Annotated in this window: 35 protein-coding genes and 1 tRNA gene (1 of these 36 running past the window's edge); 14 read left to right on the top strand and 22 right to left on the bottom strand. The window is 43.2% G+C overall.

Annotated features, from left to right (window positions below; genetic code table 11):
* A protein-coding gene (gene serB, locus N477_RS21415) for a phosphoserine phosphatase SerB (RefSeq protein ID WP_063362496.1) crosses the window boundary here: on the bottom strand, positions 1–599 show its 5' portion. 421 nt of this gene lie to the left of the window's left edge; the window shows 599 of its 1,020 coding nt (coding positions 1–599); its start codon is at positions 597–599; the stop codon falls past the left edge of the window.
* Between the two features lie 73 nt (positions 600–672).
* Here serB and N477_RS21420 point away from each other — a divergent pair, with 73 nt between their 5' ends.
* Positions 673–1,311: an AhpA/YtjB family protein gene (locus N477_RS21420; RefSeq protein ID WP_063362495.1), complete on the top strand. Its 639-nt coding sequence runs from the start codon at positions 673–675 to the stop codon at positions 1,309–1,311.
* Between the two features lie 55 nt (positions 1,312–1,366).
* On the opposite strand, the gene N477_RS21425 is transcribed toward N477_RS21420, so the two are convergent.
* The 4 genes from N477_RS21425 to prfC form a co-directional block, all read right to left on the bottom strand.
* The gene (locus N477_RS21425) at positions 1,367–2,131 is read right to left on the bottom strand and encodes a TatD family hydrolase (protein WP_063362494.1); all 765 of its coding nucleotides are present in this window, start codon (positions 2,129–2,131) and stop codon (positions 1,367–1,369) included.
* Positions 2,132–2,773 carry a pyridoxamine 5'-phosphate oxidase gene (gene pdxH / locus N477_RS21430; RefSeq protein ID WP_063362493.1) on the bottom strand — a complete coding sequence of 214 codons (642 nt, stop codon included), beginning with the start codon at positions 2,771–2,773 and terminating at the stop codon, positions 2,132–2,134.
* 114 nt (positions 2,774–2,887) lie between these two features.
* Complete coding sequence (gene argS, locus N477_RS21435; RefSeq protein WP_063362492.1) at positions 2,888–4,630, bottom strand: arginine--tRNA ligase; 1,743 nt, start codon at positions 4,628–4,630, stop codon at positions 2,888–2,890.
* Positions 4,631–4,693: 63 nt separating this feature from the next.
* Positions 4,694–6,283 (bottom strand): peptide chain release factor 3, encoded by a 1,590-nt coding sequence (gene prfC, locus N477_RS21440; protein WP_063362491.1) that lies wholly within the window; start codon positions 6,281–6,283, stop codon positions 4,694–4,696.
* Between the two features lie 320 nt (positions 6,284–6,603).
* Here prfC and N477_RS21445 point away from each other — a divergent pair, with 320 nt between their 5' ends.
* Both N477_RS21445 and N477_RS21450 read left to right on the top strand, forming a co-directional pair.
* A complete protein-coding gene (locus tag N477_RS21445; protein WP_063362490.1) occupies positions 6,604–7,338 on the top strand; it encodes a thioesterase II family protein in 735 nt (244 codons plus the stop codon).
* Positions 7,339–7,551: 213 nt separating this feature from the next.
* Positions 7,552–8,880 carry a tetratricopeptide repeat protein gene (locus N477_RS21450; RefSeq protein ID WP_081228539.1) on the top strand — a complete coding sequence of 443 codons (1,329 nt, stop codon included), beginning with the start codon at positions 7,552–7,554 and terminating at the stop codon, positions 8,878–8,880.
* 2 nt (positions 8,881–8,882) lie between these two features.
* Here the strand turns inward: N477_RS21450 and N477_RS21455 are convergent, their stop codons facing one another.
* Positions 8,883–9,458 carry a DUF6151 family protein gene (locus N477_RS21455; RefSeq protein ID WP_063362488.1) on the bottom strand — a complete coding sequence of 192 codons (576 nt, stop codon included), beginning with the start codon at positions 9,456–9,458 and terminating at the stop codon, positions 8,883–8,885.
* Between the two features lie 149 nt (positions 9,459–9,607).
* Here N477_RS21455 and yeiP point away from each other — a divergent pair, with 149 nt between their 5' ends.
* The 3 genes from yeiP (at position 9,608) to N477_RS21470 (ending at position 16,015) form a co-directional block, all read left to right on the top strand.
* Complete coding sequence (yeiP, locus tag N477_RS21460; protein ID WP_039612087.1) at positions 9,608–10,180, top strand: elongation factor P-like protein YeiP; 573 nt, start codon at positions 9,608–9,610, stop codon at positions 10,178–10,180.
* 184 nt (positions 10,181–10,364) lie between these two features.
* Positions 10,365–13,082, top strand: a complete 2,718-nt coding sequence (locus N477_RS21465; protein WP_063362487.1) for a basic secretory protein-like protein — start codon at positions 10,365–10,367, stop codon at positions 13,080–13,082.
* A gap of 203 nt (positions 13,083–13,285) precedes the next feature.
* On the top strand, positions 13,286–16,015 hold the full coding sequence (locus N477_RS21470; RefSeq protein ID WP_063362486.1) for a hybrid sensor histidine kinase/response regulator: 2,730 nt from the start codon (positions 13,286–13,288) through the stop codon (positions 16,013–16,015).
* A gap of 17 nt (positions 16,016–16,032) precedes the next feature.
* On the opposite strand, the gene rimI is transcribed toward N477_RS21470, so the two are convergent.
* The 5 genes from rimI to guaB form a co-directional block, all read right to left on the bottom strand.
* On the bottom strand, positions 16,033–16,485 hold the full coding sequence (gene rimI, locus N477_RS21475; RefSeq protein WP_063362485.1) for a ribosomal protein S18-alanine N-acetyltransferase: 453 nt from the start codon (positions 16,483–16,485) through the stop codon (positions 16,033–16,035).
* The gene (locus tag N477_RS21480; RefSeq protein WP_063362484.1) at positions 16,469–16,756 is read right to left on the bottom strand and encodes a hypothetical protein; all 288 of its coding nucleotides are present in this window, start codon (positions 16,754–16,756) and stop codon (positions 16,469–16,471) included. Before N477_RS21480 ends, rimI begins: the two co-directional genes overlap by 17 nt.
* A gap of 72 nt (positions 16,757–16,828) precedes the next feature.
* A tRNA-Trp gene (locus N477_RS21485) sits at positions 16,829–16,905 on the bottom strand.
* Between the two features lie 146 nt (positions 16,906–17,051).
* A complete protein-coding gene (guaA, locus tag N477_RS21490) occupies positions 17,052–18,626 on the bottom strand; it encodes a glutamine-hydrolyzing GMP synthase (protein ID WP_063355733.1) in 1,575 nt (524 codons plus the stop codon).
* A gap of 126 nt (positions 18,627–18,752) precedes the next feature.
* Complete coding sequence (gene guaB / locus N477_RS21495; protein WP_063362578.1) at positions 18,753–20,222, bottom strand: IMP dehydrogenase; 1,470 nt, start codon at positions 20,220–20,222, stop codon at positions 18,753–18,755.
* Between the two features lie 133 nt (positions 20,223–20,355).
* On the opposite strand from guaB, the gene xseA reads away from it, so the two are divergent.
* Positions 20,356–21,705: an exodeoxyribonuclease VII large subunit gene (gene xseA, locus N477_RS21500; protein WP_063362483.1), complete on the top strand. Its 1,350-nt coding sequence runs from the start codon at positions 20,356–20,358 to the stop codon at positions 21,703–21,705.
* Position 21,706: 1 nt separating this feature from the next.
* On the opposite strand, the gene N477_RS21505 is transcribed toward xseA, so the two are convergent.
* The 3 genes from N477_RS21505 to N477_RS21515 all read right to left on the bottom strand — a co-directional run bounded on the left by N477_RS21505 (position 21,707) and on the right by N477_RS21515 (position 26,311).
* Entirely contained in the window at positions 21,707–22,381 is a 675-nt protein-coding gene (locus N477_RS21505; RefSeq protein ID WP_155731986.1) for a hypothetical protein, read from the bottom strand.
* A 15-nt stretch (positions 22,382–22,396) separates the two neighbouring features.
* A complete protein-coding gene (cysE, locus tag N477_RS21510; RefSeq protein WP_063362577.1) occupies positions 22,397–23,218 on the bottom strand; it encodes a serine O-acetyltransferase in 822 nt (273 codons plus the stop codon).
* A gap of 207 nt (positions 23,219–23,425) precedes the next feature.
* The gene (locus tag N477_RS21515) at positions 23,426–26,311 is read right to left on the bottom strand and encodes a M16 family metallopeptidase (RefSeq protein WP_063362481.1); all 2,886 of its coding nucleotides are present in this window, start codon (positions 26,309–26,311) and stop codon (positions 23,426–23,428) included.
* A gap of 281 nt (positions 26,312–26,592) precedes the next feature.
* On the opposite strand from N477_RS21515, the gene N477_RS21520 reads away from it, so the two are divergent.
* Entirely contained in the window at positions 26,593–27,549 is a 957-nt protein-coding gene (locus tag N477_RS21520) for a methylenetetrahydrofolate reductase (RefSeq protein ID WP_063362480.1), read from the top strand.
* 69 nt (positions 27,550–27,618) lie between these two features.
* On the opposite strand, the gene N477_RS21525 is transcribed toward N477_RS21520, so the two are convergent.
* Positions 27,619–30,045, bottom strand: a complete 2,427-nt coding sequence (locus tag N477_RS21525; RefSeq protein ID WP_063362576.1) for a zinc-dependent metalloprotease — start codon at positions 30,043–30,045, stop codon at positions 27,619–27,621.
* A 161-nt stretch (positions 30,046–30,206) separates the two neighbouring features.
* Here N477_RS21525 and N477_RS21530 point away from each other — a divergent pair, with 161 nt between their 5' ends.
* Positions 30,207–31,175, top strand: coding sequence for a class 1 fructose-bisphosphatase (locus tag N477_RS21530; protein ID WP_063362479.1), 969 nt, complete (start codon positions 30,207–30,209; stop codon positions 31,173–31,175).
* Between the two features lie 15 nt (positions 31,176–31,190).
* Here N477_RS21530 and N477_RS21535 read toward each other — a convergent pair whose 3' ends face one another.
* The 4 genes from N477_RS21535 to N477_RS21550 are packed head-to-tail and all read right to left on the bottom strand — an operon-like array spanning position 31,191 to position 34,318.
* Positions 31,191–31,508 (bottom strand): hypothetical protein, encoded by a 318-nt coding sequence (locus N477_RS21535; RefSeq protein ID WP_063362478.1) that lies wholly within the window; start codon positions 31,506–31,508, stop codon positions 31,191–31,193.
* Between the two features lie 14 nt (positions 31,509–31,522).
* The gene (locus N477_RS21540) at positions 31,523–32,308 is read right to left on the bottom strand and encodes an ATP-binding cassette domain-containing protein (RefSeq protein WP_063362477.1); all 786 of its coding nucleotides are present in this window, start codon (positions 32,306–32,308) and stop codon (positions 31,523–31,525) included.
* Positions 32,305–33,183 (bottom strand): ABC transporter permease, encoded by an 879-nt coding sequence (locus N477_RS21545; RefSeq protein ID WP_196760676.1) that lies wholly within the window; start codon positions 33,181–33,183, stop codon positions 32,305–32,307. Before N477_RS21545 ends, N477_RS21540 begins: the two co-directional genes overlap by 4 nt.
* Positions 33,184–33,226: 43 nt before the next feature.
* A complete protein-coding gene (locus N477_RS21550; RefSeq protein WP_155731987.1) occupies positions 33,227–34,318 on the bottom strand; it encodes a substrate-binding domain-containing protein in 1,092 nt (363 codons plus the stop codon).
* 214 nt (positions 34,319–34,532) lie between these two features.
* On the opposite strand from N477_RS21550, the gene N477_RS21555 reads away from it, so the two are divergent.
* Positions 34,533–35,720 carry an ROK family transcriptional regulator gene (locus N477_RS21555; protein WP_063362475.1) on the top strand — a complete coding sequence of 396 codons (1,188 nt, stop codon included), beginning with the start codon at positions 34,533–34,535 and terminating at the stop codon, positions 35,718–35,720.
* A gap of 15 nt (positions 35,721–35,735) precedes the next feature.
* Here N477_RS21555 and N477_RS21560 read toward each other — a convergent pair whose 3' ends face one another.
* Complete coding sequence (locus N477_RS21560; RefSeq protein WP_063362474.1) at positions 35,736–36,575, bottom strand: sulfurtransferase; 840 nt, start codon at positions 36,573–36,575, stop codon at positions 35,736–35,738.
* 89 nt (positions 36,576–36,664) lie between these two features.
* On the opposite strand from N477_RS21560, the gene N477_RS21565 reads away from it, so the two are divergent.
* A complete protein-coding gene (locus tag N477_RS21565) occupies positions 36,665–37,666 on the top strand; it encodes a glycosyltransferase family 9 protein (protein ID WP_063362473.1) in 1,002 nt (333 codons plus the stop codon).
* Positions 37,667–37,672: 6 nt separating this feature from the next.
* On the opposite strand, the gene N477_RS21570 is transcribed toward N477_RS21565, so the two are convergent.
* Together N477_RS21570 and N477_RS21575 are read right to left on the bottom strand one after the other, a co-directional pair.
* Positions 37,673–39,985 (bottom strand): EAL domain-containing protein, encoded by a 2,313-nt coding sequence (locus N477_RS21570; RefSeq protein ID WP_063362472.1) that lies wholly within the window; start codon positions 39,983–39,985, stop codon positions 37,673–37,675.
* Positions 39,986–40,429: 444 nt separating this feature from the next.
* Positions 40,430–41,530 carry a phosphoribosylaminoimidazolesuccinocarboxamide synthase gene (locus tag N477_RS21575; RefSeq protein WP_063362471.1) on the bottom strand — a complete coding sequence of 367 codons (1,101 nt, stop codon included), beginning with the start codon at positions 41,528–41,530 and terminating at the stop codon, positions 40,430–40,432.
* 195 nt (positions 41,531–41,725) lie between these two features.
* Here N477_RS21575 and N477_RS21580 point away from each other — a divergent pair, with 195 nt between their 5' ends.
* From N477_RS21580 to N477_RS21590, 3 genes are read left to right on the top strand one after another with little or no spacing between them, the layout of a single operon-like run.
* Entirely contained in the window at positions 41,726–42,412 is a 687-nt protein-coding gene (locus N477_RS21580) for an ABC transporter ATP-binding protein (RefSeq protein WP_063362470.1), read from the top strand.
* Positions 42,409–43,740, top strand: coding sequence for an ABC transporter permease (locus tag N477_RS21585; RefSeq protein ID WP_063362469.1), 1,332 nt, complete (start codon positions 42,409–42,411; stop codon positions 43,738–43,740). The genes N477_RS21580 and N477_RS21585 overlap by 4 nt, the downstream gene beginning before the upstream one ends.
* 55 nt (positions 43,741–43,795) lie before the next feature.
* Positions 43,796–44,248, top strand: coding sequence for a DUF3299 domain-containing protein (locus N477_RS21590; RefSeq protein ID WP_231098119.1), 453 nt, complete (start codon positions 43,796–43,798; stop codon positions 44,246–44,248).
* Positions 44,249–44,820 lie beyond the last annotated feature (572 nt).

Raw genomic sequence — 44,820 nt, forward strand, 5'->3', positions numbered from 1 at the left:
GGTAGATCTTCTTTAAGCGGTGAGATTAAACTCAATTCAATCCCCTGCAACTTCGCCACTCGCTTGTGCAGACTTTCATTGAATGCCAATTTACCAGCCATGGCCTCTGCGGTGACTGAAGCGACTTCATCATATACGTCTGCCAAACGCGCAATTTCATCAATGCACTCTATCTCAATCACTGTTGAGTCCATATCCATGACCAATAGACCTGGAGTATTTAATTGAGGCAAAATAGGTAAGATCGCCCCCTGACAACCAAGTTTGCCAGCGGCTTGACGAATGTCTGATTTAGGCCACTCACCAGAGGGAAAATATGCCATGATGGCGACACCGGCGGGTAAATCCTCATGTGCTTGGTACGCACATACCTGTGTAGGCACGATATTGACCAATGCCAAGGCGTTTAAAAACTCAAGTAAAATTGACCCTGTAATAGTCGTACCAAATAACACGATACAGTGTGCTGAGTCCTCTGCTAATCCCCCCTCTTTCACAGATTGGGCATTTTCAAATTCATACCACTTTGATAAGGTAAGTTGATTTTCAACAGGGCGGACATCAAGTTGGTCGAGACTTGGCATATTTAGCATTGGCATTGAGCACTCCTAATAACGGTATAGGCTCTTTTTAACATCTAATGAAAATAAAGTCAGCCAACAAGCTGTAACTATGAAAAATACACAAGCGAACACCTTTTTACAGTCATCAAAAAGTAAACGATTACTGAGACTTATTATCGCAGCGGGCTGTTTGATTGCGCTGTTATGGATTGCGACCAATACCAGTTTTCGCTCTCACCAGTTACTTCATACAAATGCCAACCATACTGGACAAAGCTTAATCAATCAGTTTGCATTAAATGCGATTGAACCACTGGCGAAGATGGATAAGGCTAGACTCAAAACATTGAGTAATCATCTCGCTAGCGATGAGTACGTGTTATCTGTGGCGGTTTATAATCACAAGGGAGAATTTGTCATTGGCAATGATGGTATCACTCAAACACCTGTGATTGCAGGCTTGCCAGATGGACTTGCTGGGATCAACCCGAGTAAAGATGCCATTGTCAGTACCATTGTCGATAACGAACGTACAATTGGCTTTGTCAGTATTGAATACCTGACTGACGCCGCAATGAATGAAAGCCACAAGCACTTTCACCAGCTTGGCCGTATCGTGCTACTCATGCTCATTATTGTCGGAGTATTTACTTGGCAAATAGGCAGAGCATTGACGCGACGTGATGTCAAAAAGCACATTAACAAAAGTGCACAAGAGGATAAGACCGAAAAAAATACTAATGAATGATGTGCGCTAGCAAAACTCTCTCAATGCAGTGAAGGCTACAGTCAACTAACAGACGTCAAAGCGAAAAAAGCTCCCTGGACGATTTATATAGAGCTTGTGCAATGACTTCTGGTGGTTCAGTACGCAACTGACATACCTGTTCAAAAATATCCACCAAACGCACTGGCACATTTATCTGTCCTTGAAACCCATAAACCGGCATTGATGGCGCATCGGTTTCTAATACGAAATTAGATAATGGCAAGCTGCTAACGACATCACGGGTCTTTCTCGCGCGTGCATAAGTTATCGTGCCACCAATGCCCAGTTTAAATCCTAGCTTTATATAATACTCAGCTTGCTGCCGCGAACCAGAAAATGCATGGATCACACCACCAAATTGAGGGACCACTTGCTTAAACGCTTGTGCAATTAAGTGGTGACTTTGGCGATGATGAACAATGAGCGGCAAGCCTAATTGATTAGCCAGTTTAATATGCTCTTTAAATAAGACTTGTTGCAGTGCTAAATCATCGCAATGACTATCAATACCACACTCGCCAATGGCGATCAGCTTTGCTTTGTGTTGCGCTGCCAAAGCAGCCAAGTGTGGCATGTCTTCTACACTTCGCTCAGTCAAAAAGTACGGATGTAAGCCAAATGCAATATGACAACTTGGATGTTGCTGTTGAAACGCCAGTAAACTTTTACTTTGTGTAAGTGATATACCTGGCACCACAAACCGCTCAATGCCAGACGCTTTCGCATCTGACATATATTCCGTTAAGTTATCGGCAAGTTCGTCAAAATCCAAGTGACAATGACTGTCTATAAATCGCATTTACGGATTTAAACGCTCAATAGACCAGCTATCATCTGCTTGCTTCACATACATAAAGCGATCATGAAGACGATGCTCTCCACCTTGCCAAAACTCTATTTTATGTGGCACAACACAGTATCCGCCCCAAAAATCAGGCAAGGGAATATCGCCTTTAGCAAACTTACTTTTCATCCCTTCAAATGTTTGCATCAATGCCTGCCTTGATGACACTGGACGCGATTGCTGAGAAGCCCAAGCAGCTAGCTGGCTCTCTTTTGGGCGAGATAAAAAGTACTTTGCCACAGCTGCTGTGCTCATAGACTTAGCTTCACCATAAACAATCACTTGTCGCTCAATTGCATGCCAAGGGAAATGTAGAGAGATTTTATTATTCTCAGACAAATCTTGTGCTTTTTTTGAGCCCGTATTAGTAAAAAATACGAAGCCATTTTTATCTAGATTTTTGAGTAATACGATCCGCTGCGAAGGCTGACCATCTTTATCAACAGTCGCAACCACCATGGCTGTTGGATCTGCACTGAACTTGGCGTCAACCGCTTGCTTCAACCAAATCTCAAATTGCTCAATAGGATCATCTTGCAAAGTTTCTCGGCGCAGCCCACCTTGCATATATTCTCTGCGGATATCATCTAATTTCATCTTGGCGATTCCTTAGCATATTTCAACAACTTCTCTTTGCGCTCAAAGGAAGTATTACATAAACAAAAAGCCGCCTAGAATGGCGGCTTTTTCAACATTACACATAGATAAAGCTTACATTTGCTCCATCACTTCAATGCCTAACAAATCTAGACCTGTGTGTAGTGTTTTAGCCACTAAATTACATAACATCAAGCGACTTTCTCTTGCTTGTTCTGTGACATCGTCTTTCAAAATAGGACACGCCTCGTAGAAAGACATATATAAACTCGCAAGCTCGTATAAGTAACCACATAATACGTGTGGCGTCGCTTCATTGATCATTAGATCAAGCACTTCTTCTAACTGCAACAATTTAAGCGCAAGCGCTTTTTCTTGCGGCTCTATGATAGCGATGTTACCAGCCAAGGTTGCACTATCCACATTTGCTTTACGGAAGATACTCTTAACACGTGTATATGCATATTGAAGATATGGTGCTGTTGCGCCTTCAAAGCTCAACATCGTATCCCAGTTGAAGATGTAATCACTGGTGCGATGCTTTGATAAATCTGCATATTTAACCGCGCCAATACCTACTTTACGAGCGATCTCCGCACGTGCTTCTTCTGACAGCTCAGAAGCGCGCTCAGCAAGTTTATCCGACGCTCGGCCAACCGCTTCATCCAACAAATCTGCAAGCTTAATCGTACCACCTGTACGAGTTTTAAATGGCTTGCCATCATCACCCATCATGGTACCAAACAGGCTTGGCTCATAGCTGGTTTTTTCTTTTAACAAACCTGCTTTACGCGCTGTGATCTCAACTTGATTGAAGTGAAGACCCTGACGTGCATCCACAAAAATCAAGATACGGTCAACATCAAGCTCATTTGAACGGTAATCACACGCCGCTAAATCTGTTGTAGAGTATAAGAAACCACCACCTGATTTTTGTACGATAAATACTGATGGCTCACCATCTTTATTCGCTAATTCATCAAGGAAGACCACTTGTGCACCTTGGTCTTCTACCGCAATGCCTTTTTCTTTGAGCAGTTCGATCACACCATTAAGACGCGCGTTATATGCACTCTCTGCTTTGATGTCTTCACGACCAAGGGTTACGTTCAGCTTTTGGTAGACTTCTTCAGAGTGTTTTACTGATGTATCGATGAATAAATGCCACAATTTTTCACAGTGCGCATCGCCACCTTGTAATTTTACAACATAGTCACGGGCTTTATCCGCAAAACCTTCTTCATCATCAAAGCGTTTTTTCGCATCACGATAAAAGCTCTCTAAATCAGCTAATGCCACCGCCTCAAGATCAATACCTTGCTCAAGTAAATCTTCAAGGTGTGCGATCAGCATACCAAACTGAGTACCCCAGTCACCCATATGATTTTGACGGATAACTTTATCACCACGGAATTCAAGGGCACGTACAACGGCATCACCAATGATGGTCGAACGCAGATGACCAACGTGCATTTCTTTTGCAAGGTTTGGCGATGAATAATCCACAACAACTTTATGTGGCGTTGCGTGTTCTGCTACACCAAGTTTTGCATCTTGGTTAGCCGATTCTAAGCTAGATGCTAAGAACTCAGGTTTTAGATGAATATTGATAAATCCAGGGCCTGCAATTTCAGTTTTTGCAGCAACATCGTCGATATCTAAGTTATCAATGATCTTCTGTGCAACTTCACGCGGATTCGTTTTTAATGCTTTTGCGGCACCCATTGCACCATTGATTTGGTAATCACCAAATTGCGGGCGAGTAGATTGTGTAACCGCTGGGTTAGTGCCTTCTGGAATGCCCGCAGCTTGCATCGCTGCATTGGCTTTTTCAATTAATAGAGTTTTGATATTCATTTGTTATCCTGTGATCCTTGCCAGCCATCAGACCAGCAAGGTTAAATTCAATTTAAGCGCTTATTAGTGTTCACGTGTATGATGGAACTTAACATCAGGATAGCGTTCCATTGATAAGTTTAAATTTACACGGCTAGGTGCAATGTAAGTTAAGTTATCACCACCATCAAGGGCCAAGTTTGCTTCACACTTGCGTTTAAACTCAGCCATCTTCTTATCGTCGTCACACGTCACCCAACGGGCTGTTTGTACCGCTACACTTTCGTAAATAGCATCTACGTTATATTCAGCTTTTAGGCGCGCTACAACCACATCAAACTGAAGCACACCGACCGCACCTACGATTAAGCTATTATTTTGTAGTGGTCTAAATACCTGTACCGCACCTTCTTCTGACAGCTGTACTAAGCCTTTTAGCAACTGTTTTTGCTTAAGTGGATCTTTTAAACGAATGCTACGGAATAATTCTGGCGCGAAATTTGGAATACCACTGAATTTCAGCTTCTCACCTTGCGTGAAGGTATCACCGATCTGGATTGTACCGTGGTTGTGCAAGCCAATGATGTCACCAGCGTATGCCTCTTGAGCACGCTCACGGTCGCCCGCCATAAATGTTACCGCGTCGGAGATACTGACTTTTTTGCCAATACGTACATGGTCCATCTTCATACCTTGCGTATATTTACCCGATACAATACGCATAAAGGCAATACGGTCACGGTGTTTAGGGTCCATATTTGCTTGAATTTTGAATACGAAGCCTGAGAACTTTTCTTCTTCAGCTTTTACTTCACGCTCTTCAGTTTGACGTGGCATTGGCGTTGGCGCCCACTCAGTTAAACCGTCAAGCATATGGTCAACACCAAAGTTACCTAATGCTGTACCAAAGTAAACAGGTGTTAGCTCACCCGATAAAAATAGCTCATGATCAAACTCATTGGATGCACCGATCACCAACTCTAGCTCTTCACGAAGCTGTTCTGCTAACTCATCACCGATTTCGGCATCTAGATCTGGGTTGTCTAAGCCCTTTATGATGCGTTTTTCTTGAATGGTATGGCCTTGACCCGTTGCATATAAAATCGTTTCATCACGATGAATGTGGTAAACACCTTTAAACTCTTTACCGCAGCCGATTGGCCAAGTGATAGGTGCACACATGATATTCAGTTCTGTTTCGACTTCGTCCATCACTTCCATTGGGTCACGGATATCACGGTCAAGCTTATTCATGAAAGTCACGATTGGCGTGTCACGTAAGCGAGTAACTTCCATTAATTTACGTGTTCTATCCTCAACACCCTTTGCCGCATCGATCACCATTAGACATGAGTCAACAGCAGTCAGCGTACGATAAGTATCTTCAGAGAAATCTTCGTGTCCCGGAGTATCGAGTAGGTTTACCAATGCATCATTATACGGGAACTGCATCACCGAGGTTGTTACCGAGATACCACGCTCTTTTTCCATTTCCATCCAGTCGGATTTTGCGTGCTGGTTTGAACCACGGCCTTTTACCGTACCGGCTTTTTGTAACGCCTTTCCGAATAAAAGTACTTTCTCTGTAATGGTGGTTTTACCCGCATCCGGGTGAGAAATAATGGCAAAAGTACGGCGAAGCGATACTTCTTGCTGGATACTGTTGTTTGACATTGAAAACTCTACTTTTGGCTTATCTGAGTGTGACTATTCACTGATAACACTCGGCTGTGAACACATATCCGCGTATTGTCTCTGATCCTGACTATTTTAACAACTTATCGGCGTATAAATTGCCGATAATCAGCTTAACTTTTACACAAACAAAATCGATATGCTCAGTATTAAGTGAAATTCGACTATTTTTGGCAATGAATATCAACTGACAACTCAGTGTTGTATTTAAATTATCAATTCATCATAAAAGCCACACTATACAAATGTGCTCAAGTTGCTAGGATAAGCGCCATCAACACATAATAAAAAAATAACCAATGACAAAACTCTTTTTAATTCCAAAGCCTAACCCGCATGCAACGCTGCGATTATTTTGTTTTCCATATGCTGGCGGATCTCCTAGTATCTTTATGCCGTGGCTCAATCAACTTCCAGGCAATGTTGAGCTTGTATTGGTACAACTGCCGGGGCGCGGTGCACGGTTAATGGAAGAACCTCACAATAAAATGAGCTTAATTATTGATGAGTTAATGCAGCATAGTAGTTTTATCACTCAAAAACCTTGCGCCTTCTTCGGTCATAGTTTAGGAAGTAGAGTAGCCTATGAGCTCGCGTTAACATTACAGAAAGATAATCAGGTATTACCTTTAAAAATCATCGCTTCAGGCAGTCGTGCACCACACATTGCAAGTAATAAGGCACCGACCTATCATCTACCTGATCCTGAGTTTATCTCCGAACTACACGAGCTCAACGGTACCCCTAAAGAAGTACTAGATAATGCGGAACTCATGGAGTTATTTTTACCTCTGCTGCGTGCTGATTTTGAAGTTGCCGATTGTTACCAAGCTGAAGAACTGCCGCTTCCGATCCCCATTGATGTCTTTTTCGGCCATGATGATATCGATGTAACGACTCCTATGGTTGATGCATGGCAGTCACTATCAGCTTTACCAATTACAAAACATGCATTCAATGGCGACCATTTTTTCATTAACACCCACAGTGAACCGGTGCTCAAAACAATATCGCAACTACTTTGTTCACTCTAAGCAAGGCTCTAGCGAGCCTCTGCCTACCCTTTTATTCGTTTTTTATCCTACATTTTCACTAACTTTTTTCCGCAGTCATAGACGTAGGTACAAATTAACATTTATTATATAATACTAGGTTAACATTCAACCTATAACTGTAATCACATATATGAAGAAGTAAGGCTGATGGAAGGTCAAAGCCGTGTTATTCAGAGAAAAAGGAAAACAAAAGTGAGAAATGTATTGGTGTTATCTATGCTGATACTCACTCTAAGTGGTTGTAAAAGCTTAGTTGAGAAAGGACATAATCTGTTCCAAGCAGGCATGTATACACAATCAGCAGAATACTATGAACAAGCACTACAAGAAGACCCTCATGACATTGAAGCACAAAAAGGTCTACTGCAAGCTCGTAATAAAATTCTAGATAAAGGCCTAATTGATGTGCGAATGTTACGGTTAGGTGGCAACCCAACTGGTGCTGCAATTAAATTAGAATCTTTGTTGCGCAATCAAATAGCATGGCAAATTGAACCATTTGGACCAATCGCTAACACACAAACGGAAGAAATCGACTATGCAACCCTGTGGTTAAAGCAGCGTGCTGCGCAGCTTGGTCAATCTAAGTTCCCAGATCAATTCCGCTATTTTGAACATAGATATGCTTTTTTAATCAGCAATGCTCAATTGCACAGCCTATTCACCACTTATCGTGCCGCTTTGCAAAATAAAGCCCACGCTCAGTGCACGCGTATGTCGACTAAAACAACTAATGAACGTTTTTACTTACGCCAGTTTACAGAAAAGTATTGTATGGCATGGGATCTACCTCAAGAGTTGGCCGTTATCACACAAGACCCAACTCGTTACTCGAGTATCAAGCTTACACCTCGCTTCAGAGTGAATTTGCATCGCACGAGTAGGCAAGCAAATTCGCTCAAAACCGCCTCGTCAGAATTAAAGCAAATATTCAGAGAAAGCCTGTGGTATAACCCTGTGGGGAAAAACACATTCAAGCTCAAATTTGACGCAAACCTAGAACACACAAGAAAAGCCAAACTTGTTAATCGCCATACTCACTTCACACTCGTTGAAGAAAAGCAAAGCAAAGCCAACCCTTCTGATACATTAGACGTCGAAGTAAAAAAAGCATTTCGCTATCCTGTCACCGAATTCACAGAGCAATTTAGTGTCAATGCAAAATATGAAGGCATCATTGCCCAACAACAGATAGAGTTTAGTATCGATGATAGTCAAACACACTATACGCAGAGCCATCAGGCTGATTTTCCTCAACTCAATATCAAGCCAATAAAAGCAACCTTTTTAGATGTAGACAGTAAACTTGATAAGCAACTGACCACACTACAACAAGATTTTAAATCTCAGTTAGAGCGAGTGTGGATTGACACCCACTGTAATGGCTTAATCGGCGCACAATATGGCGAATATATTTTACGTTGTGGAAAAATCGCACCCGACAATCAGTTTGTGAACAGTTGGTTTCAAAAACAGTTTGGTTTGAATTACCAAGAAATGGCGACGTTGTACGCGCTATAATTTTAGTTGCTTTTATCGACAAGGCAATAGGGCTTCACCAATGGCTCGCCTTGTCGATAAAAAGGCGATGGCGTATTTTTTCTCAGCAATCGCCAAAGCACTATTTTCAATACCAAATTAGCCACCACCCGTTTATGTGACCAAGGTCCTTTGATTTCTACTGGGATCGCTGCATTTGCAAATTTACAAAATACACTGCCTGAGGGCGGACCTACAACATCATCTAAATTTTCTTCTATGCAACTGTGTAATAGCCCAACCAATGGCCAACGCGCGTTCATGGTATTTCCAAGTGGACTATTGCAACAGCTGGCAAACCATCGGTGTACTCCCTCTCGCGTGACGGTCAGGCAGGCAATTTCTTCATGCCCATGCGTAAATGTGAGCTGTGATGCACTCACTTGAAACACATCTGAACCGCCATATTCATTGAGCACATTTTGCTGTGCTAAATGCCCAACAAAGGCTTGGCAATCATCACAATAACAAACCACACGATTGTGAAAAAGCCGATTGCCACATGAAACAACACCGCGCACTTTGCCACATTGGCATTTCACATTCACACACTTGTCCATTGTATTCTCCACTGGATTAGGTTTGTTCATATTGTTGCTTTTCATACACTCTAACAGTGCTTTACAACACAATAAAATGCAAGTGGCGCTTGGCCTAGAGCCGGCTTCATGCTAGTTTGCTGCAAAACAAAATAAATTTGGGAATTACTATGCCAAAGGCCAGTGAAATAAAAAAACATGCGGCGATTGAGTACAATGGTCGCGTCATGATTGTACGTGATATTGAGCGTTCAGTACCACAGGGTCGCGCAGGTGGTAGCCTATACCGTATGCGCATGTACGATGTTGTCAACAATGGTAAAGTAGACGAGACGTTTAAAGCAGAAGAAATGCTTAAACTCGCTGATTTAACGCGTCGCCCTGCGATGTTTTCATATATCGATGGTGAAGAGTATGTCTTTATGGATGAGGAAGACTACACCCCTTACCACCTCAATAAAGAAGCGATTTCAGAACAGGTTTTATTTATCAATGAAGATACTAAAGGTCTATCTGTTGTGGTTGTTGAAGGCAGCCCTGTATCGGTTGACTTACCTTCCAGCGTAGAGCTCGTGATTGAAGAAACGGCACCATCAATTAAAGGTGCATCTGCCAGTGCGCGTACAAAGCCGGCAACACTTACGACAGGCCTAATCGTCCAAGTGCCTGAGCACATTTCAACAGGTGATAAAATCAAGATCAACACGACTGAAGTTAAATTCATGAGTCGTGCAGATAGTTAATTTTACCTATCGAAATAAACAAGCCGGTTATTCCGGCTTTTTTATTGTCTTTGTAACTTAACCCCCTACTTTTTTCTGTTTTATCACTCCTTTAATGTAATTAATGCTTTGAATTGCTGTTATTTTGTGCCAATAATAAATGGAACGTTCCAAATAATAACAATCAAGAGAATGGGAGTTAATCATGAAAAGGTTTGCACTTTGTGCTTTGGCACTTGCTATCCAGTCTGTATCTATACACGCGCACACAGGTCATACACATTCGCCATCACACAGCAATGAAATCAACGAATGGCAAGATAAAAACAACTACAAAAAAGGCCAACGAGTCACGCACCAAGGTGCAATTTATCAAGCAAACTGGTGGTCTGAGGGCGATTCGCCCGCCATTAATACTTCGGGGGCATGGCAGTTTGTACAATTCATCAATCATGAAAATAATACCCCAAACCCTTGGTTGCATGCTCAGGTGTACACCAAAGGTCAAATCGTTGCCTATAAGGGCGAGTTGTTTGAAGCAAAATGGTGGACATTGAATGAAGCCCCAGATGTAAGCCAAGTTTGGGCTAAAGTTGCCCATGATAAAAAGAACGATCCAATTTCACAAATGAGCCTAATTAGCAATGACATTGTGCTCAGTGAACAAAAAGCAGAGTCACCTGCAGGCGAGGCCATCGGTAATGCTTTTGATGGCGATCCCCGCACTAAATATGTCACACTCAAACCACAGGGGTGGGTGCAAGTCTCTTTAGCGCAGCCACAAAGTCTGGCGAAATATCAACTCACATCAGCAAACGACGCACCGGGTAGAGATCCACACACATGGACGCTGCAAGGTTCTAACGATGGCGAAAACTGGCATGTCATTGATACACAGTCCGAGCAAACTTTCAGTAAGCGTTTCGAGCAAAAAAGCTATCATTTAAATACGGTCAAGCCTTATCAACATTATCGCTTTGATATGACTCACAAGGGCACGGATGATTGGGGGTATGATTTACTACAAATTGCTGAAATTGATTTATTTACCAACACGCAACTCCCTATTGCCGGTATTGCCAGCGATGCAAGCACCGTATTTATTGGTGAAGCATTAACGCTAAAAGACACCAGCCTCAATCAACCAAATAGCTTTGAATGGCGATTTGAACAAGGCACACCAGCAACTAGTTTGGCCAAAGACCCACAAGTCACCTTTAATATACCCGGTGTAAAAACAGTAGAATTGGTCACATATAATTGGCATGGTCAAAGTGACACGGCTAGCCACAAAGTGAAAGTGGTTGACCCTGCAAACCCTTGGCACGGATTTGCTTACCCTGAAATCAAATTTGCCCACGAAGATACGCAAAGCGAAGGCTATAAACGCATTCACAGGCTATTTCCTAATTTAGAAAAAACCATCAATGACGTTACATTACAAGTAAACCAATATTTATATAAGCACTATGGTGAATCACCTGAGTTTGACTCTGTCACATTTAGTCTTAAGTGGATGGATACCCTAGCCTATCGAGCTGGCTCTGGCCGAAATATGGAAATTGCGTTCAGTACCAAATACATTACGGAATCTTTAGCCAATGCCAGCGATGAAGAAGTTATTTACGAATTGCTCGGTGTGTTTTGGCATGAGCTTGTTCACGGTTATCAACACTTTCCAACAGGCGCAATGGCCGATGGTAATGAAACTCACGCCATTGTTGAAGGCATTGCCGACCTTGTTCGGATCCGAGCTGGTTTCCACGCCACACGCAGCCCCTCACCGTCTAAAAACTGGCTAGGGGGTTACACCAATACCGGGTTCTTTTTATCATGGATCCAAGACAATTATGATGATGATTTTACCTATAAGATCAATCAAATGGTGCTAACTAGTCAACGTGAAGGCTGGGAGTGGACATTAGAAGAAGCACTTAAACGCATCTTAAATCAGGATATTAATACCCTGTGGCAGAAGTACCAAGCAACACTGGGCGCAGCACCTGAAGCCCCCGCAATCCCTGAAGATCAAATTAGCTTGGTGAGTTTAGGCACAGATATAAGTGCCTCAGCACAGCCTGCGGATCCTATCTATGATATTGCAAAAGCAATCGATGGCGACCGTTATACTAAATATCTGACGATAAATAGTCAGTCTGAGGTAACCTTTTCTACCCATGGTGCAGGAAAACTTAAATCCTATAGACTCACTGTCGGCGATAACCAACCAAGCAGAGATCCAAGTGCATGGACCTTATTAGGCTCTCAAGATGGTGTCACATGGCATGAGGTGGATAGCCAATCTAGTCAAGTATTTAGCCAAAGGTTAGAAACGCGAGAATTCTCAGTCGATCAAGTTCCAAGTTATCAATACTTTCAATTCAACTTCACCAATAGCGGGCAACAAAGCAATGGTGAGTCAGTATTTCAAATCGCCGAAATAGACTTATTAGCTGATAAAGCCACAGTAACTTTACCCGTCGTATTAGAAAACTTTGTTTTGCTTGGCGGTGAGATCAGCGCTGAGTATGAAGGGTTTAGTCAATGGGGCGAGGGCTATCAAAGTGCATTTGATGGCAATTATGAAAACAAGTATGTTGCGCTTACGGACAAGGGATGGCTGCAATTTGTTGCCAATCAACCTCATATCATCAGTGCATATAGCATAACCAGTGGTAACGATGCGCCGGAACGAGATCCGTCAAGCTGGACGTTACATGGTTCAAATGACGGCGTGCACTGGCATATCTTGGATACACGTCAATCTGAACAATTTACTGAACGCAATCAAACACGCACTTTTCGTATTGAAAACACCACCGCGTTTACCCATTTCCGCATTGACTTAACGCATACCGCCACTGACAGCAATGGCAATAACTTACTTCAACTATCAGAAATAGGCTTTTTTAGCGCTAAATAGTTAAAAAATCGAGGCAAGGCTTTTTACCTTGCCTTTATTCCGTGCCAAGCCTTGCACTGTTACAGTGCATTTTAATTAATCTTAAACATCACCCGACACAGCGCAAAAACTTGAGAAATCAGGCAAGCCATCATATGATCCAATATTGCACAGTGAATGGATCGTTTGACGGATTTTTAAAGCAAATATGGATATCGGGAAAGATGAAAACCAGTAAGCTCAGTATCAGGTTACTTTGGTATATTACACCACTGGTGATTTTGCCTTTGCTGTTTTTAGGTGGCTTTACGCTCACCAATGTTACGAGCTCTACTCAAAAGCAAGCAAAACTGATTGTCGGCCGTTTTGTTGAACAGCAGCAGCAAAAAATGTTCAATTACATGGAAATATACCAGTCGACCACAAAGCTGCTTTCCACATCCCCTGTACTCAGTGATTATCTACTCTCTCCGCCTGATACAGAATCACTACAAAAAAAACGCTTAGGCGCTTTGCTTACGTCATCAGATGAGCAGAAACTTAAAACAAAGCGCTTGGGTGCGCTTATGGATGTCTTTGCAAGTTACAGTGAAGCCTATCCAGATATTCTCAGTATCAATTTGGTCGATGCTGATGGTAAAAGCCATGCTTTCTATTCGAGTAATTTAAGTTTTGCGCCAGATGATTACCCGTTTTTTGATCAAGTGCTCAAAAGCAACTTAAGGCAGCAACAGTATATGCTGCCCGCCAAAGAAGGCGGAACACAACTCTATTTTGTGCAACAAATTTATAGCGTAAACTTTCATTTGAAAAGACCGCAACGCCAAGGCTATATAATTGTTCGTGTCGCTCCCTCAATTATCAGCAGTAGTATACTAGAGGCGCCCTATGACAATACGTTAAACTTATTGGTCTCTACTCAAGGAGAAGTCCTGTTCTCTTCTGACGGGCAGTTCACATCGACTTATCTGTCTGACGAAGAAATGGCCCAGATAAGTTCTTTGGCTGATAGAGGCAAATTAGATTCCGTCGTACTACCCTCGGTAGATGGACTCAAGCGCATGACCTACAGCGCGCAGCTCAGCGGTGGTTATTATTACATTTCCACGATCCCCAAAAGCATTCTCTACCAATCTGGTAAAGCGATCAGCTTGATCACCGCTTTAATTGTCATTCTCTCCGTGGTTACCTTACCAGTACTCATCTTTATTGTGGTACGGAATCTACTGCTTACACCGATTGAATTGCTAGGCGAGGCAAGTCATCGTGTCGGTGACGGAGACTTGTCTGTCTCGTTGCCAGCCCATGATGACGACGAAGTTGGCATCTTGTTTGATGATTTCAATCACATGGTAAAACAGATCCGTGATTTCCAAGGCGAATTAGAAGACTATAAACTCCATCTGGAAGAAAAGGTGGAAAGCCGTACCCGAGCGCTAGAAGAAATGAATAGTCAGCTTGAAGTCGCCATCACCGAAGCTGAGCAAGCCAACCAGCTTAAAAGCCGCTTTTTGGCCAATATGAGCCACGAGATCCGCACCCCTTTAACTGCAATCATGGGCTTTACTGAACAGCTGCTGCACAACCCTGGCGCTAAAAATTCAGATTTACACTTAGACACCATTTTGCGAAATTCAAAGCATTTATTAGAACTTATCAACAATATCCTAGATTTATCTAAGATTGAGGCAGAAAAGCTCGCGGTTGAAAAAAACCGCATTGAGTTCCTTCCTTTATTAAAAGACATTGAATCCATCATTCTGCCACTCGCAGAAGAAAAGCATCTTGAGCTTAATCTCAATTACGCCTTCCCGCTACCAAAAGTGCTCCACAGTGATGAAACGCGTTTAAAACAGATTTTACTTAACATTGCCAGTAACGCCGTCAAATTTACCGAACAAGGGTTTATATCTATTAATATTGATTTTAATACCCAACACGATCAGTTTATCTTTACGATTAAGGACACGGGTATTGGTATGTCAAAAAGTGAGATGGAACGTGTATTTAAACCGTTTGAACAGGCTGATACCACCACTACGAGGCGTTTTGGTGGCACAGGGCTTGGTTTGTGTATTTCCAAAAACCTTGCCCAATTACTTGGTGGCGATGTACAGGTCAGCAGTGAGCAAGGCAATGGCAGTACATTTACCATTACCATCTCAGCGAATCATGCAAACCAAGACATTGAGTGGATTGAATGTGATACCCACACTCACAGCCAAACCAGCAGCTCGCAAAAACTCGCTGAGACGCAGCTTGAAGCAACAATACTCCTAGCAGAAGATAACAAAGATAACCAAGATCTGATCTCCTTGTTATTAAGCTCTTGGGGGCTCAAACCCGATATTGCCAATAACGGCGCAGAAGCGGTGGAAATGTCTCTCATCAATGATTATGACTTAATCCTGATGGATATGCAGATGCCAGTGATGGGGGGCTTAGAAGCGACTGAGATGCTTAGGCATGCCGCTTATGATGGTCCGATTGTCGCCCTCACAGCGAACATCATGAAGCACGATATTGATACCTACTTAGCAGCAGGATGCAATGCCACACTAGGTAAGCCCATTGATAGAGAGAAGCTAGGCGCGGTATTACTCGAGTTTTTAGAGCTCGCCAGCGAAAATGCCTCTAAGTGGAATAACCTGCTTAAAAGTGAAAAGTTCCTGCAGATAAGCCAAAATTATCTAGAGAAGCTACCTGAGCAACTAGACCTTGTAGAAGCACTTTATGAAAACCAAGAATGGGAATCGCTGCGCGCTCTGGCGCATAGCTTAAAAGGCAGTGCTGGCTGCTTTGGTTTTAGCAACATTCACAGTGCTGCCGGAGATTTAGAAAATAGCTTACAAGGTAATAACAAAGCACAGTGGCAATACACCACACTGCAGCTTACTCAAGCAATTCAATACACGTTAGACAATGAGAATGTGCAACTGCAAGCTGTTCGCTAAGCGCATATAAGCTTTATTCACTCTGTGAACTGTAGACCCATTAAAATAGCGTCTTCTTTACCAGTTTGTGTCGGGTAGTAGTTATTTCTTCTACCCATTACATTCAGACCCACCTTTTCATACAAAGCAATCGCTGGTGTATTCGATGCTCTGACTTCAAGAAATAGGTTTTCCGCCTGCTCATCTCGACACCAAGTGATCAAGGCCTGCATTAACTCAGTTGCAATCCCTTGGCCTTGGCTATTTGGATGCACACAGATATTCATCAAAGTATAATCAGGCCCCGCTCGCTCAGCGATAAAATACCCGACCAATCCCTGCTCACTATCGCGACACATATTAAAGTAACGTCCACCAATACATGAGATGAGTGTTTTTTCGCTCCAAGGATGACTGTGGCAAGCATTTTCAATCTCCATGACCTTATCTATCGGAAATTGTCCGAGCGCGTTTTTATGCAGATATTGCATGAGATATCACCTGCCATAAGTGTTGCTTTTGCTGGGCATTTAATGTGTCGCTAGGCAGCATCAGTGTACTGCCGTTTAAGGCGATTGAATCCCCTGACACCACCACTAAGTCAGTACAATTTAAAGCAAGGGAAATGTCTGCTGTCAATTGCGCAGGCAGCTGCAAATGGATTGGGGCATTTGACCCATCTTCCGAAGCCACTTGTGTGTCATAGCGCGCTTTGAGTTTGAGTGGTGTTAAGCCAAGTAATTGAGCATGTATCGGATGCATGATAAAAACACTTTTTATACTGAGTCTAAATGGTAGTAGTAAAAGATTCAATTACGTGAGAAAAGTAAGAAGTGGCAGGGGCGGCAGGACTCGAACCCGCAACCATCGGTTTTGGAGACCGCTGTTCTACCAATTGGAACTACGCCCCTGCAATGTCGACGCATTATAAAGAGCTTTTAGAAAAGGTAAAGAGGTAAAATGCATTTTTTTGTTTGTTTGCGCTTTTTATAAACAAAAAGGCGAATATTTATGATATTCGCCTTTTTTTCATTCAATTAGCTTGTACTAACTATCATTATTCCCACTCGATAGTCGCAGGTGGTTTACCGGAGATATCGTAAACGACGCGAGAAATACCATCGATTTCATTAATGATACGGTTTGATACTAGACCTAAGAAGTCATAGGGTAAATGTGACCAACGCGCCGTCATAAAATCAATTGTTTCTACACAGCGTAATGACACAACCCAGTCGTACTTACGCGCATCACCCATTACGCCTACCGATTTAACCGGAAGGAATACTGTGAATGCTTGAGATACTTTGTGGTAAATGTCTGCTTTATGAAGCTCTTCTATGAAGATAGCATCTGCACGACGAAGTAAATCACAGTATTCTTTCTTGATTTCACCAAGGACACGTACACCTAGACCTGGACCTGGGAATGGGTGACGGTAAAGCATGTCGTAAGGTAAACCTAACTCAAGGCCAATCTTACGTACTTCATCTTTAAACAACTCGCGAAGTGGTTCTACTAGACCCATTTCCATATCGTCAGGCAGACCACCTACGTTATGGTGAGACTTAATCACGTGCGCTTTACCTGTTTTAGATGCCGCTGACTCAATGACGTCTGGGTAAATCGTACCTTGCGCTAACCATTTAGCATTTTTCAACTTTTTAGATTCAGCATCGAATACGTCAATGAAGGTATGACCAATTGCTTTACGCTTATCTTCAGGATCAGAAAGACCAGCCAAGTCATTTAGGAACTGCTCTTCAGCATCCACTTTGATGATATTCAGGCCAAACTTATCACCAAACATCTCCATTACTTGCTGACCTTCGTTTAAACGAAGTAAACCATTATCAACAAATACACACGTTAGCTTCTTACCAATCGCACGGTGGATAAGCATAGCCACAACCGATGAATCAACACCACCTGAAAGACCAAGGATAACTTCGTCATCGCCGACTTTTTCTTTGATTCGCTCAACCGCATCTTCAATGATCTGCGAAGGTGTCCAAAGCTTCTCACAGCCACAGATATCAATCGCAAAACGCTCTAACAAACGAGTACCTTGCTGCGTGTGTGTTACTTCTGGGTGGAATTGCACACCATAGAAACGTTTTTCTTCCCAAGACATTGCCGCGTGTGGACACGTATCCGTTTTCGCACTTGTTACAAATGTGTCAGGGATTTCAACTACTTTATCGCCGTGGCTCATCCATACGTCAAGTTGACCAATGCCATCTTCGATATGATCTTCAATCGCTTCGAATAAAGCACAGTTACCAACTTTTTCAACTTTTGCGTAACCAAACTCTTTCTTATCAGAGCTATGTACTTTACCACCTAGCTGCATCGCCATTGTTTGCATGCCGTAACATACACCAAGTACAGGTACACCTGCTTCAAACACATACTCTGGTGCTCTTGGGCTATTTTCTTCTGTGGTTGACTCTGGACCACCAGACAGGATGATACCCTGAGGGTTGAATTCACGGATCTGCTCTTCCGTTACATCCCACGCCCAAAGTTCACAGTAAACGCCAATCTCACGTACACGACGTGCAATTAACTGCGTGTATTGAGAACCGAAGTCTAAGATCAAAATACGGGAATCATGGATGTCTTTGCTCATTGATAATCTCGTTAGTTAGGAAACGATAAAATTAGTAAAGCACAGCTAACCTGCTTTACCAGAATTAAAAAGGGCTAGCTGCTGCTAGCCCTGACAATTTTGCGGGCTCAACGCACGTTGGCCGGCTTAACCTAAGCGATAGTTAGGCGCTTCTTTGGTGATTTGTACATCGTGTACGTGAGACTCACCCATACCTGCTGACGTAACACGTACAAACTCAGGTTTGATGTTCAGCTCAGCGATTGTTGCACAACCTGTTAAGCCCATTGCACTGCGAATACCACCAATTTGCTGGTGAATGATTGCAGCAATTGGGCCCTTGTATGCAACGCGGCCTTCGATGCCTTCTGGCACAAGCTTGTCTGCTTGGTTGCTCTTCTGGAAGTAACGGTCTGAAGACCCTTCTTTTTGGTTCATCGCACCTAGAGAACCCATACCACGGTAAGACTTGTAGTAACGGCCTTGATACAGTTCAACTTCACCCGGTGACTCTTCAGTACCAGCAAGCATTGAACCAACCATAACGCACGCTGCACCAGCGACAAGCGCTTTAACAATGTCACCTGAATAGCGAATACCGCCATCAGCAATGACAGGAATATCACGATCTTTCAGCGCTTCAACAGCATCTGAAATAGCTGTGATTTGTGGTACACCACATCCTGTAACGATACGTGTTGTACAGATTGAGCCAGGGCCAATACCTACTTTAACGGCATCTGCACCAGCATCTGCAAGGGCAAGGGCACCTGCGCCTGTTGCAACATTACCCGCAACAATTTGTAGCTCTGGGTAAGCTGCACGCGTTGCTTTAACGCGGTCAATTACACCTTGAGAGTGACCATGAGAGGTGTCAATCAATAAGATGTCCACACCTGCTTCAACCAATGCAGCGATACGCTCGTCAGTACCAGCACCAACACCCACAGCAGCACCAACACGTAAACGACCTTGTGCGTCTTTACATGCGTTCGGCTTTTCTTGTGCTTTTTGATAATCTTTAACAGTGATCATGCCTTTCAGTGCGAAAGCATCGTCAACCACTAAGATTTTTTCAATGCGGTGCTCGTGCATAAGACCAAGGATCTCTTCACGACCTGCGCCTTCTTTCACAGTTACCAAGTCTGCTTGTTTTGTCATCACTGACGAAACAGGCTTGTCTAGCTGAGTTTCAAAACGCATATCACGACTTGTCACAATGCCTTGTAACTGGTTATCAGCACCCACAACAGGGAAGCCTGAAAACCCTTTTTCTTCAGCAAGGGCAATTGTTTCAGCAATTGTTTTGTCAGCTGTCACTGTGACCGGGAAAGTAACAATACCTGCTTCGTAAGTTTTTACTTTACGAACATTGTCGGCTTGCTCTTCGATGGTCATGTTTTTGTGAATAAAGCCAATGCCGCCTTCTTGCGCTAAGGCAATCGCTAAGCGTGCTTCAGTAACTGTGTCCATTGACGCAGAAACAAGTGGCAGATTAAGCTCGATATCGCGTGTCAGACGAGTTTTAAGACTCGCTGTGTGCGGTAGAACAGTTGAATGAGCGGGTACTAGTAGTACGTCGTCAAAAGTAAGGGCTTCTTTTGCAATTCTTAGCATGTGTGCGGCTTCTCTCAAGTGAATTCTGAGTATAAGGAATTGCGTGCGCATTTTATCAGCGTTCCTTATGTGAGTAAACAAAATTTAGCAAAAAATGTGCTAAAGTGTCTGTGAATTTTTTATGGAGCTCGGTATGTCGTTGCCACAAAACAACAAAGTTTATACAGTTTCGCGACTAAATCGCGAAATTCGCGGTTTATTAGAACAAGGTTTCGCTTCTCTTGAGTTGACGGGTGAAATTTCAAACTTTGTCGCCCCCGCTTCCGGCCATTGGTACTTTTCACTCAAAGATGAAAAAGCGCAAATTAAAGCGGCGATGTGGCGAGGTAATAACCGATATTGTAAATATCGCCCAGAAAATGGGGCACAAGTACAAGTCAAAGCCCGAGTCTCTGTGTATGAACCCCGTGGAGATTATCAGCTTATCGTCGAACAGATGGCACCTGCCGGAGAAGGCTTACTGAAGCAACAGTTTGAAGCGCTACAGATGCAGCTCGCCGCTGAAGGGCTCTTTAATAGTTTCCATAAAAAACCACTTCCGCAACAAATCAATCGCGTTGGTGTTGTCACCTCCGCAACCGGCGCTGCCATCAAAGATATTTTGTCTGTGTTAAAGCGCCGAGCTCCTCAATTAGAAGTCACCATCTACCCCACCCTAGTACAGGGAAAAGGTGCTGGAGTGCAAATCGCAGAAAAGATTGCACTGGCAGACAAGCGCAGTGAAGTCGATATATTGATAGTAGGTCGCGGAGGTGGCTCGCTGGAGGACCTGTGGTGCTTTAACGAAGAAATCGTCGCCCGTGCTATTTTTACCTGCAATCTCCCTGTGATAAGTGCTGTAGGCCACGAAATAGACACCACCATCAGTGATTATGTCGCTGATTTACGTGCTCCTACCCCCTCCGCAGCCGCAGAGTTAGTGAGCCCTGATAGTAGTGAGCTGATAAATTATGTAAAGGATAGAAAACAGCGCCTTACAACTGCATTAAAACGCAAGCTATATGATGAGCAACAACATATTGCACGGCTGCAACAGCGATTAAGTCTGCAGCATCCTCAGAACCAATTGATGCAACAAGTACAGCGCATCGATGAATTGCAGCAACGTTTGATACGAGCGTGGCAATATCAGCAACAAAAACACCATCACAAAGTGAATGTACTTGACCATACCCTCCTAAAATTCCACCCTGAAAAGCGCTTGAATGAAGCCAAAGCAAAGCTACAGAGATTGGAATCAGCCTTGCACAATACCATGAAACAACAGCAAAGCCGCCAACAAAACCTGCTGGCGCTACTTGCTGCTAGACTTGACAGTGTCAGCCCTCTGACAGTGCTATCTCGAGGTTACAGTATTACTCAAAAAGGCAAACATGTGCTCAGTTCGGTATCAGAGGTCAAAACCGGCGACGCGCTTATTACACAGCTCGCAGATGGGCAACTACATACTAAAGTCACTGCAATTAAAGAAAAAGGCGAGTAAGTTAGTACTCGCTTTTTAATTGTTCACTGGTTTTTAAACTCAGGTGTATCTGCATGACGCCTTGGTTTTGCACAGCGGTCACCGTTTTAAACTGCTTCATCCAAGGCATGTTAAGTAAAGCATTGTGGAGCTGCTGCCACCTTGGTGAAGTACTATTTGATTGCGACGCAAAGTTGAGCTGACAAATATGCTGCCTACATTCTACAGATAGCATCTCGACATCATCATGCAGACTCGCCTCATATAAAAAGTCTTCCGCAAATAGCTCCACTTCCGAGGCCCACACTTCATCGCGCCGCTGGTGTGCGAATATATTTTTCAATTGATTTGGGACGTTATAACTTGAAGGTGAGGACTCACTGGGGTGCAATAACTGCGCTTTCAAACGTGAGTTTTCTTGCTCTAATTGCTGATTGCGTTGAACCAGCTGTTCAAGTTCTGTGGTGTGATTTAAAACAGGTAGCGCATTACTGTGCGTTTCTCTTGGTGGAACGGGAGGAATAGCTTGTTTCAGTATGTGTTCTTCAGCCATTACGCGAGTGGCTTCATTCAAATGAAGTACTTTCTCTGACGGTGCATCTTGAGCGCCCAGATCAGTATGGCGTATTTCATAAAACCCACAGGTTAGCAAAACACCCGTGGCAAACGCATATACCAAAGAGCTCTTCGAGCGCATCAGACAAAGCGCAACTTAAAGCATGGCGCTGGTATGAGAGTCATTAATTCGACTAATCGCATCATCTAAGAAGTTTTGATCCATGCTCTCTGCAGGGCATGGGCAATTTGGTTTACCGACCACTTTGGCAGGGACACCCACTACCGTGGTATGCGGTGCAACGGCTTTTAATACTACCGAGCCTGCGCCGATGCGCGCCCCTTCACCGACTTCAATGTTACCAAGTACTTTTACGCCAGCACCAATCAAAACACCTGCACGGATCTTAGGGTGACGATCACCTTGCTCATTACCCGTACCGCCGAGCGTGACTGACTGCAAAATAGACACATTATCTTCAATTACCGCGGTTTCACCAATGACTATACCAGTCGCATGGTCAAGCATAATACCATGGCCGACTTTACAAGCAGGATGGATGTCAACGCCAAAAACTTCAGAGGTGCGACTTTGAATAAAGCGGGCGAGTTCTTTGCGCTGTTGTCGCCACAGACAGTATGCGAGACGGTGTGCTTGTAATGCATGAAAACCCTTCAAGTTTAATATCACGTTAAGATAACTATCGGCAGCGGGGTCTCGATCTTTAACAGCTTTTATATCATGAGCCACATGAGTCAGCATTCGATCGCAATCAACAAACGCTTGATCAAACAATTCTCGAATCGTAAATGCAGACACAACGGCATCTGAGAGCTTATTTGCCACAATAAAACTCAACGCTGACCCCAAACATTCGTGATTGAGCACACTTGAATAAACGTGACTGGCGAGTAAGGGCTCTCTTTGTACAAGCTCTTGGGCTTCTTCTCTCAATTGTTGCCAAATTTCGTGTCTCATAATTTCCACATGTCTGTCATTTACCATCATTTATTATCTTAGCGTGCATCACCCTTTGATAGCACTAGCCAGCCTCGAATTTCTAGTTATTAATTATAACTGAAGGTTCCTATAATGGTGTTTTTTTTACGCGTATGCAACTTAATGCTAATCAATAAAAACGCCTCGCATAAGCGAGGCGTTTGTTCTGTCATACAACTTAGAGGGTTATTTAAATAAATCCTGTGCTTGTATGACTTCAATGTTGTTTGCAGGCACAGACAGCTTATAGCTCTCTACTATCTTGTCTTCATCAAGTAAAGCCTGTGGCTTGCTGACATTGTACTTCAGCGGTGACACCTGCTCACTAGCAAGACGCTGCTTCATGTCTTCACCGTCACCTGTCACAAACACATAGTGCATATTCTCAGTTTGTAGGTTTTCACGGATCACACGGTTGACGTCATCTAAGCTCAAACTCGCGAGCTGTGAACGCACTAAGCTTACAAACTCATCGGTGTTATAGAATTGGCTATCCAATGCATAACCAAGTTGTCTATCCTGACTCGCCACCAGCTGTGGCACATAGTTGTTTAAGAAATTACGCGTTGCTTCAAAGTCTTTTTCACTCATCCCTTGCTTAATCATCTTATCAAGCTCATAAACCGCGACACGAGTCGCAAAATGCGCGTCATTATTTGAGCGCAGTGGACGTAACCAAACTTGGAAGATCTGCTCAGAGCGACCTAAGTTCGCATCAGGCATAGTTTGGTACATGCCGCGTGGGAAGTATTCTATGTAAGCATAATCGCCATAGTTCATGCCACGAGTCTGACGAATTCGGTCAAATAAGAAAGCGCCTGAATTACGGTGCTCACCAAAGTATGAACGTACTAACCATAACGCAGTCCAATCTTTGCTACTGCGAACAGTATCAATTGGGAAACCAAATGATACTGCCGTTGATTTAGCGCTTTTCTCGACTACCGTCGCATGGATCCCTTCTAGCGCAGGCGCATCAGCAACATTTAAACGCTTTTCTTCACCTTTTGGTAAACGCGTTAAGTCTTGTATCAATTGCGCCTTCAAATCGTCATTTAACGCACCTGTTAGACCTAGATTTAACTTCGCCTGAGTGAACTGGCTGTGATAGAAATCCTTCACATCTTGCAATGTTAGGGCTTCTAAATCTGACAAATCACCTAAATTAAGACTTTCATAGGCATGACCTTGATATAACTTATGATAAAGCACCTCTTTACCCAGCTCTTCATCATTGGACGACTTTAAGTCTGAATTAATGTTATCAATCAGTTCTTTTTTCAGGCGGCTAAAGTCATCTTCTCTAAAGCCTGGATTGAGCAGTTGCTCACCTACTAATGCATACCACTGATGTGCATTATCTTTATGCACACGACCACGCAATGCAATCATTTCTTTATCTACTTGATGAGCAAAGCTACCCGCTAGCGGGTACATGGCTTTTTGAATTTCTTTATATGACTTAGTTGCACTGCCACCTTTGGCCAGCATTGCTGCGGTCAAAGCAGCAACCCCTTTTTTCCCTACCGGATCAGCCGCCGCGCCCGTGTAAAATAACCAATTCACGTCAACTAGCGGTGAATTTGACGTTTTATCAAGTACAGTAAAGTGCTGCTCTGTAGGGCGGTTTAGCTCATCCGTCAGTGCGTCAAGCGCTACTTCTTTATCAAAACCAGCGATGTCCGCTTTTGCTGACATGGTGACGGTATTGCGTCCAGAATCAACAAAGTATTTGTTTGCGATGCGGCGAATATCTTCTGGGGTGACTGTGTCTGCCGTTGCATACATTTGGTTAATAACTTCAGGATCACGTTCAAAGTGCACATAGCTTGCTAGCATAGATGCAATTGCTTTTGATGAGTCTAAATCATTGGCAAAGCTATAACGCTTATTTGATTTAAGTGCCGCTAGCTTACCTTCATCTACTAATTCCGTGCGTGCCGTCGCATAAGTACGATTAATTGCATCACGCACGGTCACAAGGTCTTTTTCGTCTTCGACTTTAACGAACACATGTAAAAGGCCAGGATCTTTTGTTTCTGCATTATAGGTAATCAGTTGTGTCGCAATTTGCTTATCTACGACCAACTCTTGATATAACTTGGAGTTTTCTGAGAAGTACAGCTCAGAAATTAAGTCTACTGCAGCGCGATCTTTTTCCGTTGGCTGCCAAGCTGGCCCTTTGTAAGAGACTAGCAACCAGTGGCCCGGTTGGCCCTCATTGACGACGTGCTGGTATTTTGCTGCTTGCTGCTTTGGCTCGACTGGGATCTCTGCTTGATATTCACCACGCTGCCACTCACCCCAGTGCTTTTTCACCATATTTACCGTGGCTTGTGGCTCTACATCACCTACGATGATGATGGTCGCATATTCAGGCTTATAAAAGCGCTCGAAGAATAAATCCGCATAGGCCATTTGATCTGGCATTGCCTCTATATCTTCAAAAAAGCCCATCGTAGTATGTTTATAGGTGTGCTCATCAAACGCCTTTTCACGTACAGCACCTAATAATTTACGAAGTGGATTGGCATTATTTTTAAGATATTCACCTTTTACGGTCAGCGCCTCAGTACGGAATTGCTCTTCGCTAAAATGGAGGTTTTGGAAAATATCAGATTGGATCTCTAATACTTTTTCTAAATGCTCTTTAGAAAAGCTTAAATAATAATTGGTGTAGTCGTTGGTTGTATAAGCGCGGTTATCAACCCCTGAGTTTTTGATGATGTCTTTGTAAATTGCTTCAGGATATTTTTTAGACCCCTTAAACATCATATGTTCAAAGAAGTGTGCAAAACCTGTTTTGCCATCTTCGATTTCATTGCGCGAACCAACTGATACTGGGATCTGTAAAGATACGACATCAGGATAATCAGTCTTAACCACCATCACGCGTAGACCATTATCGAGCTCTTCCAAGACATAGTCTTGAGAAAATACTTTATTTTCAGCTGTATTGACCACAGCTGCAGCATTGCTTTGTAGACTATTGGTGTTATTTGCGTTATTCGCAGCACAACCACTCAGTGCCAAGGTAACAGCAAGGCTGGTCGCCAAAAGCTTAAATTTCATATGTGTCCCTAAATTTTCATTTTGTCTCTGTATGCCTGTGCAAAGCACAGGTTTATTCCCTGATTATGCCTCAAAGAAAGGAAAAATCTCATATATCACGATAAATGATGAAAAAAACTTAACTCGGGTTACATTAAAAATTTGCATCATAATGTTCTTTAATTTCAGTACTTATGAAAAAAAATCATATTTAATGAAGTAAACTCAATAAAAAAATCTATCTAGACGTCTAAATGGCTGCTATATTTACCCTGTAATGATGAATGAGCGGGAATGAGGACATGGCTTTAACGCTGCAAGAGAAAATATTAGACCCTAACCAAGGCGTCTATTTAATTGGTACAACCCCACCTAAACTAGGAACAGACAGCGAACAGCTTCAAACGATTGCCACTAAGCTGTTAAATCGATTGCATGAAATCGAGTATGATGGAGTGGTTATTTACGACATTCAGGATGAAAGTAGTCGTACACAGGTGCCAAGACCTTTTCCTTTTAAGCAAACAGTCGACCCGGTTGAATACAGTAAATTAGTCCGTGATTTATCTAATCTAGACGTGATCACCTATAAAAGTGTTGCACAACGGGACAGAAAAGAGTTCACCCAATGGTTGCAGAAAACAAAACAAGACTTTGGCTTGAACAACCTTGTGTTAGTGGGCAGTCCATCTTCAAAAGGCGACGTAAAGTTAGGCTTACCTGAGGCTTATCAAACTTTACGTGAGCATACACAAGACTTTTTCTTGGGTGGTGTCACTATCGCTGAGCGCCATGCAAACAAACGCAATGAGCATGAGAGACTAATCGATAAAACCACCAAAGGCTGCGAGTATTTCATATCTCAAGCTGTTTATGATGCGCAAGCAACGATTGATTTATTAACCAGTTATGCACGTACTTGCCGTCAGCAAGGCAATGAACCAAAGCGCATTATTTTGACCTTTACTCCCTGTGGTGGGCAAAAGACACTAGAGTTTATGCAGTGGTTGGGTATCTCAGTGCCAGAAGCAACTAAATGGCGCATGCTAGATGCTGACAATACACTCAATGAATCAATAAAAATTTGCCGTGAGAATTTAGATTTAATTTTACGAAGTTGCGCGCACTTGGATATTCCACTTGGCCTAAACATTGAGAGCTTAACCAACCGCAAAGAAGAAATTGATGCCTCTATCAATTTGTATCGCCTACTCAAAGCCACCATGGAATTGCAACTGGCAGAGAAGCAAATCGCTTAATCATTTCAGTACACCATTCATCTCCTAAAAAGCCCCAAAATGGGGCTTTTTTTCATGGCGACTCAGCGCTTAAATCGGAGATCCTGGTGGCATGGCCAAAGGCGCATAGTTTGCAGGCCACTTACCTTCTTTTAAGAAATACTGAATATGCTCGCCTAAATAGAGCGAAAACGCATCCGCTTTGCTTGGGCTTGAAAACAACGACTGTTCTGTCGTGTCCTGCGCGACTTGTCGCAAATAATAGCGAAGCTGTGCTTGCACCTCTGGTGCAACCTTATCGCTCAGACTTAGATCCGCCATACGATAAGCCGTTAAATACTGAACGCGTTGGTTCAACTTTTTCGCCATAGTAGATTTTGCATTCGCTTCAAATACATGTGCATGGATCTTTGCCAATACTTCATCACTGCCTAAATAGCGGTCATTGCGCGCATACTGCTGAGCGACGCGATTTAAACGCTCGGCATTCAGTAATAACTTGAGTGTGTGCTGGGTTGCCATTTCTGGTAATGCCATAGCATCTAACGTCAAACCAGTTCTGCCATGAACACTTTCGCGATTTCTCGACTCACCGTAAGCCTTGGGTGGGATCACCGCCAGTACAGACTCAGGAATAATCAGTGACTCAGGAGATAATGTCTCCAACAGTGCCTGCAATGCACCCACTTGCTGTGTTTTTGCCACAACATGTGCACCTTTTACTTTGTCTTCACCACGTACTTCATAGTCGTAATCAACACCGCCTATCAACTTCACAGCAGACTCAACTTGATACCTGTGGAATAAATACAGTGGCACCAACTTTTCTTCTAACTGTGATAAAGCAACGCCTTTTTTGATGTTATTAGGGCCAAATTGAGCCAGTGCTTGTTGGCGAATGCCCATCACGCGACGCAGTTCAGCTGTTGGGTCTTCACCGTTATCCCACAAGTGTGCCGTCGGGTGAGCACCGCCTTGCGGTCTTGCGTCCGCATCAGAAATATACGCCAACCCCATGTCGTTGGTCTGCTTGATCACCTGTGCCAGCGCTTGCGCTTCATCTGTGGCACGATAGTCACCATAACCGTATTTGACCGCTTGAATATCCCAAGCGCCCATACCAGAGGCATAACCTTTGCTCACATCAAGCTGTCCATCATTGGTGAATTGCACCAGTGGGTGCGGATAATCCATAACGGATGCGCGGCCATCTGCTGATGCAGCAAAGTTATGAGCAATACCTAAAGTATGACCAATTTCATGTGCACTGAGTTGGCGAATGCGATCCAGCGCCATATCATGTAGCTTTTTGGTGACTTCATCGCCTTGGATAAAAGGCGCAGCAAGGGCTTCTGCAATGAGAATATCTTGACGCACTCTCAATGACCCTAATGTCACATGTCCTTTGATGATTTCACCGCTTAATGGATTGATAATAGATGCACCATACGACCAGCCACGCGTCGCTCTGTGAACCCATTGGATCACGTTATAGCGCACATCCATCGGATCTGCATGCTCGGGTAACATTTTCACTTCAAATGCGCCTTTATAACCAGCCGCTTCAAATGCATCATCCCACCAGCGTGCCCCATCAAGCAATGCGGTTTTTACCGGCTCGGGTACACCGGGATCTAAATAGTAAACAATCGGTTTGACTGGCTCAGACACTTTTGCGGTAGGGTCTTTTTTCTCTAAGCGATGACGCGGAATATAACGAACATACATCGAGCTTCCTAAAGGTGCCGAGTAATCTTTGTGCTCAATGCTCCAAAACCCTGACTGAGGGTGAAACTGACGTGGCTGATAGTTTTCATCAGGCAACTCAATAAGTGAATGACGCTGATGCACCGTGATGGCATAAGGATCTGCCACGGCTTGACGCACATGCTTACCAGGATTGCCGCCTTTAAACGTCAGCACAGCCTCTAACTCGGTGTTTTTTACAAAAGCCTTTGAGCGCTCAGAATAAACCGCGCTGCGACTTGCATCTAGACTGTAACTACCTTGCTCAGTGGCTTTTAACCGACGCGATACACCATGTACATCAGATAACAGGTAAGGCGTGTAATCAATTAAGACACTGTCATTGTCCTCAGCAACCACTTTAAAGCCATGCAAGATACTTGATGCAAACGCCTCTTTGACACTTTGCTGCTCGGCATGATTATCTGCACTGGCGCGATAATACGTATTGTTAGCACGCAACATAACTTTATTACCAAAGCGCTCAAACTGTACCAAATGTGTACCACCCAGCTGACCTCTATCCAACCCGATATCATTGGACCCAACGCCATAAGGCAAACTGTGCTGTAGTAAAAAAGGCTGTGCAAATTTATCTACATCTAGGTAAATTTTACCGCTGCTTTGATCTGCATAAAATGAGTAAAACCCAGGGAAATGGTTAAACTTATCAGTAAATTCATCAATAGACTTAATTGCTGCCTGCGCATGCGTTATCATAGGCAGCAACAAAGCCGAAACGAGATAAGGGGTAAAGCGTCTCTTAATCATAATTTTGTCTTTGTTATTTTCATGTTTTGTGATTGTTTTTTGGCTAGTATATAAAATTGTATACAAAAAACAGTGATTCAAGACGAAATTCAGCGCAGTTCGCAGTGCCTCTCTCACATTAAAACCACTGCGACCCGACAAACGTTATCAGGATTTAAAATATGCGTAGATTACCGCCGGTGTTATTTGAAGATGGATGTTCTAGAGAGTTAGTTTCTCTTATCCGTACTCTTTTGGCCGCTTGTAAAGAGATCTCCTTCCGTGTAGGACAAGGTGCACTATCAGGTGTGTTAGGTTCTACCCTAGATGAAAACATCCAAGGTGAGACCCAGAAAAAATTAGATGTTTTATCAAATCAGCTAATTAAAGACATCTTGTTAGAATCTGGCTACGTAAAAGCAATTGCGTCTGAGGAAGAAGACTATACTGTTGCAGGCGATCCAAACGCCAAATACATAGTGTCTTTTGACCCACTAGATGGCTCTTCAAACACAGATATCAACTCATTAGTTGGCACCATTTTCTCGATTATGGAAGCACCTGAAGGTTCAGATGCAGCTGATCCGGCTATTTTTATGCAACCAGGTAAAAACCAAGTTGCGGCTGGCTATGTACTTTATGGTCCTTCAACAACACTCGCTTTGACCACAGGTAAAGGCACACGTATCTTCACACTAGATAAAACACACGGCAGCTTCTTGTTAACCGAAGACTTTGCAAAAATCCCTGAAGATACGCAAGAGTTTGCAATTAACGCCTCTAATCAGCGCCATTGGCAACCTGCGATGAAAAATTACATGGCCGATTTATTAGCAGGCACAGAAGGCCCTAGAGGCAAAAACTTTAACATGCGTTGGATAGCTGCCATGGTTGGCGATGTGCATCGTGTATTGTGTCGCGGTGGCCTATTTACTTATCCTGCGGATACTAAAAACCCTGAAAAGCCTTACAAGCTAAGATTACTATACGAAGCAAACCCAATGGCAATGCTTGTAGAACAAGCTGGCGGCCTAGCACACACAGGTGAGCAACGCATTCTAGACATTGAACCAAATGCAATCCACCAGCGAGTGGCGGTTATCCTAGGTTCAAAAAATGAAGTTGAAACTTGCTTAAACTATCATAAGTAACTTCATCGAATGAGGTCATTCTAGCAGCGTTAATAAACGTGTGAGTTTGGCCTCGTCTATGCCACCCATAACATCTGGATCTGACAGAGCATAAAGACTCCCCTCCAGTTCGTCAACGTTATACTCCTCACGCTGCAATAAAACATTCGCCCATAGCTCTAAATCTGCAATACAGATCTCTCCATCAATAGTGCGCTGCAGCACCTGTTTGAAAGTGGCTACCGACAAACTATACATACCGAGCTGCTGCTTGGCACCTAACATAATAGAGATTGCATCATCACGATGCTCACCAAACTCTGCAAAACAGCTAACCGCCTCTGAATAATTCACTCTGTCCCCATTGATTAACTCGCTTGAGCTATGTCTAGTTCAATACCATTCATATAACCCAGTAATTGTGCCTGACTGACCTCATCTATCGCAACATCAGCAACGCTTTGTCCTTGAAATAAAATAACGGCACGATCACACAAGGTATCTACTTGTTGTAAATTATGACTGATCAGGATGATGGCTATCCCCTGTGAGCTAAGCAAGCGGATCAATGTCACCAAGCGCGCACATTGCTCAGCCCCCAGAGCCGCCGTTGGCTCGTCCATAACAATGATTTCAGCACCAGCATACACAGCTCTTATAATCGCAACCGCCTGTTTTTGACCACCAGAGAGTGTATTTACAGGAGCGTTGATATTGATCAGCGGCATGCCAAGTCGCTGCAATAGCTTTTTTGCTTGCCTTGCCATGGCTTTTTTATCTAACCAACCTAGCAGCCTTAACATCCTATGTTGATGCAATATTTCGCGATTTAAAAATAAATTTTCAACCACACTGAGCCCTTGTACCAATGCTAAATCTTGATGGACGACGGCGATTCCTGCTTGATAAGACGCACTTGGGGAGCATAAAGCGCGCTCAATTTGACCAACTTGGATCTTGCCCTTATCAGGCTGAGTTAACCCAGCCAAACACTGCACTAAGGTCGATTTACCTGCTCCATTGTCCCCAAGCAAGGCAACCACTTCACCTCGATTAACCGTAAAGTTAACCCCGCTAAGCACATTGATACCTTCAAAGCTCTTATACAACCCACGGACTTCTAGGGCCACTTGGTCTAACGCAGTACGCTTCATGATTTTTGTGCCCTTGTTGTGATGGTCACAGCCACAATTAAAATACCGCCTTTTACCATCATCTGCTCATTACTAGAAAAGCCGCTGAATATTAGCGCATTATTAATACAACCGAGCAGCCATACCCCCAGTACAACAGCGAAGATATTGACCTTGCCGCCAAGCAAACTACAACCACCAATGATCACAGCAGCGATAGCGACCATCAAGTCAGACTCACCAATTGTGTATTTGGCGCTTTGCATTCTTGCCGCATATAGCAGACCAGCAAACGCACAAAACCCGCCACACAATGACATGGCAATCATCCGGACTCGAGATACATTTAGCCCCATTTGGTGTGCTAACGATGAGCTTACTCCCACTGCAAATAAATGACGTCCAAAACGAGTTTGGGTCATAATTAACGCAGCAATCATCACCAGCCCTGCAAGCCACAACAAAAAAATAGGCACACCCAATACTGAGCCATGGCCAAACAGAGTAATAAAATGGGTATGAATAATTGGAATAGACTGAAGATCTGAAATTTTCCTTGCAAACCCAGTCAAAACGCCCAACATGCCCAAGGTCACGATTAACGGTGGCAAAGCGAAACGTTCACACAAATAGCCGTTTATTGCCCCAATACACACGCCTAAAGACAATGCAAATACGACGGCCACCGGCAGGCCATAAAGCGGTAACAAAAAAGCAGCAGCCATACCACAAATAACTACAATTGCACCGATTGATAAATCAATATATCCAACAGATAAAGCGAAGCTTAAGCCAATTGCCATGACCGCAACCGGCGCGGTTTGGAGTAAAATATTTAATAGATTTGCCGCCGAAAAGAAAGCCGAGCCGGACAGCGATAATATGAAAATCAACATCGCACTCGTACAAGCATAATATATGAATGTCTGTCTATTGAGCTTACTGAGCATCGCTCCCCCTATCTTGCGTCAGAGTATCCGCTTGAGATTGCTTTAATACTGTTTGTAAAATTTGTGGTAGTGGAGTCTGAAAAGCAAGCTGCCAAGAAGCGGCGATATTATTGGCAGTCACCGCATGATAACTTACTTGTGTGTATAAGGGTGTCGTAACCCCAGTAGCTGCGCCTGCTCCAATTCTTGCCATTAAGGTTCCGATCTCGAACGGACGATCAGAGACTGTGCCATACATATTGCCATGCAAGGCCATATCAATAAGGTTATTCGTGCCCAAATCATGGGTGATCACTTTAATGTCTTTACGATTTGCAATCCTAAGTGCCTCAATCACCCCTTCAGCAGCAGCATCCCACGATACATAGATGGCGGAAATATTTGGGTTCTGGATGAGCATGGCTGAAGTGAGCTGCGCTGTTTGATTCTTTCTCACAAACCCTTTTTGTACGCTCAGTTCTATATCATCGTATTGTGCAAGTGCATGTACAAAAGCAGCATCGCGTTGGTTGGTAATATAATAATCAGCCTCGTGATAAATCATCCCTACTCGGCCATGATTTGAGATAGCTTCTGCAACTAGCTTGGCAGCGGCTTGTCCCATACCCTCAACATTATCACCAACTAACCCAGCATAATCTTCACCATGCATAAAACCGGCTATTGGATTACTGAGTAGCACCAATTGCGTACCACTTCTACTTAGGCGCAAATAACTGGGCTTAGAGCTAAAACTATCAATACTCAGCGATAACAAAATATCCGGCTCTAAAACGGCCAATGTCTCCAAGTCTGTTATTTGCTTTGCAGGATCATAATGTGCCTCAGTCACAGCCAACACCTCGATCCCCAACCGCTCAAACTCTTGTTGGGCACCCAATGTCACCGCATTTACCCATGGACTAGAGCCATGCCAAGCCATCGCCGCTGTAAGTTTTGCAGTTTTAACATCGGCTTCTTGCTTCGTTGATAGGACGTAACTGGTATTGCTATGTGCATACTGAGCTAACATCACAAAAAACAAACAAGCCCATGTACGTAGTCGCAGTTTTGTGCAGTATTGAAGGCAATATTTATACATAAAACAACAGCACTTCACTCAATAGTTCCTTTAATGAAAACCTGATTCAGTACATTTGATCAGCATTCCTATGTTTGTCAAATGATTTTACTTAACACTGAATGGACTATCTGAGGAGCTAAAGCATTTAAAGTATTCGAAAATAGTGCCATGTGTAATAAGATAGAGTGTCTTGAATATAATTTAGATACGTGTCGACGAAAAAGGATACAAAGTGAAAGGGTCAAATGCTAAACAGAATAAAGCCGTTAATTTACGTTTAGTATTGACGCAAATTGTCACGCTAGGTCCAATCTCTCGCGCTGATATTGCACGAAATACCCTACTAACTAAGCAAACCATCACGAATATGGTTGAAGCCTTGTTAGCGGTCAATCTCGTTGAGGAAATCGGCGTCAAGAGGACAGAGAGCGCAGGCAAACCGTCAAAAATGCTGTGTTTAAATAAACATGCAGCATTTACCTGCGCAATGAGAGTGAGCCCCAATTTATTAGAGTTAGGCCTGTATTACCTCAATGGTGAGTGTCATAACCAAACGACCAAAGATCTAATAACTCAGCCTAACGCCCAAGACATCAAGCAAGAGTTAGAAAAGTTCATAGCGACATGTGATATTAGCTTTGAAGCGATACTCGCTGGCGGCTTATCTATTCAAACGGACCAAACTGATGCAATATCTCAGCATCAAGTTAATCAACAGCTACAATCACAATTAAGTGAATTACTTAATCTACCTATCGCATTGGAAAATACCGCATCGGCATGTGCGGCTTACCAAATGCTATTTGGCGAAGCCAAAACATTACATAATTTTGTGTATCTGCATTTGGGCAACACAGTAGAAGCTGCGGTCGTATATGATAGGCAGATCATGCTTGGACAAAACGGGCTGACTGGGGCTATCGGCGATATATTTGTCACCCCCGATCAAGATGAAAGCACAGCAGAACTTGGGACTTTAAATAAATACGCGTCGATTAACGCACTAAAAACCTTTCTCGACGGCTGTGATGAGGACACGATCCCCATTGAGCAATTAGATCCATTAAGACACCCAATGAGTAAAAAGTGGATAACGCAAGCCACTGAGCCGCTGCGAATTGCGATTCACACCTTAGAGTCATTGCTGAATACTCAGACTATCATCATCGGCGGTGATATCAGTGAAGCGTGCCTTGATGCACTTATTTCTTCACTGAGGCCTTTTATTCCATCTATTGCTCAACTTGGTAAACGGGACATAGTCAGACTCATAAAAGTCCCGAATATCGATAGCATCGCACTGACTGGTATTGCAACACTGCCTCTACATGCCGCGCTTAATAATAAAAACATGCAAACACTTTATATCCCCCCTTTTTGGTCAGGTAATACATTGCAAAGCACGGTTTTTTCACAATAATTTGTGTACAACAAGCTAATATGAAGGGCCTATATCAATCGGTGCGCCTTCTAGCTTGCTCCATTCACTCCACGAGCCATCATATACCTGTAGACGTGTATAACCGCATTCTGTCGCGGCTAAAGCCAAAATACATGCCGTGACTCCTGAACCACAGCTAAATTGGAGCATTGTTTTGTTTGACTCTGCGCCCAGCGAAGCTAAGCGCTCAGCTATTTCAGAGACGGGTTTTAACAACCCCTCTTCAGTCAACAAACTGCTATAAGGTAAATTAACACTATTGGGGATATGACCTTGACGCCCTTGACGAGGTTCACTTCCCTTACCCTCAAACCGTGTTGCACCTCTGGCGTCAAACAGTAAAGTATCTTGGCAGTTTATCCCGGTCAGAACCGTTTTATGGTTTATGAAAAAGTGCGGCTTTGGTTTTGCTGTAAAATTACCAAGATTTTGAGCACTAACATAGTCAGAGACAGTATCAAAGCCACACGCTTGCCAATGCTTTAACCCTCCATCTAACACATACACATGCTCAAATCCCATTGATTTAAACATCCACCACGCACGAGCAGCACTAAACAAACCTTTATCATCATATACAATGAGCGTGTCCGAGTTATTTATCCCTAGCTGCCTGGCCTCCGCTTGAAAAACTCTGCTTGAACACATCATGTTAGGTAGTGTCGATGTATGGTCGCTAAAGGTATGACTTATATCGAATCGAAGTGCACCAGGAATAATCGCTGCAGGCTGATAGTCACCTGACTCACCGGGCTTCACAATACCTGAATCAAGAATAATCACATCCTCTTTATTTTCGGACAACCACTGACTACTTTTTAAGTTTTTTACCATTTCGAACACTTATTTAATTAGTTTCAGTTAATTTCTAGCACCGCAAGCGCTATACTAGGGGGCTTTAATGCATATCTCAAATAATGTTTATGGGTAATCAAATCATTGATTCAAGTCAAGTAGATGGCGCTATCTTAGTTGTGTTGCCAAAGTTCATCGGCGATGCAATCAATACCCTACCAGCTTTAGAGCTTTTGAAAAAACTATATCCCACGCAACGCGTTTACGTGCTGGGCAGGCCATTTATGGCACACTTATTCACTCGCGCAGCGCATTATGGTACTGAGTTTATTAACGATAAACGCTATTGTAACGAACAGAAGCATAGTCTGTTCAAAATGGCCAAAGAGCTAAAGCAGCTTGATATTTCCATCGCGGTATTATTGCGCGGCTCACTTCGAGAAGCGCTACTACTCAAGCTTGCTGGTGTTAAAAACGTTATCGGCTATGCACAAAATGCAAGAAGCCCACTACTGAGTCACGCATTAAAACTGAATCAATCTGAGCACTATATTTACCGTTATTGCCAGCTTATCAATATTCCTCATGGCCGACCATTCAAGCAATTTAGCGCCCCAAAGTTAATACCTAAAAAAACAACTTGTGCTTTAAGTAAAAAACGTAACGTCGCGCTCTACCTTGGTGGTTCAGTTAAAGGGGACCGTCATTATCCCCATGACTTGTCACTAGAATTAATCAACAATTTAGTCATGCGTGATGATATACATCTGTATTTATTAGGTGATAAAGCGGAGCGAGAGGAAATGGAAACACTCAGATTCAAAGCGGGTGAAAATGGAGAAAAAGTCACAAACCTTGCAGGCTCAATGTCACTGGATATATTAGTTGATACCATCGGCGCTATGGACGCGATGATTTCTATTGATTCTGGCCCAATGCACATTGCCTCTGCCTGCGGGACGCCGTGTGTCGCCGTTATTGGTCAAGGCACGTCACCTTGGTCTAATGTCGCACCAAAGCAAAGTAATTTGATCGCACTTCATCATAATTCAATGTCTTTATCTAAACCACATATGATAAGAGACATCACCCCTAAAGCAATTACTGACGTGCTCGCGACAGTATTCTAAGCATACTTATACAGCCTTGTGATGTTGCCCTAACCACTGAGTAAAATCATCCGCCTTCAACGGGCGACTTAGGTAGTAACCTTGCGCATAGTCACACTTCATTTCTTCTAGGAGTTTTAGCGACTCTACGTCCTCAACCCCTTCTGCAACCACAGAAAAACCAAGTTGATGCCCTAAGCTGATAGTAGAGCGGACAATGCATTGGTCCTGATGCGACCCAGCTAGCTTTAAAATAAACACCTTATCGAGTTTCAACTCGTCAATTGGCAGCATTTTGAGGCGCCCTAAAGATGTTTGCCCAACACCATAGTCATCTAGAGAAATGTGGACACCAATCTCTTTAAGCGCAATCAAAGCAGCAATCCCTTTTTCTTCGTTTTCAATCATGTCACGTTCGGTCAGCTCAATCGTGATGAGATTGGCAGGCACGGAGTATGTTTTTAACATGGCCAAAAGGTGAGGTATGAACTCAGCATCCGCAATATCTTGCGCTGATACATTAATTGCTGCTTTCATTGTTAGGCCTTGCGAAGACCACGCCGATATCTGTGATACAACGGTCCGCAGCACCCACTGCGTTAAGTCAACGATTAAACCTGATTGTTCCGCGAGGTCGATAAACAATTCCGGTGAAACCCACTCTCCATTGCTACGCTTCCAGCGTATCAAAGACTCTACTTTATCAACTACGCCTGTACGCATATTCAACTTTGGCTGAAATGTCATAAAAAGCTGCCCATCATCAGCGACCAGAGCTTGCTTAAGCTCATCGACAATTTCTAACCTTTCTAAATAGGCCTCATCTTCTCCTGTTTGATAAAAATAGACATCCTCTACGCCATGAGAAGCATTGTCAGCAGCGATTAAAGCGCGCCGGATACTATCATCCGCGTTATCGGCTTGCTCTGGGATATGCACCACACCGACACTAAAGCGTAAATTTATATCAAAGTTGTGAACCGTATAACTGGGGTTGAGTTTTTTCAAAAAGCTGTCAACGCATTGCTCCATCGTTGAGTCTGACTTAGCTAAAAGCACCGTTAAAAACTCATCTCCACCCAGTCTTACATTAAGCCCCTCAAAATCAGCGGTGACCTGCTCGATACGCTCTGCTACAGCTTGAATACAACTATCTCCAATACGTGGGCCTAATTTATCGTTAATATGCCTAAGTCCTTTGATATCAATTACCAGTAGATAGTAAACCTGCTCAGTTGAGAATAGCGCATCTAATATCGGCAATGCCGAAGTACGATTATAAAACCCAGTTAAAACATCATGACTTGCTTGATAGCGGATTTTCTTTTCCCGTGCTTGAATATCATCGCCCATCTCATGAAAAGCATCGACTAGCTGACATATCTCTTTAGTAGGGCGCGTCTCGTGAATTTGCGCATGATAATCACCTTTTGCAAAGCGCCTCGCCATCACTGTAAGCTGCTGAAGCGGAGTCGCCAAATTACGCGCTAAAAACCCACTGGCGACAAAACCAAATAACATCGTAATACAGGAAAGAAACACAATCGTCAGGACAAGTTGGTCAAACTCTTCATATTCAGCCCGTAAATCAGCGCTGAGCACTAAGCTAACAGGCACAGCAGTTAAAGAGGGCAAAGCAACTTCGGCATTGACATAAATAGGATACTCACCAAACCACCGGCTAATTTTTTGATCGTGCAAATAAGTAAACAAATCTCTATCTTCAGGCAGTTGAATAGAGCTTGTTTTCATCCGCTCGCCTTGGCTAATGAAACTCATCTCCATCCCCGTCAGCCCCTTTAACTGTTCTGCTATGGGCTCGTCAACGACAAAACCAACAATCGTAAATGCAATGGTTCTGGGTGCTTTAACTGGTAAAATGATGGCCTGGTACAATTTTTTATCTAACACCACAAATGCAGAGCGTTTCTCATATGCGAGTAGCTCTTTCACTAAGGGTCGCATATCTTGCGGCAACTCAAGCTGATTTTGATTGGTAGAAATAAGCTTACCGCGTACATCCAATAGCAGCATCAGCTCTGCATTAATTCGCTGACTATGGTTATACAGCACGCTACTTATCGTAGAGGCATCTCTAGTTGCGACGGCTTGTTTGAAGCCAAAGTCCTGAGTCAAAACAGATGCAGCCGTCACCAATAATCGTTCTCTGGCAACTAAATACTGTTGATAGACGCTCTGTGCTTTTTGAATATCCTGTTGCACTTGGCGCTCTTTGAACTCACTGGTCGACCACCAGAAGCCCGCAAGACTGGCTATCGCGGTTATCAATACGAGGCCAACACACAGAATAATTATTCGGTTTTTAAAACTTGTGCCCATAATGTTCCTTTCAGATATCAACGAGTAGAGATTGCAGACGGTGATATACAGACCCAATTATTGGACCCATATTATGCATTCATTGATACACAGTTATGGCTAATCCAATTTACAGACCGTTATTTTTAGTAATATATTTCATTTATTTCAACACTCGTCACGTTGCTACTATTACTTGCCAAAATTAAATCGATGCTTGCCATTAAAAATATAGCTGAAAGCCATCAAATCGTGTGCTCTAGTTGAGAAAAAACGAATATTTAATACTTAAAAACGCACTTAACAATAAATGCTCTTTATCAAAAGCACTCTTGGAACAGTGAGGTACTCTCTACTTGGAGATGTTGTATTGCTCAGTACAGTTGCTGGGAAAAGAAAATCGAAGAAGGGGGCACGAATACCTAGCAATCAGTTAAATTATTGACTGCTAGGCATCTTTAAACACTAGTCTATAAGAGCATATTGCTCATCAAGAATAGCGATGACCTCTGCACGAGGGTCTTGAGGGATGACAAGATCTTTGCCAACAATTTTACTCGCAATGCCAACATATGTGTCTGATACAGACATCATCACATCTTGTGGTAATTTATAAGACTGGGCCAAAGATTCTCTTTCAGGCATACGATCTTTATTTAGCAATACGTCACTGTCTGGCACATTGTTAATTAATAACTGGCGGAAGCCTTCTTTCGAGTTTTCCACAATCTTGCCATCGCGATAAGCTGGGCCATCCCAAATTCGAGAAGAATCTGGCGTACCAACTTCATCAATGTAAATTAAGCGAGTTTTGCCATCTGAGTCTTCAACATAGCCAAACTCAAACTTGGTATCAACGAAAATTTGGTCAAGTTTATTTAACTCTTTAGAAATCAGATTAAAGCCATCGCTGAGTAACTGCTCATAACGTGTGACATCATCAGCTGATTTAAAATTGAATGCATCTAGATTGTCAGTGATATTAGCACGCGTAATATTTACATCATCAACTTCTGGCACACCTTCAACACCTGAAATAATACCTTTAGTCGAAGGCGTAATTAGTACTTCTTCTAATTTTTGGTGAGCTTGTAGGCCTTCTGGCAGTTCAATACCGCAGAAATCTCGAATGCCTTTGCTGTAGTCACGCCACATGCTGCCTGTAATGTATTGTCTGGCAATTGCCTCAACGCGAACGGTACTCGCTTTGCGAACAATCCACACGTATGGGTGAGGAATATCAACAATATGATTACCGGCAAGACCTGCTTCATCAAATAATTTGAACCAGTGGGCTGCAACGCTGTTTAGTGCAATACCTTTACCTGGTACACCATTTAAGCCATTTTCACCTTGCCAGATGCAATCGAACGCAGAAATACGATCTGAAATAACCATGATCGCAAGCTCAGTTCCATTAGGAACATCATAGCCTTTTTCTTCGATTAATCTGGCACTGTCTTGATCGGTTAACCAATAAACCGAGCGTACTTTACCACTGTGAACTGCACCTTTAGTGCGAATTGGTAGATCGTCATTGACGTCTAGAACTTTGTAGCTACTCATTGTATCTCCATAGAGAACGGCTGCATCTTGCTAAAGGACGCATAATACAGAGGGGGTTATAGAGGGGTATGATAATCGAGCACAACTAAAATCACAATTGTTTAACGCAATACTAGACCAACCTAGCGAAACTTAGTTTAGTCCTGCGTTGTTCTACGCTAACATGAACAAAACTCGGTACTAAGAGATGGTTACATGATCCATATATCAGATCTCACGTTCAGCTGGCCGGGGCAATCCAACCCGACACTACAAATCAAAGACCTACAAATAAAAACCGGCGAGCGACTGTTTTTGCATGGCCCCAGTGGCAGTGGCAAATCGACATTACTCAGCTTACTTGCAGGCATTCAGTGCGCCCAGCAAGGCAATATAAAAATATTGAATGAAGATCTTAGCGCACTCAATGATGCCAAAAGAGACAAGTTTAGAGCCGATCACATTGGCACTATTTTTCAAAACTTTAACTTGCTGCCTTATTTAAGCCCCATAGATAACGTTGTCTTAGGCTGTAATTTTTCTAAACGTAGGCAAGCAAACTTAAAAACTGAGGGCGCCACTGCAACATCACAAGCAACACGGTTACTCGCTGAATTAGGGTTAGATGAGAATACTCAGCATCGTGCAGTTAATGAACTGAGTATTGGTCAACAACAGCGCGTTGCAGCAGCGCGTGCCTTCATAGGACAACCTGAGCTCATTATCGCCGATGAGCCTACTTCTGCACTGGACGCAGATAACAGAGATATTTTTATTAAACAACTTTTTGAACAAGCACAACAGTATCAGGCTACGATATTGTTCGTCAGCCATGACGTAAGCCTTGCACCTTTATTTGATCGAAAAGTAAGCCTAGCAGAGATAAATGGAGCGAGCCTGTGACATTAATCAACCTCGCATTTAAAAGCATCATAAATCGAAAAGCCAGTGTGCTTCTTACCCTCTTTACTATTGCAATTAGTGTCATGCTACTACTATCAATAGAAAGAGTAAGACAGGAAGCCAAACAAAGCTTTAGCAATACAATTTCAGGTACCGATTTGATTGTGGGTGCACGCACAGGAGATATTCAACTCCTACTGTCCAGTGTTTTTCGCATTGGTCATGCAAATAATGGCCTGTCTTGGCAAAGCTATGAATATATCAAAGCACAAAAAGGCGTGGCATGGACAATCCCAATCAGCTTGGGAGACAGCCATAAAGGCTTCTCAGTACTTGGTAGTGACGAAAGCTACTTCAAACATTATCGCTATGGCAGTAAACAAACGCTACAATTTGAGCACGGTAGGCCTTATCACAACGCACAAGAAGTGGTTATCGGCAGTGAGGTAGCAAAGCAGCTTCACTACTACCTAAGGCAAGAAATTGTGGTCGCGCATGGCATGGGCAACACTAGCTTTCACCATCATGATGACAATCCTTTGGTGATTGTGGGTATTTTAGAACCGACAGGGACACCAGTAGATAAAACATTGCACGTGCCACTCAAAGCCATTGAGTTGATGCATGGTCCAAAGCACAGTATTCAACACATCGCCGGGCGCAAAGACAGCTCTGAGGACCACGACCACGACCACGACCACGACCACGACCACGACCACCAGAGTCATAACTATGAAAACCTGAACAGTCAACCTGGAGATATAATCGGTCAGCCTAAGCAAATTACCGCTTTCTTAATGGGGTTTGACTCTCCTTTCTACACATTACAAATACGCCGAAATATCAATATATATAAACCTGAGGCACTTTCTGCCATTATGCCAGGCGTTACTCTCAGAGAGCTTTGGAGCATGCTAGATATCGTGGAAAAAATCTTACTTCTTTTTTCCGGTGTGGTTGTATTGATAAGCTTACTCGGTATGCTAACAACTTTATTATCGTCACTTAACCAGCGCCGCAGAGAGCTCGCAATACTCAGATCTGTAGGAGCCAGACCTAGACATATATTTGCTTTAATGACCAGTGAAGCAGTCCTGATCACGGCACTTGGATGTATGTTAGGCGTTGTACTGTTCTACTCGCTGATAATAATTGGCAAAGGTATACTACAAGCACAATTTGGTATTTCTATCACAATATCCATGCTTAGCAACTATGAACTACTCCTGCTAGGCGTTATTATGGTGTCAGGCACATTTATCGGTGCAATTCCTGCTATTCGAGCGTATTTTTACTCACTCAATGATGGCATGAGTATCAAAGTTTAAGAGGATTTTTATGTATTCAACCCGATTAGCATCTTGGTTTATCTCACTCACAGTGATGTTTATGTCTTTGTCCGTGATGGCAGCACCACCTAAAGAGATCTTTTGGGACGACTTAATTCCTGAAGGTCACGAGCAGATCAGCAATCAGGAGGCCGCTAGCCATGATGGCGATGATAAAAACTGGGTGCAACCCGATTTAGATGCACCAGTAGTAAAAGCACTCGATGGTAAAAGCGTTAGCTTGCCAGGCTTCGTGGTGCCTCTTGAAGGCAATAGTGAAGTCATTACTGAGTTTTTACTCGTGCCATATTTTGGAGCCTGTATCCATGTGCCACCGCCGCCGCCTAATCAAATCGTGCACGTGAAGATCAAAGACGGTGTCCCAATTGACAGCCTATATGATGCCATAACCGTGACAGGTACCATCAAGGTAGAAAGTCATAAAAGTGACCTAGCGCAAACTGGCTATACAATGAAAGCCGTTGGTGTTGCACCTTTCGAACTTTAATCTGTATCGAGGGAGTAGATATACTTCCTCGTTTCCCTTCACAGCAACCATTCTCCCTCAATCTGTCCTTCACAAAATAAACTTATTTCCCACTCAACATCTTTAATATATCGCATCTTGTAGGTTAGATACGCGAGGCTTGCCCAACATGATGCAGAAAACAACCTTTATGGGTGAGAGACCATAGTGCAAAAGGTTAATGACAACGAACGCAGTGAGTGCATTTCTTTCGCGCAAGGTGAAATGAGCTAGTTTAGCTGTTGCTGTGGGAATGTATTTAGCAGGAGTAAAGGGTAAAGCTGTGAAGGTGGCTCCCTTCACCTTGCGCTTATCATGTAAAAGGTTCGCGACATTGAACGAAGTGAATCCGCTCTTTTTACTTAAGATGAAACGAGCAGTTTTAACGAGAGGTAATCAATACAGCACTATAAACGCAGCAACCAACTCAGAATAAGCAAAGCATGGATCCTGAAACGAGCCGTTTTAACCGCTGCTGAGGAAGTCTTGAGTTTACCTTGTCGGCGGTGAAGGGTGTTCACTTCACCTTGCGCTAATACCAATCCGCTTAAATA

This window comes from Pseudoalteromonas luteoviolacea H33-S (assembly GCF_001625695.1).
Lineage (GTDB): Bacteria > Pseudomonadota > Gammaproteobacteria > Enterobacterales > Alteromonadaceae > Pseudoalteromonas > Pseudoalteromonas luteoviolacea_B.

Excerpts from the sequence above, each read along its gene's own strand:
- N477_RS21480 (WP_063362484.1), bottom strand. The coding sequence starts at position 16,756 with ATGCATCCGATACATGCTCAATTACTTGGCTTAACACCACTCAAACTC.
- cysE (WP_063362577.1), bottom strand. The coding sequence starts at position 23,218 with ATGAGACACGAAATTTGGCAACAATTGAGAGAAGAAGCCCAAGAGCTT.
- argS (WP_063362492.1), bottom strand. The coding sequence starts at position 4,630 with ATGAATATCAAAACTCTATTAATTGAAAAAGCCAATGCAGCGATGCAA.
- N477_RS21420 (WP_063362495.1), top strand. The coding sequence starts at position 673 with ATGAAAAATACACAAGCGAACACCTTTTTACAGTCATCAAAAAGTAAA.
- yeiP (WP_039612087.1), top strand. The coding sequence starts at position 9,608 with ATGCCAAAGGCCAGTGAAATAAAAAAACATGCGGCGATTGAGTACAAT.
- N477_RS21545 (WP_196760676.1), bottom strand. The coding sequence starts at position 33,183 with ATGTTGATTTTCATATTATCGCTGTCCGGCTCGGCTTTCTTTTCGGCG.
- pdxH (WP_063362493.1), bottom strand. The coding sequence starts at position 2,773 with ATGAAATTAGATGATATCCGCAGAGAATATATGCAAGGTGGGCTGCGC.
- N477_RS21530 (WP_063362479.1), top strand. The coding sequence starts at position 30,207 with ATGCGTAGATTACCGCCGGTGTTATTTGAAGATGGATGTTCTAGAGAG.
- guaB (WP_063362578.1), bottom strand. The coding sequence starts at position 20,222 with ATGCTAAGAATTGCAAAAGAAGCCCTTACTTTTGACGACGTACTACTA.
- N477_RS21580 (WP_063362470.1), top strand. The coding sequence starts at position 41,726 with ATGATCCATATATCAGATCTCACGTTCAGCTGGCCGGGGCAATCCAAC.
- N477_RS21465 (WP_063362487.1), top strand. The coding sequence starts at position 10,365 with ATGAAAAGGTTTGCACTTTGTGCTTTGGCACTTGCTATCCAGTCTGTA.
- N477_RS21590 (WP_231098119.1), top strand. The coding sequence starts at position 43,796 with ATGTTTATGTCTTTGTCCGTGATGGCAGCACCACCTAAAGAGATCTTT.
- guaA (WP_063355733.1), bottom strand. The coding sequence starts at position 18,626 with ATGAGCAAAGACATCCATGATTCCCGTATTTTGATCTTAGACTTCGGT.
- N477_RS21515 (WP_063362481.1), bottom strand. The coding sequence starts at position 26,311 with ATGAAATTTAAGCTTTTGGCGACCAGCCTTGCTGTTACCTTGGCACTG.
- prfC (WP_063362491.1), bottom strand. The coding sequence starts at position 6,283 with ATGTCAAACAACAGTATCCAGCAAGAAGTATCGCTTCGCCGTACTTTT.
- N477_RS21455 (WP_063362488.1), bottom strand. The coding sequence starts at position 9,458 with ATGGACAAGTGTGTGAATGTGAAATGCCAATGTGGCAAAGTGCGCGGT.
- N477_RS21560 (WP_063362474.1), bottom strand. The coding sequence starts at position 36,575 with ATGGTAAAAAACTTAAAAAGTAGTCAGTGGTTGTCCGAAAATAAAGAG.
- N477_RS21445 (WP_063362490.1), top strand. The coding sequence starts at position 6,604 with ATGACAAAACTCTTTTTAATTCCAAAGCCTAACCCGCATGCAACGCTG.
- rimI (WP_063362485.1), bottom strand. The coding sequence starts at position 16,485 with ATGCAATATCTGCATAAAAACGCGCTCGGACAATTTCCGATAGATAAG.
- N477_RS21425 (WP_063362494.1), bottom strand. The coding sequence starts at position 2,131 with ATGCGATTTATAGACAGTCATTGTCACTTGGATTTTGACGAACTTGCC.
- xseA (WP_063362483.1), top strand. The coding sequence starts at position 20,356 with ATGTCGTTGCCACAAAACAACAAAGTTTATACAGTTTCGCGACTAAAT.
- N477_RS21505 (WP_155731986.1), bottom strand. The coding sequence starts at position 22,381 with ATGCGCTCGAAGAGCTCTTTGGTATATGCGTTTGCCACGGGTGTTTTG.
- N477_RS21570 (WP_063362472.1), bottom strand. The coding sequence starts at position 39,985 with ATGGGCACAAGTTTTAAAAACCGAATAATTATTCTGTGTGTTGGCCTC.
- N477_RS21525 (WP_063362576.1), bottom strand. The coding sequence starts at position 30,045 with ATGATTAAGAGACGCTTTACCCCTTATCTCGTTTCGGCTTTGTTGCTG.
- N477_RS21470 (WP_063362486.1), top strand. The coding sequence starts at position 13,286 with ATGAAAACCAGTAAGCTCAGTATCAGGTTACTTTGGTATATTACACCA.
- N477_RS21575 (WP_063362471.1), bottom strand. The coding sequence starts at position 41,530 with ATGAGTAGCTACAAAGTTCTAGACGTCAATGACGATCTACCAATTCGC.
- N477_RS21565 (WP_063362473.1), top strand. The coding sequence starts at position 36,665 with ATGGGTAATCAAATCATTGATTCAAGTCAAGTAGATGGCGCTATCTTA.
- N477_RS21540 (WP_063362477.1), bottom strand. The coding sequence starts at position 32,308 with ATGAAGCGTACTGCGTTAGACCAAGTGGCCCTAGAAGTCCGTGGGTTG.
- N477_RS21520 (WP_063362480.1), top strand. The coding sequence starts at position 26,593 with ATGGCTTTAACGCTGCAAGAGAAAATATTAGACCCTAACCAAGGCGTC.
- N477_RS21550 (WP_155731987.1), bottom strand. The coding sequence starts at position 34,318 with ATGTATAAATATTGCCTTCAATACTGCACAAAACTGCGACTACGTACA.